Origin of the sequence: Pseudomonas sp. BJa3 (assembly GCF_026343815.1) — a bacterium.
Classification (GTDB): Bacteria; Pseudomonadota; Gammaproteobacteria; order Pseudomonadales; family Pseudomonadaceae; genus Aquipseudomonas; species Aquipseudomonas soli.
The window spans coordinates 1-57,154 of sequence record NZ_JAOXMC010000027.1; the positions used below are offsets into that span (position 1 = coordinate 1).

The 57,154-nt window shown below is 65.9% G+C and carries 47 protein-coding genes and 3 pseudogenes; 23 read left to right on the top strand and 27 right to left on the bottom strand.

Features of this window, described 5'->3' with window-relative positions:
- Positions 1–512 precede the first annotated feature (512 nt).
- From OH705_RS24645 to OH705_RS24665, 5 genes are all read left to right on the top strand, one after another.
- Positions 513–1,322 (top strand): gamma-glutamyl-gamma-aminobutyrate hydrolase family protein, encoded by an 810-nt coding sequence (locus OH705_RS24645; protein ID WP_046855389.1) that lies wholly within the window; start codon positions 513–515, stop codon positions 1,320–1,322.
- A 399-nt stretch (positions 1,323–1,721) separates the two neighbouring features.
- Positions 1,722–2,633: a 5-dehydro-4-deoxyglucarate dehydratase gene (kdgD, locus tag OH705_RS24650; protein WP_267303171.1), complete on the top strand. Its 912-nt coding sequence runs from the start codon at positions 1,722–1,724 to the stop codon at positions 2,631–2,633.
- A 102-nt stretch (positions 2,634–2,735) separates the two neighbouring features.
- A complete protein-coding gene (locus OH705_RS24655; protein WP_038706240.1) occupies positions 2,736–4,085 on the top strand; it encodes an MFS transporter in 1,350 nt (449 codons plus the stop codon).
- A gap of 74 nt (positions 4,086–4,159) precedes the next feature.
- Entirely contained in the window at positions 4,160–5,713 is a 1,554-nt protein-coding gene (gene garD, locus OH705_RS24660) for a galactarate dehydratase (protein WP_160291219.1), read from the top strand.
- Positions 5,714–5,812: 99 nt separating this feature from the next.
- Complete coding sequence (locus OH705_RS24665) at positions 5,813–7,393, top strand: aldehyde dehydrogenase (NADP(+)) (protein WP_160291218.1); 1,581 nt, start codon at positions 5,813–5,815, stop codon at positions 7,391–7,393.
- A gap of 77 nt (positions 7,394–7,470) precedes the next feature.
- On the opposite strand, the gene OH705_RS24670 is transcribed toward OH705_RS24665, so the two are convergent.
- On the bottom strand, positions 7,471–8,220 hold the full coding sequence (locus tag OH705_RS24670; protein ID WP_023632887.1) for a FadR/GntR family transcriptional regulator: 750 nt from the start codon (positions 8,218–8,220) through the stop codon (positions 7,471–7,473).
- Positions 8,221–8,299: 79 nt separating this feature from the next.
- Complete coding sequence (locus tag OH705_RS24675; RefSeq protein ID WP_267303172.1) at positions 8,300–9,067, bottom strand: AraC family transcriptional regulator; 768 nt, start codon at positions 9,065–9,067, stop codon at positions 8,300–8,302.
- Between the two features lie 109 nt (positions 9,068–9,176).
- On the opposite strand from OH705_RS24675, the gene OH705_RS24680 reads away from it, so the two are divergent.
- The 3 genes from OH705_RS24680 to OH705_RS24690 all read left to right on the top strand — a co-directional run bounded on the left by OH705_RS24680 (position 9,177) and on the right by OH705_RS24690 (position 11,111).
- Positions 9,177–9,992: a sulfite exporter TauE/SafE family protein gene (locus OH705_RS24680; protein ID WP_094012519.1), complete on the top strand. Its 816-nt coding sequence runs from the start codon at positions 9,177–9,179 to the stop codon at positions 9,990–9,992.
- Between the two features lie 64 nt (positions 9,993–10,056).
- Positions 10,057–10,707 (top strand): DUF998 domain-containing protein, encoded by a 651-nt coding sequence (locus OH705_RS24685; RefSeq protein ID WP_038706245.1) that lies wholly within the window; start codon positions 10,057–10,059, stop codon positions 10,705–10,707.
- Positions 10,708–10,781: 74 nt separating this feature from the next.
- Positions 10,782–11,111 carry a hypothetical protein gene (locus OH705_RS24690; protein WP_023631866.1) on the top strand — a complete coding sequence of 110 codons (330 nt, stop codon included), beginning with the start codon at positions 10,782–10,784 and terminating at the stop codon, positions 11,109–11,111.
- Positions 11,112–11,298: 187 nt separating this feature from the next.
- Here OH705_RS24690 and OH705_RS24695 read toward each other — a convergent pair whose 3' ends face one another.
- The 8 genes from OH705_RS24695 to OH705_RS24730 form a co-directional block, all read right to left on the bottom strand.
- Complete coding sequence (locus tag OH705_RS24695) at positions 11,299–12,618, bottom strand: c-type cytochrome (protein ID WP_416383589.1); 1,320 nt, start codon at positions 12,616–12,618, stop codon at positions 11,299–11,301.
- An 11-nt stretch (positions 12,619–12,629) separates the two neighbouring features.
- Complete coding sequence (locus OH705_RS24700; protein ID WP_094012522.1) at positions 12,630–14,405, bottom strand: GMC family oxidoreductase; 1,776 nt, start codon at positions 14,403–14,405, stop codon at positions 12,630–12,632.
- A gap of 12 nt (positions 14,406–14,417) precedes the next feature.
- Positions 14,418–15,164, bottom strand: a complete 747-nt coding sequence (locus OH705_RS24705) for a gluconate 2-dehydrogenase subunit 3 family protein (protein WP_094012523.1) — start codon at positions 15,162–15,164, stop codon at positions 14,418–14,420.
- 137 nt (positions 15,165–15,301) lie between these two features.
- Positions 15,302–16,288, bottom strand: a complete 987-nt coding sequence (locus OH705_RS24710; protein ID WP_038706247.1) for a 2-hydroxyacid dehydrogenase — start codon at positions 16,286–16,288, stop codon at positions 15,302–15,304.
- Between the two features lie 10 nt (positions 16,289–16,298).
- Entirely contained in the window at positions 16,299–17,576 is a 1,278-nt protein-coding gene (locus OH705_RS24715) for an MFS transporter (protein WP_038706248.1), read from the bottom strand.
- 57 nt (positions 17,577–17,633) lie between these two features.
- Complete coding sequence (locus OH705_RS24720) at positions 17,634–18,593, bottom strand: sugar kinase (RefSeq protein WP_094012524.1); 960 nt, start codon at positions 18,591–18,593, stop codon at positions 17,634–17,636.
- A complete protein-coding gene (locus OH705_RS24725; RefSeq protein WP_038706250.1) occupies positions 18,586–19,356 on the bottom strand; it encodes a sugar phosphate isomerase/epimerase family protein in 771 nt (256 codons plus the stop codon). The genes OH705_RS24720 and OH705_RS24725 overlap by 8 nt, the downstream gene beginning before the upstream one ends.
- Before the next feature lie 72 nt (positions 19,357–19,428).
- Positions 19,429–20,451 carry a LacI family DNA-binding transcriptional regulator gene (locus OH705_RS24730; RefSeq protein ID WP_267303173.1) on the bottom strand — a complete coding sequence of 341 codons (1,023 nt, stop codon included), beginning with the start codon at positions 20,449–20,451 and terminating at the stop codon, positions 19,429–19,431.
- 203 nt (positions 20,452–20,654) lie between these two features.
- Here OH705_RS24730 and OH705_RS24735 point away from each other — a divergent pair, with 203 nt between their 5' ends.
- From OH705_RS24735 to OH705_RS29420, 4 genes and pseudogenes are all read left to right on the top strand, one after another.
- Positions 20,655–20,825, top strand: coding sequence for a hypothetical protein (locus OH705_RS24735; protein WP_177410824.1), 171 nt, complete (start codon positions 20,655–20,657; stop codon positions 20,823–20,825).
- A gap of 155 nt (positions 20,826–20,980) precedes the next feature.
- Positions 20,981–22,867 (top strand): penicillin-binding protein 2, encoded by a 1,887-nt coding sequence (gene mrdA, locus OH705_RS24740; protein ID WP_267303174.1) that lies wholly within the window; start codon positions 20,981–20,983, stop codon positions 22,865–22,867.
- 475 nt (positions 22,868–23,342) lie between these two features.
- Positions 23,343–23,624 (top strand): annotated as a pseudogene (locus tag OH705_RS29415) (RHS repeat-associated core domain-containing protein); the annotation flags it as partial.
- Positions 23,625–23,645: 21 nt separating this feature from the next.
- Positions 23,646–24,131, top strand: coding sequence for a hypothetical protein (locus OH705_RS29420; protein ID WP_416383591.1), 486 nt, complete (start codon positions 23,646–23,648; stop codon positions 24,129–24,131).
- A 101-nt stretch (positions 24,132–24,232) separates the two neighbouring features.
- On the opposite strand, the gene OH705_RS24750 is transcribed toward OH705_RS29420, so the two are convergent.
- Positions 24,233–24,859 (bottom strand): glutathione S-transferase family protein, encoded by a 627-nt coding sequence (locus OH705_RS24750; protein ID WP_267303176.1) that lies wholly within the window; start codon positions 24,857–24,859, stop codon positions 24,233–24,235.
- Positions 24,860–25,032: 173 nt separating this feature from the next.
- On the opposite strand from OH705_RS24750, the gene OH705_RS29425 reads away from it, so the two are divergent.
- Together OH705_RS29425 and OH705_RS24760 are read left to right on the top strand one after the other, a co-directional pair.
- On the top strand, positions 25,033–25,764 hold the full coding sequence (locus tag OH705_RS29425; protein WP_416383590.1) for an RHS repeat-associated core domain-containing protein: 732 nt from the start codon (positions 25,033–25,035) through the stop codon (positions 25,762–25,764).
- A gap of 107 nt (positions 25,765–25,871) precedes the next feature.
- Positions 25,872–26,189: a DUF2388 domain-containing protein gene (locus OH705_RS24760; RefSeq protein ID WP_038706253.1), complete on the top strand. Its 318-nt coding sequence runs from the start codon at positions 25,872–25,874 to the stop codon at positions 26,187–26,189.
- A 41-nt stretch (positions 26,190–26,230) separates the two neighbouring features.
- On the opposite strand, the gene OH705_RS24765 is transcribed toward OH705_RS24760, so the two are convergent.
- The 7 genes and pseudogenes from OH705_RS24765 to OH705_RS24795 all read right to left on the bottom strand — a co-directional run bounded on the left by OH705_RS24765 (position 26,231) and on the right by OH705_RS24795 (position 32,708).
- A complete protein-coding gene (locus OH705_RS24765; protein WP_267303177.1) occupies positions 26,231–27,166 on the bottom strand; it encodes a 5'-nucleotidase in 936 nt (311 codons plus the stop codon).
- Between the two features lie 41 nt (positions 27,167–27,207).
- Positions 27,208–27,906 (bottom strand): MOSC domain-containing protein, encoded by a 699-nt coding sequence (locus OH705_RS24770; RefSeq protein WP_267303178.1) that lies wholly within the window; start codon positions 27,904–27,906, stop codon positions 27,208–27,210.
- Positions 27,907–28,041: 135 nt separating this feature from the next.
- Complete coding sequence (locus OH705_RS24775) at positions 28,042–28,311, bottom strand: hypothetical protein (protein ID WP_267303179.1); 270 nt, start codon at positions 28,309–28,311, stop codon at positions 28,042–28,044.
- Positions 28,312–28,412: 101 nt separating this feature from the next.
- A pseudogene (locus OH705_RS24780) lies at positions 28,413–28,712 on the bottom strand (LysR substrate-binding domain-containing protein); the annotation flags it as partial.
- A gap of 175 nt (positions 28,713–28,887) precedes the next feature.
- Positions 28,888–30,279 (bottom strand): aspartate aminotransferase family protein, encoded by a 1,392-nt coding sequence (locus OH705_RS24785; protein WP_267303180.1) that lies wholly within the window; start codon positions 30,277–30,279, stop codon positions 28,888–28,890.
- Between the two features lie 22 nt (positions 30,280–30,301).
- On the bottom strand, positions 30,302–31,792 hold the full coding sequence (locus OH705_RS24790) for an aldehyde dehydrogenase (RefSeq protein ID WP_267303181.1): 1,491 nt from the start codon (positions 31,790–31,792) through the stop codon (positions 30,302–30,304).
- Positions 31,793–31,859: 67 nt separating this feature from the next.
- Positions 31,860–32,708, bottom strand: coding sequence for a helix-turn-helix transcriptional regulator (locus OH705_RS24795; RefSeq protein WP_267303182.1), 849 nt, complete (start codon positions 32,706–32,708; stop codon positions 31,860–31,862).
- A 318-nt stretch (positions 32,709–33,026) separates the two neighbouring features.
- Here OH705_RS24795 and OH705_RS24800 point away from each other — a divergent pair, with 318 nt between their 5' ends.
- From OH705_RS24800 to OH705_RS24810, 3 genes are all read left to right on the top strand, one after another.
- Positions 33,027–34,097 (top strand): enoyl-CoA hydratase/isomerase family protein, encoded by a 1,071-nt coding sequence (locus tag OH705_RS24800; RefSeq protein ID WP_267303183.1) that lies wholly within the window; start codon positions 33,027–33,029, stop codon positions 34,095–34,097.
- Positions 34,098–34,113: 16 nt separating this feature from the next.
- The gene (locus OH705_RS24805; RefSeq protein WP_038706259.1) at positions 34,114–35,265 is read left to right on the top strand and encodes an acyl-CoA dehydrogenase family protein; all 1,152 of its coding nucleotides are present in this window, start codon (positions 34,114–34,116) and stop codon (positions 35,263–35,265) included.
- Positions 35,266–35,421: 156 nt separating this feature from the next.
- Positions 35,422–35,979 (top strand): TetR/AcrR family transcriptional regulator, encoded by a 558-nt coding sequence (locus OH705_RS24810; RefSeq protein WP_267303184.1) that lies wholly within the window; start codon positions 35,422–35,424, stop codon positions 35,977–35,979.
- Between the two features lie 12 nt (positions 35,980–35,991).
- Here the strand turns inward: OH705_RS24810 and OH705_RS24815 are convergent, their stop codons facing one another.
- The 5 genes from OH705_RS24815 to peaA form a co-directional block, all read right to left on the bottom strand.
- The gene (locus OH705_RS24815) at positions 35,992–37,674 is read right to left on the bottom strand and encodes an AMP-binding protein (protein ID WP_267303185.1); all 1,683 of its coding nucleotides are present in this window, start codon (positions 37,672–37,674) and stop codon (positions 35,992–35,994) included.
- A gap of 108 nt (positions 37,675–37,782) precedes the next feature.
- A complete protein-coding gene (gene peaD / locus OH705_RS24820; RefSeq protein ID WP_267303186.1) occupies positions 37,783–38,904 on the bottom strand; it encodes a quinohemoprotein amine dehydrogenase subunit beta in 1,122 nt (373 codons plus the stop codon).
- 19 nt (positions 38,905–38,923) lie between these two features.
- Complete coding sequence (qhpC, locus tag OH705_RS24825) at positions 38,924–39,247, bottom strand: quinohemoprotein amine dehydrogenase subunit gamma (RefSeq protein WP_094012540.1); 324 nt, start codon at positions 39,245–39,247, stop codon at positions 38,924–38,926.
- Between the two features lies 1 nt (position 39,248).
- The gene (gene peaB / locus OH705_RS24830) at positions 39,249–40,679 is read right to left on the bottom strand and encodes a quinohemoprotein amine dehydrogenase maturation protein (protein WP_267303187.1); all 1,431 of its coding nucleotides are present in this window, start codon (positions 40,677–40,679) and stop codon (positions 39,249–39,251) included.
- Positions 40,680–40,715: 36 nt separating this feature from the next.
- Positions 40,716–42,281 (bottom strand): quinohemoprotein amine dehydrogenase subunit alpha, encoded by a 1,566-nt coding sequence (gene peaA / locus OH705_RS24835; protein WP_267303188.1) that lies wholly within the window; start codon positions 42,279–42,281, stop codon positions 40,716–40,718.
- Positions 42,282–42,763: 482 nt separating this feature from the next.
- On the opposite strand from peaA, the gene OH705_RS24840 reads away from it, so the two are divergent.
- Together OH705_RS24840 and OH705_RS24845 are read left to right on the top strand one after the other, a co-directional pair.
- Positions 42,764–44,257 (top strand): aldehyde dehydrogenase family protein, encoded by a 1,494-nt coding sequence (locus OH705_RS24840; RefSeq protein WP_263157955.1) that lies wholly within the window; start codon positions 42,764–42,766, stop codon positions 44,255–44,257.
- Positions 44,258–44,347: 90 nt separating this feature from the next.
- Positions 44,348–45,661, top strand: coding sequence for a hypothetical protein (locus tag OH705_RS24845; RefSeq protein WP_267303189.1), 1,314 nt, complete (start codon positions 44,348–44,350; stop codon positions 45,659–45,661).
- 1 nt (position 45,662) lies between these two features.
- Here OH705_RS24845 and OH705_RS24850 read toward each other — a convergent pair whose 3' ends face one another.
- The 4 genes and pseudogenes from OH705_RS24850 to OH705_RS24865 form a co-directional block, all read right to left on the bottom strand.
- Positions 45,663–46,949: an NAD(P)/FAD-dependent oxidoreductase gene (locus OH705_RS24850; RefSeq protein ID WP_267303190.1), complete on the bottom strand. Its 1,287-nt coding sequence runs from the start codon at positions 46,947–46,949 to the stop codon at positions 45,663–45,665.
- Entirely contained in the window at positions 46,942–47,619 is a 678-nt protein-coding gene (locus tag OH705_RS24855) for a S8 family serine peptidase (protein ID WP_160291202.1), read from the bottom strand. Before OH705_RS24855 ends, OH705_RS24850 begins: the two co-directional genes overlap by 8 nt.
- Complete coding sequence (locus tag OH705_RS24860; RefSeq protein ID WP_104443755.1) at positions 47,609–49,336, bottom strand: ABC transporter ATP-binding protein; 1,728 nt, start codon at positions 49,334–49,336, stop codon at positions 47,609–47,611. Before OH705_RS24860 ends, OH705_RS24855 begins: the two co-directional genes overlap by 11 nt.
- Before the next feature lie 3 nt (positions 49,337–49,339).
- Positions 49,340–51,250: pseudogene (locus OH705_RS24865) on the bottom strand (sigma-54-dependent Fis family transcriptional regulator).
- Positions 51,251–51,541: 291 nt separating this feature from the next.
- On the opposite strand from OH705_RS24865, the gene OH705_RS24870 reads away from it, so the two are divergent.
- Genes OH705_RS24870 through OH705_RS24885 form a run of 4 tightly spaced genes read left to right on the top strand, consistent with a single transcriptional unit; the run spans position 51,542 to position 57,111 of the window.
- Positions 51,542–52,888: a hypothetical protein gene (locus OH705_RS24870; protein WP_267303191.1), complete on the top strand. Its 1,347-nt coding sequence runs from the start codon at positions 51,542–51,544 to the stop codon at positions 52,886–52,888.
- 26 nt (positions 52,889–52,914) lie between these two features.
- Positions 52,915–55,149, top strand: coding sequence for an Ig-like domain-containing protein (locus OH705_RS24875; RefSeq protein ID WP_267303192.1), 2,235 nt, complete (start codon positions 52,915–52,917; stop codon positions 55,147–55,149).
- A gap of 15 nt (positions 55,150–55,164) precedes the next feature.
- Positions 55,165–55,635, top strand: a complete 471-nt coding sequence (locus OH705_RS24880) for a curlin (protein WP_094012550.1) — start codon at positions 55,165–55,167, stop codon at positions 55,633–55,635.
- Between the two features lie 30 nt (positions 55,636–55,665).
- A complete protein-coding gene (locus tag OH705_RS24885; protein ID WP_094012551.1) occupies positions 55,666–57,111 on the top strand; it encodes a curlin in 1,446 nt (481 codons plus the stop codon).
- Positions 57,112–57,154: the final 43 nt, after the last annotated feature.

Genomic DNA, 57,154 nt, shown 5'->3' on the forward strand with positions numbered 1-57,154 from the left:
CGGGAGGACGCGCCGACGGGCCATCCATGGCCTGATCGGCGCTTGACGGGCATCCATGCCCGTCACCTCCCTGCGCAGGCCCTCCGTTCGGCCTCCTGAAGTCGCAATTTGTGTCGCCTGAACTATCGCGCGCTTAGAAGCAACAGCAAGGGCAAAGGCAAAAGCTGGGCTGGGCTGGGCTGGGCTGGGCTGGGCGTAATGATTTTGCGGAGCATGCCTGCATGACATTGCATTGGTGCAAAGAGCCGACTGCGTCGTTAAATATTATTGACCTAGCTTGCGCCAAACCCTTGTCGCCCAAGGCTCCGACCGCCTACAGCCCCCGAAAAATGGCGGCTTGAGGGTTCGTCACTCGTTTGACATATCGAACGGCTCTGGCAAGCTATGAGTCAGGCCCCGACCGACATCGCCTGCAGGGCGAGCCGGCAGTGCTCGGGGCTTCAGGCAGCACTCAAGGCCCCGGCCGTGCGCCTGCACAACAACGACAGGCATGACCTGTCTCAAGGTGACATATGTCCAACAGCAACATTGGCAACAAGCAACCTTCCCTGCGCAAACCCGTCGTCCTCATGACCATGGGCAGCCAAGAGCGCAAAGGCCATGACTATCAGGTCATGACACACAAATACATCTCCCCGCTGGTCGAGTTCTCCGGTTGTGTTCCGGTCCTGGTGCCCACCTGCTGCGGCGTTGAAGACCTCGAGACCTACCTGGACATGGCCGACGGCGTGTACCTGACCGGTGCCGGCAGCAACATCGACCCGGCCCTCTACGGCCAGGACAACCAGACGCCCGGCAAGGGCCAGGACAAGGACCGCGACCTGTTCGACATCCCGCTGGTCAAGGCGGCGATCAAGCGTGGCCTGCCGATCTTCGGCATCTGCCGCGGCATGCAGGAAATCAACGTGGCCCTCGGTGGCGACATCTACCAGAAGGTCTACGCCGAGCCAGGCTTCAACGACCACCGGGAAAACCCCGAAGATCCGGTCGAGGTCCAGTACGCCCAGGTGCACGGCGTGAAGATCAAGCCGGGCAGCTGGCTGCGCGACACCCTCGGCAGCGACGAAATTCGCGTCAACTCGCTGCACGGCCAGGGCCTGCGCAACCTGGGCGCCGGCATCGAGCCGATCGCCCATGCCGAGGATGGCCTGGTCGAGGCGATCCACGCCCCGAGCATCTCGCCCTTCCTGTTCGCGGTGCAGTGGCACCCGGAGTGGCAGGCGGCGAAGAACCCCGACTCGATCAAGATGTTCCAGGCCTTCGGCGACGCCTGCCGCGCCCAGGTCCGCAAGTCCCAGGTCAAGCGCAACCAGGCCGCCTGACCCTCTGAAGCTTCGTTAGCTTTGATCGCGGGGCGGCGCAAGGTCGCCCCCGTTTCCCACGGTCACCCTCTGCTGGTCCCAGAACACCTCCCGTGGAAGCGGGCGGCGGGCTTGTGCCTGTCTCCGCGATCTTTTTTCCTCTCTCCCTCATAGAGATACGATGACTCGTAAGGTCTCGTGTCGTCTTGCCGCCCCTATCGCAGCGCAAGCCCGCTCCCGCAGCCCGGCAGAGCTGTCACGTCATGACTATAGGTGCGGGCTGGCCACGCGCTGAGGCCAGATCTGATCACTACCCCGCAGAAAATCCATGGGCAGGGCTAGTCACGGAACAAGTTGTACGATAACTTACCTCTCACCTTGGTACCCCCTCCTTCCAAGCGCCACAGGATGCCTACAACAATGAATCCACAAGAACTGCAATCCATCCTCTCCCACGGCCTGCTGTCGTTCCCCGTCACCGACTTCGACGCGGCCGGCGACTTCAACCCCACAGGCTATGTCAAACGCCTGGAATGGCTCGCCCCGTATGGCGCAAGCGCGCTGTTCGCCGCCGGTGGCACCGGCGAGTTCTTCTCCCTGGCCGCCAGCGAGTACAGCCAGGTGATCAAGACCGCCGTCGACACCTGCGCCACCTCGGTACCGATCCTCGCCGGCGTCGGTGGCTCGACCCGCCAGGCCATCGAATACGCCAAAGAGGCTGAACGCCTGGGCGCCAAGGGCCTGCTGCTGCTGCCCCACTACCTCACCGAAGCCAGCCAGGACGGCGTCGCCGCCCATGTCGAGGCGGTGTGCAAGGCGGTGAACATTGGCGTGGTGGTCTACAACCGCAACGTCTGCCGGCTGAACGCCGACCTGCTGGAACGCTTGGCCGAGCGCTGCCCGAACCTGATCGGCTACAAGGACGGCCTGGGCGACATCGAGCTGATGGTGTCGATTCGTCGCCGCCTGGGCGATCGTTTCAGCTACCTGGGTGGCCTGCCCACCGCCGAGGTGTATGCTGCGGCGTACAAGGCGCTCGGAGTGCCGGTGTATTCGTCGGCGGTGTTCAACTTCGTGCCCAAGACCGCGATGGACTTCTACCACGCCATCGCCCGCGACGATCACGCCACCGTGGCCAAGCTGATCGACGACTTCTTCCTGCCGTACCTGGACATCCGCAACCGCAAGGCCGGTTACGCCGTGAGCATCGTCAAGGCCGGGGCGAAGCTCGCCGGTCATGACGCGGGCCCCGTGCGCACGCCGCTGACCGACCTCACCGCGCAGGAGTACGAGATGCTCGCGGCGCTGATGGACAAGATGGGCCCGCAATAAGCGAGCACCCCGCGGCCTGCCAAAGCCGCCGCCGGAGCAGGGACGCCCCGCTCCGGCCTACAACCAATCCCCGTATAAAAATAACGAGTGGGAGTAACCAGCATGCAAGCGACGCAAAAGACGCATGTACGCTACCTGATCCTGTTGATGCTGTTCCTGGTGACCACCATCAACTACGCCGACCGCGCCACCATCGCCATCGCCGGCTCCAGCCTGCAGAAAGACCTGGGCATCGACGCGGTCACCCTCGGCTACATCTTCTCCGCCTTCGGCTGGGCCTACGTGGCCGGGCAGATCCCCGGCGGCTGGCTGCTCGACCGCTTCGGCTCGAAGAACGTCTACGCCTTCAGCATCTTCACCTGGTCGCTGTTCACCCTGCTGCAGGGCTTCGTCGGCGGGCTGCCGGTGGCCTGGGCGGTGGTCACGCTGTTCACCCTGCGCTTCCTGGTCGGCTTCGCCGAAGCGCCGTCGTTCCCCGGCAACGCGCGGATCGTCGCGGCCTGGTTCCCCACCCAGGAGCGCGGCACCGCCTCGGCGATCTTCAACTCGGCGCAGTACTTCGCCACCGCGCTGTTCGCCCCGATCATGGGCTGGATCGTCTTCACCTTCGGCTGGGAACATGTGTTCGTGGTCATGGGCGTACTGGGTATCGTGTTCTCGGCGGTGTGGATGAAGACCATCTACAACCCGCGCCAGCACCCACGCATAGGCCAGGCCGAACTCGACCATATCGAACAGAACGGCGGCCTGGTGGACATGGACCAGAAACGCGGCGGCGACGGCCCGAAATGGGGCTACATCAAGCAGCTGCTGACCAGCCGCATGCTGCTGGGCGTCTACCTCGGCCAATACTGCATCAACGCCATCACCTACTTCTTCCTCACCTGGTTCCCGGTGTACCTGGTGCAGGAACGCGGCATGACCATCCTCAAGGCCGGGTTCATCGCTTCACTGCCGGCGGTATGCGGCTTCATCGGCGGGGTGCTCGGCGGGGTGCTGTCGGACTGGCTGCTGCGCCGCGGCAACTCGTTGACCTTCTCGCGCAAGCTGCCGATTGTCTGCGGCCTGCTGCTGTCGACCACCATGGTGTTCTGCAACTACGTCGAGGCCGAATGGATGGTGGTCGGCTTCATGACCCTGGCGTTCTTCGGCAAGGGCATCGGCGCCCTGGGCTGGGCGGTGGTCGCCGACACCTCGCCCAAGCAGATCGCCGGCCTGTCGGGCGGGCTGTTCAACACCTTCGGCAACATCGCCTCGATCACCACGCCGATCGTCATCGGCTACATCATCAGCGCCACCGGTTCGTTCAAATGGGCTCTGGTGTATGTGGGCGCCAACGCCCTGGTGGCGGTGTTCAGCTACCTGGTGATCGTCGGCCCGATCAAGCGCATCGAGCTCAAGGAGCCGCCCAAGCACGAACCTGCGCCCGATGCGGAACTGGCCCGCCAGTAAGCCGGACACGTCGGCGCCCAACGGCGCCGGCGACAGCACCACGCCTGAGAGACAAGACAAGAAGGGCCTGAACCATGCAGCTGATCGAACATTCCGAGTCGCCCCGCTACGTGCGCCTGCACCCCGACGACAACGTCGTGGTGGTGGTCAACGACGGCGGCCTGGGCGAAGGCGCGCGCTTTGCCGATGGCCTGACCCTGGTCGAGGGCGTGCCGCAGAGCCACAAGGTCGCCACCGTGGACATCCGCAAGGGCGAGGCGGTGCGCCGCTATGGCCAGGTCATCGGCCATGCCCTGGCAGACCTGCGCCAGGGCAGTTGGGTCAAGGAAGATCAACTGGCGATGCCGGCCGCGCCCGAGCTTGCCAGCCTGCCACGCTGCGACGCCGTACCCGCCCCCCTGCCGCCACTCGACGGCTTCACCTTCGAGGGCTACCGCAACGCCGACGGCAGCGTCGGCACCCGCAACATCCTCGGCATCACCACCACCGTGCAGTGCGTGACCGGCGTGCTCGACCATGCGGTCAAGCGTATCCGCGCCGAACTGCTGCCTCGCTACCCCAATGTCGACGATGTGGTCGCCCTCACCCACAGCTACGGCTGCGGCGTGGCGATCAACGCCCGCGACGCCTACATTCCGATCCGCACCGTGCGCAACCTGGCGCGCAACCCCAACCTTGGCGGCGAGGCGCTGGTCATCAGCCTGGGCTGCGAAAAGCTCCAGGCCGGCCAGGTGATGCACGACGGCGATCCGTCCGTGGACCTCAGCGAGCCGTGGCTGTACCGCCTGCAGGATGCGACGCTGGGCTTCGGCGAGATGATCGAGCAGATCATGGCCCTGGCCGAGACCCGCCTGAAAAAGCTCGACCAGCGCCGCCGCGAGAGCGTGCCGGCCAGCGAACTGATCCTCGGCATGCAGTGCGGCGGCAGCGACGCCTTCTCCGGCATCACCGCCAACCCGGCGCTGGGCTATGCCGCCGACCTGCTGGTGCGCGCCGGCGCGACGGTGCTGTTCTCGGAAGTTACCGAGGTGCGCGACGCCATCTACATGCTCACCTCCCGCGCCGAAACGCCGGAGGTCGCCGAAGCATTGGTGCGCGAAATGGACTGGTACGACCGCTACCTGCAGCAGGGCGCCGCCGATCGCAGCGCCAACACCACGCCGGGCAACAAGAAAGGTGGCTTGTCAAACATCGTCGAAAAAGCCCTGGGCTCGATCGTCAAGTCCGGCAGCGGCGCGATCCAGGGCGTACTCGGGCCCGGCGAGCGGGTAACGCGCAAGGGCCTGATCTTCTGCGCCACCCCGGCCAGCGACTTCGTCTGCGGCACCTTGCAACTGGCGGCCGGGATGAACCTGCACGTGTTCACCACTGGTCGCGGCACGCCCTATGGCCTGGCCATGGCGCCGGTGGTCAAGGTGTGTACCCGCAGCGAGCTGGCCCAGCGCTGGCCGGACCTCATCGACATCGACGCCGGGCGCATCGCCAGCGGCCGGGCGAGCATCGAGGAGCTGGGCTGGGAGCTGTTCCATTACTACCTGGACGTGGCCAGCGGCCGCAGGCAGACCTGGGCCGAACAGTACCGGCTGCACAACGACATCACCTTGTTCAACCCAGCCCCTATTACCTGAACGACACAGGTGGCGTGGGAGCGGACCTGCCCCGCGATGATGCAATCGCGGGACAAGCCCGCTCCCACGCACTGGCTCATCACTCATCCTGGAGTTTCCATGCCCAATATCCTCGGCCACAACTTCATCGCCGGCCAGCGCAGCGCCCTTGGCCCGCAACGCCTGCACAGCCTCGACGCCACCAGCGGCGAAGCGCTGCCCTACAGCTTCGTCCAGGCCACCGAGGGCGAAGTCGACCGCGCCGCCCGCGCCGCCGCCGAAGCCTTCAGCGCATTCCGCCAACTGCCCCCAGCCCGCCGCGCCGAGTTCCTCGAAGCCATCGCCGCCGAACTGGACGAACTCGACGACCACTTCGTTGCCATCGTCTGCCGTGAAACCGCCCTGCCCGCCGCGCGCATCCAGGGCGAGCGCGGCCGCACCAGCGGCCAGATGCGCCTGTTCGCCCAGGTGCTGCGTCGCGGCGACTACCTCGGCGCGCGCATCGACCTGGCGCTGCCCGAGCGTCAGCCGCTGCCACGGGTGGACATCCGCCAGATGCGCATCGGGGTCGGCCCGGTGGCGGTGTTCGGTGCCAGCAACTTCCCGCTGGCCTTCTCCACCGCAGGTGGCGACACCGCCGCGGCCCTGGCCGCCGGCTGCCCGGTGGTGTTCAAGGCCCACAGCGGCCATATGGCCACCGCCGACCTGGTGGCCTGCGCCATCCTGCGCGCCGCCGACCGCACCGGCATGCCCAAGGGCGTGTTCAACATGGTGTTCGGCGGTGGTGTCGGCGAATGGCTGGTCAAGCACCCGGCCATCCAGGCCGTCGGCTTCACCGGCTCGCTTAAAGGCGGCGACGCGCTGTGCCGCATGGCCGCCGAACGGCCGCAACCAATTCCGGTGTTCGCCGAGATGTCCAGCATCAACCCGGTGATCGTCCTGCCCGGCGCCCTGGCCAAGCGCGGCGAGGCCATCGCCCGCGAACTGGCAGGCTCGGTGTGCCTGGGCGCCGGTCAGTTCTGCACCAATCCCGGGATGGTGATCGGCTTGCAGTCCCCAGGCTTCAGCCAACTGCTGGGCGAGTTGGGCCAGCACCTGGATCAGCAGGCCGGCCAGACGTTGCTCAATGCCGGCGGTCTGCGCAGTTATGTCGGCGGCCTGGAGCATCTGCAGGCCCACGCCGGCATCCAGCATCTGGCGGGGCAGCCGCAGCTAGGCGATCAGGCCCGCGCCCAGCTGTTCAAGGCCGATGCCCGCCTGCTGGCAGAGGCCGACCCGCTGCTGCAGGAGGAGGTGTTCGGCCCGGCCACGGTGGCCGTGGAGGTCGCCGACGAGGCACAGTTGCGCGCCGCCCTGCTCGGCCTGCGCGGCCAGCTCACCGCCACGCTGATCGGCGAGCCGGACGACCTCGAGGCCTTTGCCTGGCTGGTGCCGCTGCTCGAAGAGAAGGTCGGGCGCATCCTGGTCAATGGCTACCCGACCGGGGTCGAGGTGTGCGACGCCATGGTCCATGGCGGGCCTTACCCGGCGACCTCGGATGCCCGTGGCACTTCGGTGGGAACGCTGGCGATCGATCGCTTCCTGCGGCCGGTGTGCTACCAGAACTACCCGCAGGCTTTGCTGCCGGAGGCGTTGCGCGATGGCAACCCGTTGGGGCTGCGGCGGCTGGTGAATGGACAGTGGAGCGAAGGGGCAGTCTGACTACCTGGAAACGCGATTGGAAACGACGTGGGAGCAGGCCTGATACCGGGCTCCCACGCGTTTGACCACCTCGGACGTCAGCCCCGCTGCGCCTCGGCCTCTTCATGGGCCTGGCGCAGGCGTTCGCGGCTGTTGCTCAGGTGCATGCGCATGGCCATCTTGGCGCCTTCGCTGTCGCGCCGGGCGATAGCCTCGTAGATCGCCTCATGCTCGTGCATCAACCGACTCATGTAATGCGCCTGGTCGTCATGGGCCAGGCGCGCCGAGTTGAGCCGGGTACGCGGGATGATGCTGGTGCCCAGGTGATTGATGATGTCGGCGAAGTAGTGATTGCCGCTGGCCTGGGCAATGCGCAGGTGGAACTGGAAGTCCGCCGACACCGCATCCGAGGCATGGGCCGCGCCCTCGTTGAGCTCGTCCAGCGCGGCGCGCATGCCGGCCAGTTGCTCGTCGCTGCGACGCTCGGCCGCAAGGCCCGCCGACTCGATCTCCAGGGCAATGCGCAACTCCAGCACCGCCAGCACCTCGCGCAGGGTGACGATGGTCGCCGGGTCGATACGAAAACCCCCGGTACTTGGGGTGTCCAGCACGAAGGTGCCGATACCGTGGCGGGTCTCGACTTGGCCTGCGGCCTGCAGCCGCGAGATGGCCTCACGCACCACCGTGCGGCTGACCCCTTCCTCGGCCATGATCTGCGATTCGGTGGGCAGCTTGTCGCCGCGTTTGAGCTGGCCGCTGCGAATGCGCTCGGTCAGCACCGTGACCAGTTCCTGGGCCAGACTGCGTGGCTTGCGCCGGGTCCGTGCCTGTACCTGCTGCTCTGTCATGCCCTGTCTGTCTGGTTGTGGAAGACAGGCGCGATGATAGCGCAAGCAGTTGTACGATCACATACGTCCGGGCGGGTTTTCATGCGCCGTGGCGCGCCGCCGAGGGCGTGTGGCCCATGACCTTGCGGTACAGGCTGGAGAATGCGCTGGGGCTCTCGTAGCCCAGGTCCAGGGCGATGGCCGTCACCGCCTCGCCTGCCGCCAGGCGTGTCACCGCCGCCATCAGGCAGGCCTGCTGGCGCCATTGGCCGAACGACAGCCCGGTCTGCTCGCGAAAACGCCGGCTGAAGGTGCGCGGGCTGCAGTTGAGTTGACGCGCCCAGGCCTCGGCCCGGGCATGGATCAACGGCTGCGCCAGGAACGCCTGGCACAGGGCCGCCAAACGCGGCTCCGTCGGCATCGGCGCGAACAGCGGCAGGCGCTCGGCCTGGCCCAGCTCGTGCAGCAACAGCCCCAACAGCAGGCCGTCGCGCCCCGCCTCGTCATGCAGGGCCGGCACTTCGGCGCTGGCCAGCAATAGCTGGTGCAGCAGCGGTTGGACACGCAATGCCTCGCATAGCGGCCCCGGGCGAGGCAGTGCTGTCGGCTCGATGTAGAGGCTGCGGGTACTCACGCCGCGCATGCGCACCTGGTGCGGCTTGCCGGGAGGAATCCACACGCCGCTGCCGGGTGGAATGCCCCAGGCGCCATCGTCGGTCAACACCTCCATCAGCCCGCTCATCCCGTACAGAAATTGCGCCCGGCGATGGAAGTGCCTGGGCAACAGGGTGTCGGGCGGGTAATCGGTGGCGATGGCCAGTACCGCACGGGGGGTGGCATCGACTTGGGACAGGGGAACATTGCGCATGACAACAGGCTCTGGCCGTGATGCGATGATTATTGGCCAATTGGCGCAAGCCGGCCAAGAGGCAGGGGCCTACGCTGGGAGCCCCTGTCCTGGCCCTGAGGCTGTTCCCATGCTCTACCCTCTGCTTGGCTTGTTCGGCTTGTGTGCCGGCGTCACCACCTTGCTGTTCGGCTTCGGCGGCGGGTTCTTCGCCGTGCCGCTGCTCTATGCCCTGCTGCTGACCAGCCACGGCGCAGGCACGGCCGTGGCGGAGCATGCCATGCAGATCGCCGTGGCCACCTCGGCCACGGTGATGATCTTCAGCAGCGCCCTGGCCACCTGGCGCCACCACCGAGCCGGCAGCCTGCGCTGGGACCTGGTGCGGCCCCTGGCGCCGGCCATAGCCATAGGGGCGCTGCTCGGCGCCTGGGCCGCCCTGTACGTGACCAGCGCCTGGCTGCGCGGGTTGTTCATCGCCTATCTCCTGCTCAGCCTGCTCGATGCCTGGCTGCGCCCGGGCTTCGTCCGCACAAGCGGGCAGGCACTGGCTGAAATGAGCCGTACCGGCGCAACCCTCGCCGGCCTGCCCATCGGCGCGCTGGCGGCGCTGCTTGGCGTCGGTGGCAGCGTGATGACCGTGCCGCTGATGCGCCGCCGCGGCGCCAGTATGCGCACCGCCACTGCCATGGCCAATCCGCTGTCGCTGCCCATGGCCCTGGCGGCCACGCTGGTCTATGCCCTGGTGCCGAGCAGTCAGGCTGACCTGGGCTCCGGCGTGCTCGGGCTGATCGACCTGCGCGCCGCCCTGGTTATGACCGTCGGTGCCTGGCTGGGCATGCACCTGGCCGCGCCGTTGCTGGGGCGCATCCCCGACCACGTGCATGCCCGGGCCTACCTGGCGCTGCTGGCCTGCGTACTGCTGGTGATGCTGCTCGTTGGCGATTGAGCCTGGCCATGGGACATGCCCGCGCTGTAGGCTGCGACCTGCTCTCTCCAAGGAAGGAAACCGCATGAAGACGTTCGATCGCCTGCTGCTCGCCACTGGCCTGCTCATTCCGCTCTGGCTGTTGTCGGGCGTTGGCCTGACCGCCCTGGCCTATCCCGGCTACGACCATCTGCAACAGGCCATGAGCCAGCTCGGCGCGGTCGGCGCGCCGACCCATGGCTTCTCGCCCTGGGTCAACAACTTCCCCTTGGCGTTGCTCTTCGGCCTGTTCGCCTGGGGCCTGGCGCGGCGCTGGCAGTACTCGGGTCTGGCTCGGTTGAGCGCGGGGCTGGTGCTGCTGCACGCTGTCGGCAGCCTGGGTACCGGCTGGTTCCCCTGCGACCAGGGCTGCGCGCCGCTGGAGCCGTCATTCTCGCAACAGATGCACAACCTCAGCGGCCTGCTGATGTTCCTCTCGCTGACCCTGGCCAGCGTGTTGTGGATCTGGCTGGGCAAACGCGTGGCAGGTTCCCCCTGGTTGGGAAGGTGGTCGCTACTGTGCTCGGTGCTGGCGATGATCACCGTGGTGCTGATGGCCAAAGCCGCGCAAGGCGGTGAACTGTTCGGCCTGTACCAGCGCCTCAACTACGGCATCAGCGTGTTGTGGGTTGCCGCCCTGGCCCTGCAATCGTTGCGCTGGCGTTCGCGCGATGGCCTGCAAATGGCCATCGCCTGACGGCAAACTGCTGGCCCCCAGGCGTCGAAAGCGCGGGCAAACTTCGTTTTCCTTCAGATGCTTAGGACAGCAACATGCGCGTAATTCTAGCAACCGTGGCTGGCTGCCTGCTGGCCACGACCGCCTTTGGCGCCCAGGCCCGGGCCCTGAGCCAGAACGATCGCCAGGTGTGCGGCTGGGGCGCGCAGATCGCCGCCGAGGCGCAACAGGCCAAGCTTTCCGGGGTGACCCTGTATGCCACGCGCAAGAAGCTGCAGGCACGCAAGTTCGCCAAGCCATGGATGCGCATGACGGCGTTCGGGATCACCGAGCAGACGTATAACAGTCGCTCGCGGCTGAAGCCTGCGGCGATCAAGCAGACGTATTACGAGCAATGCGCCCAGCATGCAGTCGCTAAAAATTAATTAATATAATTCAAATAGTTTTGAGTTATATCAAATGTAATTTATTAGCACATGTTGAAGTGATTTCGAGGTATTCGGCGGCATAATCGGCAACCGGTGGGAGCGGGCTTGCCCCGCGATCTGGCCAAGCGGCCATCGCGGGACAAGCCCCCTCCCACAACACCTCCCTGTCAATCGAGCCTGTCGATCAAGGCTCCGCAATCCCCGTGGTATCACCGATCAGCGTCTGAGCCTTGAGCGGCACCGGTGCTGCCTTGCGTAGCGCCGCCACCTGCCCCGCGGTCACCGCCGCGGCCTGGTTGCCCCAGCTGCTGCGAATGAAGTTGACCACATCGGCCACCTGCTGGTCCGACAGCCGCCAGCCGAAGCCGGGCATGCTGAACGTCGACGGCGCGCTCGCCGTGGCCGGCAGGGTCGCGCCTTCCAGCACGATGTGGATCAGCGAGGTGGCATCCTGCCCCTGCACCACCGGATTGCCTGCCAGCGCCGGGAACACCCGGGCATAGCCCTGGCCGTCGGTACGGTGGCAAGCCCCGCAGTTGTCCACGTACAACGCCGCGCCCGTCTTGCCGTCATTGCCTTGCCACAGCGCCTGGGCCGCGCTGGGGTCCACCTGGAACGGCTGGTCGTCCGGGTTGCTCGGCGGCAAGGTCTTCAGGTAGCGGGCAATGGCCGTCAGGTCGGCATCGCTCATGTACTGCATGCTGTGCTCGACCACGTCGCTCATGCCGCCGAACACCGCGGTGCGCTCGTTGCGGCCGGTCTTGAGGAAGGCGACGATCTGCGCCTCGTTCCAACTGCCCAGGCCGTCCTTGTGGTCGCCGCGCAGGCTCTTGGCGATCCAGCCCTCAAGCGGTGCGCTGCCGGCCAGGAAGGCGTCGCCGTCGTTGGTATCCAATGCCTTTTCCTGCATGGTGATCGCCCGTGGCGTATGACAGGCGCCGCAATGGCCCAGCCCTTCGACCAGGTAGGCACCCCGCGCCACCACCGGATCACGCCCTGCGGCTTCGAACGGCTTGACCTCGGGCGCGAACAACCCACGCCAGAACGCCAGCGGCCAGCGCATGCTCAATGGCCAAGGGATGTCGCTGGCCTTGTTCTGCTGCGCCACCGGCTGCACGCCGTGCATGAAGTAGGCATACAGCGCCTGCATGTCCTGATCGCTGACCCGGGCATAGGACGGGTATGGCATGGCCGGATACAGCGTACTGCCATCCTTGCCGATGCCCTGGCGCACGGCGCGCTCGAAGTCTTCGTAGCGATACTGGCCGATGCCGCTGGCGTGCGGGGTGATATTGGTCGAATAGAGGGTGCCGATCGGCGTCTCCATCGGCAGCCCGCCGGCGAAGGGCTTGCCGCCCTTGGCGGTGTGGCAGGCCACGCAGTCGCCGGCACGGGCCAGGTACTCGCCCTGCTTGACCAAGGCTGGATCGACGCCGTCGGCGGCGTGCAGCAAGGTGCTCGCACCCAGGCCGAGCATGGCGATGAACAGTGTCTTGAGTTTCATGACCGGCCTCCTCATGCCTGCACCAGTGGGCCGGGGTTCTTCAGGTAGCGTTCGCGGATCGCCCGCGCCGACCAGTAGGTCAACGCCGCCACCAGCCCGGTGGGGTTGTAGCCCAGGCCCTGGGGGAAGGCCGAGGCGCCGGGCACGAACACGTTGTGCACGTCCCAGCATTGCAGGTAGCGGTTGAGCGCGCTGGTCTTCGGGTCGGTGCCCATGATTGCGCCGCCATTGAGGTGAGTGGTCTGGTAGGTGGAGGCATCGAAGTGCTGGCCGAAGGCCTTTTTCCCCGCGCTGATCGCCTTGGGCCCCATGGCTTCGGCGATCTTGCCCATGCGCTCGACCATGAAGCGGTTCATCTTCACGTCGTTGTCCTTCCAGTCGAAGGTCATGCGCAGCAACGGCTGGCCGTAGGCGTCCTTGTACACCGGGTCCAGGTCCAGGTAGTTGTCGCGGTAGGACTGGTGCGCGCCGTGGGCGTCCATCGACAGCATGTGCCGGTAGCTGTCGGCCACCGCGGCCTTCCAGCCACTGCCCCATTTCGGCGTGCCCGGCGGCACCTTGGTGCCGGAGATCGGCTTGGCGCCCGCCTGGTTCACCCAGAACGGCGAGCCACCGACGAAACCGTGGGGGCCATGGTCGAAGTTGTCGGCGTTGAAATCGTCCACCGCCACACCGTTGCCGCCGGCACCGATGAAGGGGTTGGTGTGGTGGCTGTCGCGGTCGAAGAACGCGGTCACGGTGGAGATGTTCTGGTAGGCGAAGTTGCGCCCCACCACGCCTTGGTTGCTGACCGGATCGTAAGGCTTGCCGATGCCCGAGAGCAGCATCAGGCGCACGTTGTTGTACTGGAAGGCGCCGAGGATCACCAGGTCGGCCGGTTGCTCGACCTCGCGCCCCTGGCTGTCGACATAGGTCACGCCGGTGGCCAGGCGTTTATCCTCGGTCAGGTTGACCCGCAGCACATGGGCATTGTTGCGCAACTCGAAGTTCGGCACCTGGCGCAGGGCCGGCAGAATGTTCACGTTGGGCGAGGCCTTGGAGTACATGTAGCAGGCATAGCCGCTGCAGTAACCACAGAAGTTGCACGGTCCCATCTGCGCGCCGTACGGGTTGGTGTAAGGCCCGGAGGTGTTGGCCGACGGCAGGTTGTAGGGGTGATAGCCGACTTCACGGGCGGCCTTCTCGAACAGTTGCGCCGACACGGTGTTCTTCTGCGCCACCAGCGGGAAGTCGCTGGAGCGGTCGGCGGCGAACGGGTTGCCGCCCTTGTCGCGGCCCACCACCTGGCCCTTGATCGACCAGGCCGTGCCGGAGGTGCCGAACACCTTCTCGGCGAAATCGAAGTACGGCTCCAGCTCTTCGTAGCTCACGCCGAAGTCCTGGATGGTCATGCCTTCGGGGATGAAGGCCTTGCCGTAGCGCTCCTCGTAGTGGCTGCGCAGGCGCAGCTCCACCGGGTCGACGCGAAAATGCACGCCGGACCAGTGCAGCCCCGCCCCACCCGTGCCGGTGCCGGGCAGGAAGGCGCCGAACTGGCGATACGGCACGGCCACGTCGTTGACGCTGTGGCGCAGGGTCACGGTCTCGCGGGAGATGTCCATGAACAGCTTCTTGCGCGAGTTGTAGGTCAGCTCGTCCATGGTCTGCGGGTAGACGCCATCCGGGTAGGTGTCCCGGGCCGGGCCACGCTCCAAGGCGAGCACCTGCAGGCCGGCCTCTGTCAGCTCCTTGGCCATGATCGCCCCGGCCCAGCCGAACCCGACGATGACTACATCGACTTTTTTCATCTGGCTCATGCTTCAACCCCGCTCGCCGCTGATGGAGACCGGCGGGAACGGATAACGCTCGTCGCGCTCCACCCAGTCCATGAAATCGGCGCGAGCGCCTGGGAAGCCCACCAGCTTCCAGCCGACCAACCCCTGGTTGCCGCCGTGCAGCGGATCACTGAAAAAGCCTTCGCGGGTGTTGAGCCAGAGCATGTTGAAGAAGGTGGCCGCCGGCAACGAGGCAAATGTCACCGTACCGCCGTCCAGGGCCTCCAGTACCTGCTGCTGGCGCGCAAGATCGAGCTGGGCGAACGCCTTGCCGAACTGCGCCTTGCACCAGGCGTCGGTCTCGGCGATGCCCAGCCGGTAGATCTCCTGGGGGTTGAGCTTGAGCTGGTAGCCCAGCTCGCTGGGGGCGTCGGGGTGGAATGGCCCCTGCATGTACCACAGCCCGCCACTGCCGTAGCGGGTGTTGAGCTGGCGGTCGATGAACTCGGGCACGCCGGCATCGGCCGCGCCCGCGCCCAGGGCATCAGTGGGGATGAGCACGGCCACGGCGGCGCTGACGAAGGCCCACTCCTCCTGGGTGAAGAAGGTCGGCTGGTAGGCGCGCGCGGTGACCGGCCGGGCCGGTTCGGCGGCTGCCGGGGTGGCGCTGTCGGCGAGCACTGCACCGCCCAGTCCCGTGCTGGCGAGGGTCGCCACCGGGATCAGGGTCAGGGATTGGCGCAGGAACGCCCGGCGCGCCGGTTGCACGGAGGCGGGTTGGTCCTTGGACATGAGGATGTCTCTCTGTTGATCAGGTCATACGGGAATCGTCGCTCCTTTGGTGGGTGGGGCCAGGGCTGCGCAGCGGCCCCACTCCTCGAAATCACACAAGAGCTGTTGTTATCAGGCAAACGAAACGCTTGCCAGGTTCAACGCATACGCAACTCCCACGCCCTCGGGTTGACCAGGTTCGCCGGCCGCTCGCCGGCCAGCGCGGCCAGCAGGTTGTCCACCGCGCAGCGGGCCATGGCTTCGCGGGTCTCCAGCGTGGCCGAGCCGATATGCGGGGTGACCACCAGGTTGTCCAGTTGCAGCAGCGGCGAATCGGCCGCCAGCGGCTCCTGCACGAACACGTCCAGCCCGGCACCACGAATGCGCCGCTCGGCCAGGGCCTGGAGCAAAGCCGCCTCGTCCAGCACTCGGCCACGGGAGATGTTCACCAGGATCGCAGATGGCTTCATCAGCGCCAGCTGTGGCGCGCCGATCAGGTTCTCGGTCGCGGCGGTCAACGGCAGGCACAGGCAGACGAAATCGGACTCGGCCAGCAATGCCTCCAGGCTGCGATGCGCGGCGGCGAACCGCGCCTCCACTTCGGGCCGCGGCTGACGGGTGTGGTACAGCACGCGCATGCCGAAACCGGCATGCGCGCGTCGGGCCAGGGCCTCGCCGATACGGCCCATGCCGACGATGCCCAGGGTCTTGCCCTGCACGTCGCAGCCGAACTGCGCCGGCCCGATCCCGGCCCGCCAGTGGCCGGCGCGAATCCAGCCATCGAGCTCGACCACGCGCCGGGCACAGGCCAGGATCAGCGCGAAACCGGTGTCGGCGGTGGTTTCGGTGAGCACGTCGGGAGTGTTTGTCAGCAGCACCCCACGCTGATCCAGCGCCTCGATATCGTAGTTGTCCACGCCCACCGACACGCTGGAGATCACCTCCAGCTGCGGCGCCAGGTCGAGCAGCGCGCGGTCCAGGCGCAGGCTGGCGCCCAGCAGGCCATGGGCGCCCGGCAGCGCCGCGCGCAAGCGCACCAGGCCATCGGCGGCCGGCGCCTCGACCAGGGTCACCTCGGCCTGCGCGTGCAGGCGCGCCATCAGTTCATCGGACAGGCGTTTGTAGGCGACGATGCGCTTTTTCATGCTGAGGCTCCTATCGGCTCGGCGCCAGGCTTTGCCGGCGCGCCTGTTGCAAGGGGTTGAGGACGGCGGTGAGGGCCACGGCCAACAGCAGTGCACCGCACATGAACAGGTACGAAGCGCCGGGGCCGCCGGTGACACCATTGAGGTAGCCGACCAGGTACGAGCCCGAGAACGAGCCCAGCGCGCCCATGCTGTTGATCAGCGCCATGGCGCCCCCGGCGACGTTGGCCGGCAACAGTTCGGGAACGATCGCGAAAAACGGCCCGTAGGGCGCGTACATGCAGGCGCCGGCGATCACCAGCAAGGCGTATGACCACCAGAAGTGCTCGGTACCCAGGGCATAGGAGCCGTAGAACGCCAGCGCGGCGATCAGCAACGGCGGCCAGACGAAGCGCTTGCGCTTCTGCAGGCGGTCCGAGGCCCACGACACCCCGAGCATGGCCAGCACCGCCCCCAGGTACGGCACCGCCGACAGCCAGCCGGCGGTGACGATGTCCAGCGCGGCGGCCTGCTTGAGGATCGACGGCAGCCAGAGGACGAAGCCATACACGCCGATGCTCCAGCAGAAGTACTGCAACGACAGGATGATCACCGTGGGCGAGCGGAATGCCTCGGCATAGTTCTTCACCGGTTTGATGCCCTGCTGCTCGGCGTCCAGCGCTTGGCGCAGCGCGGCCTTCTCCCGGGCATCGAGCCACTTGGCCTGCTCCGGTCGGTCATCGACCAGGCGCCACCATATGAACGCCCAGAGAATGGCCGGCGCGCCCTCGATGATGAACATCCAGCGCCAGTCGAACTGCTGCACCAGGTAGCCCGAGACCACCGACATCCACAGGATGGTCACCGGGTTGCCGAGGATCAGGAAGGTGTTGGCCCGCGAGCGCTCGGCGCGGGTGAACCAGTGACACAGGTAGATGAGCATGGCCGGCATCACCGCCGCCTCGACCACGCCCAGGAGAAAGCGGATGGCGATCAGCCAATAGACGTCGTGGACGATCCCGGTCAGCGTGGCCAGCCCGCCCCAGAGGATCAGGCTGGCGAAGATCAGCTTCTTCACGCTGCGCTTCTGCGCGTACAGGGCGCCGGGCACCTGGAAGAAGAAGTAGCCAAGGAAGAACAGCGCGCCGAGCAGCGACGACAGCGCCGGGGTGATCTTCAGGTCGTCGGCCATGCCCGAGGCCGCGGCGAAGCCGTAGTTGGCCCGGTCGAGGTAGGCCAGGCTGTAGGTGATGAAGACGATGGGCATGATGTACCACCAGCGTCTGGGTGCGAGTCGATCGATCTGCATGGGTGTTCTCCTGGTCTTGTTGTTCTTGTCACATCAGGTTGCGTACAGGCCGGCGCTTCAGCGTGCTTCGCGCTCAGGGCTTTCGTGGTGGTCCAGTTCATGACGTTGCGGCAGGCCTTCCATGTCGCCGCGGCTCTGCACCGCGCGGCTGCCGCACCAGTTGCCGCGGGCCACGGCGCGGCGCAGAGGCAAGCCTTCGAGCAAGGCGCTGATCACCCCGACGGCGAAGGCATCGCCCGCGCCCACGGTGTCCACTACCCGCGCGACCGGCTGGCCGGGCACCACGCCATGGGCACCCTGGGCATCGCGCCAGTAGGCGCCTTCGGCCCCCAGCTTGATCGCCACGTACTGCGCGCCCTGCTCTAGGTAGAACTCGGCGATGGCCTGCGGCGCCTGCCGGCCGGTGAGCAGGCGCCCCTCCTCCAGCCCTGGCAGCACCCAGTCGGCCTTGGCCGCCAGGGCGTTGACCTCGCGCACCATGGTCTGGCGGTCGGGCCACAGTGACGGACGCAGGTTGGGGTCGAAGGAAATGCTGCGGCCATTGGCTCGCATGCCGTCCAGCAACTGGTGACACAGTTCGCGGCAACTGCCTGAAAGCGCCGCCGGAATGCCCGTGGCATGCAGGTGCCGGGCCTGCAACAACGCCGGCCGCACCAGCGCGGGCGACAGCCGACTGGCCGCCGAGCCACGGCGGAAATACTCGACTTTCGGATCGCTGCCATCGTCGCAGCGCTCCTTGAGCTGGAACCCCGTGGGGTGCCCGGCATCGACCTCGACACTGGAACAGTCCAGGCCTTCGCGGCGCAGGCTGTCGAGCACGAAGGCACCGAGCGAGTCGTCACCGACCCGGCTCAGCCATTGCACCCGCAGGCCCAGGCGTGACAGGCCGATGGCCACGTTGCTGTCGGCACCGGCGATGCGTTTGCCAAAGCCCTCGACCTGGGCCAGGTCGCCCGGCTGCGCCGCCACGAACATGGCCATGGTTTCACCGAAGCACAGCACGTCATGCTCAGCCATGGCACACCTGCCCTTCCAGCTCGGCCAGTTGCGCGACCTGGCGCGCCGTCAGTGCCAGCAGGTCCTCGCCGGCCAGGGGGTACTCGATGGCACGCGGCAGGCCCGGGGCGAAATGCGTCATCAATTCGCGCCACTGGGCCAGGTCGAGGTCCTCGGGCACCACGGCTACCAGGCGCCCGTCGGCGCGGCGCGCCACCGCCTTGCAGTGCACGTAGCGCACCCAACGCCCCAGCAATTGCGCGGCCAGCAGCGGCGACTCGTCGTGCCAGTACCAGTTGCCGATGTCGAAGGTCATGCCCGGCGCCACGCCTTGCGCCTGGGCCTCGCGGAAAAACTTCACCAAGGTCGGCAGCCGCCCACCGTAGGGCGTCTGGTCGTTTTCCACGTACAGCGCCGTCTTGTGTTGCAACAGTGGCGCCAGCGCCGGCAAATCGCAGCCATCCTGGTAATGACCCAGCGACACCTTGAGCGCCACCGCGCCGATCTCGCTCGCCAGCTGCAGGCGCTGGGCAATCGCGGGCTCCAGGCTGCCGTCCTCGCGCCACAGTTCCAGTGGCGTGGAGTAGAGACTCTGCAGGCCATGCTCGGCGGCCAGGTTGGCCAGGGTAGCGGCATCAGGCGCAGCGTCGAACAGCTCCTCGCGCCATTCCACCCGCCGTGCCCCTGCCGCAGCGAGCAACGGCAGGTAGCTGGCCTGGCCCAACCGCCTCACGGCATCGGCACCGAAACTCGACAAGCTGATGGAGACAGTGTGCGTGCGCATCGTGGTAGTCCTTGTTCTTGTGGATGAAACCGGTTTCATTTTTCTCCGGCAACAACGGCGTCCGCGACGCCGTCAGTGTTGTGATCGGGTAGAGCCTCGCGCAATGAGCTGCGCGCGTAGATCCAGGCGCCGGGCCGGCAGTGGGCTGCCTTGCAGGCGCTCCAGCAGGCACTGAAACGCCGCCGCGCCGATGCACCCGGTGGGTTGCGCCAATGCGCTGATGCCGTCGCCCACCAGCGGGTACCAGTCCAGGTCGTCCAGCGCCAGCAGGCCCAGGTCCTGGAACAGCGGCCCGCCCCTGGCGTGCAGCACCCGCACCAGCTCCAGGGTGGCGACACCATTGCAACTGAACAGCGCCTGCGGGCCGTGCCCTGCCCCGCCGATGAACGCGCCCAGCTGCTCGGCGAGGCCCGGGCCTACCTCCAGGACCTGCCCGCGCAACCCACGACGCCGGGCGATGGAGGCCTGGAAGGCATCCACGCGCTCCTGCCGCGAGCTGGTGCCATCAAGTGGCTCGGTGACGGCGAGGATGTCGCGATAACCGTTGTGTTCAAGGTGATCCAGCGCCTGCTCGACGGCGTCGCTGTTGTCCAGGCCCACCAGATCGACCGACAGGCCCGCCAGTTGCCGGTCGACCAATACCATGGGCAGGTCGCGGACCAGGCTGGCCAGCTCCCCGGCGCGGTGGCCCAGGGTGTTGACGATCAGGCCGTCGACGTTGTACGCCTGCAGGGCCTGCAGCTGGCTGCGCTCCTGGGCGTCGTCACAGTCGGTGTTGCACACCACCAGGCTGTAGCCGTGCTGGCGACAGGCCGTCTCGACAGCGTGCATCACCGCCACGGAATAGGGGTTGCGGATATCCGCCAGGAGCATGCCGATCAGCCCGGTGCGGCCGCGTTTGAGGGCACTGGCCATGCGGTTGGGGCGATAGCCCAGACGCTCGACGACGGCTTCGATCCGCTGCGCGGTGGCCTCGGCGAGCAGTTGCCGATCCTCGCCCATATAGCGCGAGACGGTTGCCTTGGAGACGCCGGCCGCCTTCGCGACCTCGCTGATAGTGACCCGCCCGCGGACAGGAACTGCGTCTTTATCCACCCCTGAGCCCTTCTTGTAGGTGTTTGTGCAGGGTTGATGAAACCGGTTTCAATGAAATCAGGGATGATCCATGCCGTCAAGTGGCGGGCTTTGTGCCAAAGCAGGCGCATACACTGCCAAACCCTCCCTCCTGCCCTGTACCTCGGCCTTCGGAGCGGTATGGTGATACTTCGGACTTCGCTCGCCCTGCCCTGGAGATAGTCATGACCGCTCTGTTTCGTATCAGCCTGGTGCTAATGCTCGCCGGCATGGGGATGGGGGATATCGTGGTGGCCAGTGTCGGGCTGCTGGGCTTGTGCGCAGGCGCCGTGATGCTCAGCATTCGCCAGGATGCGGTTGCTCAGCCGGCAAGAGAATCGGAGTTCATTGCCTAGGCCTGTGCCCACATGAAAGAAGCTTCATGATTGCCGCAGAGCCCCTGCCTGCGGGCCAGAGCAATACCTGGCCAGTTTGGCGCGGGGCGCTGCGCCTTGAGCCTCACCGCCTGCCCGCGTAGCATCGCCGCCCCACCCGCCGCTCCCCTGTGCTCATGCCGCAACCCATTCCCCTCAAGGACCACGAAAAGGAAAAGCACCTGGTCAACCGCCGGCTACTGGCCTGCGCCCTGCTGGTGCTCGGCCTGGTGGCGGTACTGGTAGGCCGGCTCTACGTGCTCCAGGTGTTGCAGCACGACCAGCAGTCGGCGGTATCGGAAAACAACCGCGTGCACGTGCTGCCGATCCCGCCCGAACGCGGCCTGATCTACGATCGCAACGGTGTGGTACTGGCCGACAACAAGCCCAGCTTCAACCTGACCATGACCCGCGAGCGGGCCGGCGATTCGAAGAAGGTGCTCGACAACCTGGCGCAGGTCCTGGGGCTGTCCGAGGACGACCGCCAGCAGTTCGACAAGGACCTGCGCCGCGGCCGCAAGCCGTTCGAGCCGGTGACCCTGCTGGTCGGTCTGAGCGAGGAGCAGATCGCCCTGATCGCGGTCAACCAGTTCCGCCTGCCGGGGCTGGAGGTGGAGCCGCAATTCATTCGCGAGTACCCCTTGGCCGAACACTTCGCCCATTCGGTCGGCTACGTCGGACGCATCAACGAGAAGGAAGCCAAGAGCCTCGACAGCACCGCATACCGCGGCACCCAGTCCATCGGCAAGACCGGCATCGAGCGTTTCTACGAGGAGCAGCTGCACGGCCAGGTGGGCTACGAGGAAGTCGAAACCAACGCCCAGGGCCGGGTGATGCGCGTGCTCAATCATCACGACCCGGTGCCCGGCAAGGACATCGTGCTGAGCCTCGACGCCCACCTGCAGCAAGCCGCCGAGAAGGCCCTGGGTGATCGGCGCGGCGCGGTGGTGGTGCTCGACCCGGCCAACGGCGACGTACTGGCGATGGTAAGCAACCCGGCGTTCGACCCCAACCTGTTCGTCAAGGGCATCAGCTTCAAGCAGTACGCCGCCCTGCGCGACTCCATCGACCGGCCGCTGTTCAACCGCGTGCTGCGTGGATTGTACGCCCCAGGCTCGACGGTCAAGCCCGAGGTGGCCATCGCCGGCCTCGACAGCGGCGTGATCACCCCCGGCAGCCGGGTATTCGACCCCGGCTACTACGAGTTGCCCAACTACGAGCACAAGTACCGCAACTGGAACCGCACGGGCGATGGCTGGGTGGACCTGTACAGCGCGATCATGCGCTCCAACGACACCTACTTCTACGACCTGGCGCACAAGCTGGGCATCGACCGCCTGCACGACTACATGGCCGAGTTCGGCCTCGGCCAGAAGGTCTCGCTGGACATGTTCGAGGAAGCCCCGGGGCTGATGCCGTCCCAGGCGTGGAAACGCGCCACCCGGCGCCAGGCCTGGTTCCCCGGCGAAACGCTGATTCTAGGCATTGGCCAGGGCTACATGCAGGTGACCCCGCTGCAGCTGGCCCAGGCCACCAGCCTGCTGGCCAGCAAGGGCGTGTGGCACCGCCCGCACCTGGCCCTGACCATCGGCGGCCAGGCGCCGGTCGACCCGCACCCGATGGCGGATATCGTGCTGCATGACAAGCATGCCTGGGACCAGGTCAGCCAGGGCATGCAGATGGTCATGCACGACCCGCGCGGCATCGCCCGCGCATCCGCCGCCGGCGCCCAGTACCGCATCGCCGGCAAGAGCGGCACCGCGCAAGTGGTGGCGATCAAGCAGGGTGAGCGCTACAACCGCGACAAGACCCTCGAGCGCCACCGCGACAATGCCCTGTTCGTCGGTTTTGCCCCGGCCGATCACCCGGCGCTGGTGGTGGCGGTGATGATCGAGAACGGTGAAGCCGGTGGCCGGGTCGCGGGGCCGGTGGTGCGGGAGGTGATGGATGCCTACCTGCTGGATGAGCAGGGGCATTTGAAGGCGCAATATGCGGGGTTGGCCAAGGCCGTGCCGCATACTTAGGACTCTACCAAGATCAGCGGAGAAACCCATTTATGATGCGGTGTGTGAGCGGCGCTGACCGGGGGGCTTTACATGATAATTTACAGGACATTTCAGCTGACGGACTTCGACAGGCCGACTGAAGAGAGGTGCAAGCTACTCAGGTCTTGCCGACGGTAAAGCCAATACAGCCCCTGCTGACTTCGCTCTTTTACACCATCAGTGACAATCCACACCTAGGTTCTTTACGAAAAGTCTTGAGATGCAGGTCAGGCAAGGCGAAAACAGCCGAGGAACGGCCGAGGTCGCGCCCGACTGTACTGGAGTACATGAGCATTCCGAGGTTGTTTTCAACGCAGCATGAACAAGTATCAAAGCTTTTCGTACAGAGCCTAATCAATGTAGCACACCCAACGGACCTGTCAATTTTGTCAGTTGCGGGAGCACCGTAGAACCCACAGACTCTGCCAACGGCCAACCGGGCGTAGGAGCCAATATGCCAAGTCCAGCCAGCAGACCTGTCACAAGTCTACTGATAACAGAACACAAAGGGTCAGTACTATCCTGCCCGTTCGCTCAGGAAAAATCCGAGTTCCAGTACAACACCTTCGGCTACCGTTCACCGACCAATGGACAGCCCCCGTTGCTGGGGTTCAATGGCGAGATCCAGGAAAAGCCAACTGGAACTTACCTGCTGGGGAACGGTTATCGGACCTACAGTCCAGTGCTAATGAGATTTACTGCCCCAGACAACTTGAGCCCATTCGACAGAGGTGGTTTGAATACCTACGCGTATTGTATGAATGACCCTGTCAACCGCGTAGACCCTACGGGTCATGTGTTTGTAAAAGCGCTTCTAGACCTTTCATATCGCCCCAGGGACAGAAGGCAATCCTATGCAGGCACTTCTTCTGAACTGAAAAAAGGCACTGCTTCGTCTATGTTAAAACGAACATCTTCTCTGCCTGACCTCACGTCACCGGTGACCCATAGCACAACAGTATCACCCTCCCGATCGCCAGAGGCCAGCAGTGCCGAGTATATACAGCCACTTGTAGGCTCCCAGTCGGCTCCAGAGTCCCACCCGATTCAGCAGGTAAACCCTATTACAGTCAGTGGCTTCATGAATATTACCAAAATCAACCTTGATCGCGCTTTTCGAGTATTTAATAATCCCGATGCCACTCCAACCGAGATTATTCGCGCTGCGAGCGATCTGGAAGAGGCCGCAAAAAAAATCTATACGCGCGTTCATTATTCGCAACAACACAATATTTACCAATAAAAACTATCAGAAACTTAGGTAATGCGGCCAGACGCGAGGAGCCTTTTATCTCGGCGGATTCTATCGAAGAACGAGCCCGCCTTAGCAACTTGGGCTTTGGCTTAACTCGCGGCTCTGGGCATTAGATCATAGGGGTGTTTCCAACATGGAACTTCCTGGATTCGCTGTTTCCAGGCCTCGATATGACGGAACTCGCCAACCGCCAGGCCAGTGTCCTCAGGCATAAACACATAGCCCGCCAGCGAAAGGTCGGCAATGGTCAGCCGCCCGCCCACCATGAACGGTGTGTTCGCCAGGTGCGCGTCGACGATCTGGTAGGCCGCCCTGGCCCGCTCGCGCAGGAAGCGGGTGACATCCGACTCGCCCATCTGCTTCAGGCAGTAGATGAAGCGCAACGTCGCGTAATGGCTGCTGAACTTGTGGTTGTCGAACAACATCCAGCGCCAGATCTCGCGCTTCTCGTGATCGTCCTGCGGGCCGAACTGGCCGCTGCGCTCGGCCAGGTAGTCGAGGATCAGAGCCGATTGGGTAAGCTTCTCGCCGGCATGTTCCAGCACCGGCACCTCCCCTTGCTCGTTGACCGCGTCACGCCAGTCCTGCCCACGGGTCTGGCCATGGAAGAAGTCGACGAACACCGGCGCCCAGTCCTGGCCGGTGAGTTCCAGCATCAGCGCGACCTTGTAGGCGTTTCCCGACTCGGCAAAGCAGTGCAGCGTATATTCGGGCATGGCATCCGGTTCCTTTGATTGGCGGACAGCAGGACAGCGAGCAGATCATGAGCAAGGGTTATGGGTCAATGTCACCATGGCTGGCAATTGCTGGCGCGTACCTGACAAATCTGTCAGTTGTCGAGCGCCACTGACAACGCCAAAGTAAAAGGGTCCCCTAGCCAGGAAATACCATGGCCCAGCACAAAACAGGTAAGCAGTGGATCGCGATACTGGCCACTGACGCCCAAGGCTCGACCCTGTGGTATCCGTGCAGCCAGCACCCCGAGACCATCAGCTACAGCGTATTCGGCCACGACCCGGCCTCGGATCGCAGGTCATCGCTACTGCGCTTCACGGCACAGGTGCGAGAGCTTACCGGGTGTTACCTGCTCGGCAACGGATACCGTGCCTACAGCCCTGTGCTGATGCGGTTTCTCTCGACCGATGACTTGAGTCCGTTTGGTGAGGGTGACGCCAATGCCTATGCCTACTGCCAGAATGATCCAGTCAACAGTGTCGATCCTTCCGGGCACACCAGGAGTCGATCATCTTCAACGAGTTCCAGAGACTCGACACCGCCGAGCTCCCCTCCGCCAATCCGGCGGGAAACGGTACAGCCTTATCATGTGAACGCCAGCTTAGAAGCGAGTAAAAGCGATTTCGCCAGCAAAAAAAATGAACCGCAGCCGTTTTACAGTTCACCAGTACCCGGCAACCCCACTCAAAAATCAAGCACCCCGCTGGTTCAACAAAGCTACGTTGAACAAGTCGCAAGCACACCGAACAACCTTAACTACAGTCCCCGCAACAACATGAATCCACGGGCTGACTTGACCTCATTCGGTTTTCAGCAGCAACCAAGGCCTCCAACGATGCCTCAGCCTTCAACCTCGACGAAGACTGTCAGAACCAAGCATGACTAGCCCCTGATGCATTACGTTCGCAAACATCGCGGAACTCCCTGATACCTCAAGTGCTCTTAACTGCATGCAGTAACACCCTTGGGCATCACCTTTCCGGAGGACTCGCCATGCGCCACTTACTGCTCGTTCCCTCGCTGCTGCTCCTGCTCCCTGCCGGTGCCGCCCTGGCCCGCGTCGATGCCGGGGACGTCGCGACCTCGGCGGGGGTTTCCGCCTCGCTGTACTCGACCTTCAAGGACGACAAACGGATCATCCCGGCCCGCGACGAGCTGTCGGCCTTTGTCGCCAGCGGCGGTGCCATTCGCGGGGCCTATCTGGAAGCGGCGCTGGCCGAGGTGCGCCGGGCCAATCCGGGGCTGCAGGCCAGTGACGAAGAGCTGGCCCAAGCGTTGCTGTCGCAGGATGACAGGTTGGCGGATCACTGACGGACCAGGGCGACCTGGCGCCGCTTGCGCGGCGCCAATGGTCAGCCCGCCCGGTTGGTCACGCCGAACGGGATATGCACCGACGGCACCACCGTGCTGGTACTCTTAAGGTGCCCGGACTGGTCATCGAAGAAGATGTGCGGCTTGAGCACCTGCAATACCCTGCGCTTCTCGATGCCGCCCAGGAAAAACGCGTCGTTGGCCATCACCCCCCAGCTTTTCAGGGTATTGAGCGCACGCTCGTGTGAAGGCGCGTTGCGCGCGGTGACGATCGACACCCGCAGGCGGTTCTCGTAAGTGGGATTGGCCAGCTTGTGCTGTTCCTCGGCCGCCTGAATTCGGGCAATGCGCACGAAGAACTCCTTGAGCGGGCCGGGATTGTGCGGCTGGGTGACATTGATCACTTCATGGGCGTGGAAACTGCCCAGGCCGCCCGACTGCATCACTGCCTCGGACTCATCGCCGGCCAGCACACCGTCGAAGTCGAAGGCTATGCGCAGATTGTCGTCGCTTTCATCGTCGTCGAACTTCGAATCCAGCACCTGCCCCGCGGGGTAGCCGGCCTTGATCGCGGCGTCCACGTGCTGCTTGTCGGCGGACAGGAACAACGCGATGTTCAACGCCGGGATGTACTCATACGGCGAACGGCCTTGGGTGAAGATTGCCCGGGTCATGTTCAGGCCGTAGTGACCGATGGTCTTCATCACCCGCATTCCGGTGTCCGGGTCGTTCTGCGACAGCAACACCACCTCCACCAGCGGGTCCTCTGGATCACCGCGCAGGTCATTAAGTGCCAGCAGGCGCTTGATGAAGGGATAGGCGATGCCCTTGCCCAGCGGCACGTCCAGGTGCTGCTCCTGGTACTTGCGGTATTGCGCCTCGCCGTCGCGACGGAACACGGCGTCCGACTCGCTCAGGTCGAACACGGCGCTGGAAGCGACACCGATGACCAGGCGATCATCCAGTTCGAAGGCCATGGGGCATTCCTTGTGTGGGTAAATGTTGTGCGCGATGCCGTTCAGCTTTCGCTGCGACCGTGCAGGCGCGAAGTCCAGTCCTCGACCTGGCGTTGCTCCAGGCGTTTTTCCAGGGTGCGACGCCAGTTCGGCACCAGCGGCAGTTCCAGGCATTCACGCAACAGGCCGGGCTCCAGCTGCTTGTCGAACAGCACCGCCGAAAGCCGCGCCACCGACCACTGGCCATAGGGCCGCTCGACCAGTTGCAGGGCATCGCCCGCCTGTACCTCGCCCTCCTCCAGCACCCGGTAGTACCAGCCGGTACGCCCGCTCTGCTGCACCCGCAGCGCCATCTGCGCCACGTCGAAACGGTCGTTGAGCTTCCAGCACGGCATGCGCCCCTGGGAGACTTCCAGCAACGCCGTGCCAACGCGGATACGGTCGCCCAGACACACATCGGTCTCGCGCCAGCCGCTGCTGCTGAAGTTCTCGCCGAAGGCGCCGGGCCGGGTCAGCAAGGGGTGTTCGCCGAGTTCAGCGACCCAGTCAGTGTAGTGATCGCGGGGATAATGGTGGATGGCCTTCTCAACGCCGCCGTGCACGCGCAGATCGCCCTGTTCGTCGCCGACGATACCGAGCAAGGTCACCTGCAAGGGGCCCTGGCGGGGTTGCTTGTCGATGGCGCTGAGGGAACCTGGGCGGGTGAATGGCCGGGCGCTGCCGGTGAGCAGGCTGTCCAGGCGCGGACTGGGCGAGGTCATGCGGCGGGTCTCGTGAGAAGGACCGGGAGAGCTTACACCAGAGCCCATGAGAGGCCCAACCGGCCGATTGCCGGGGCTGGCCTCCAAGCCCGCTCCTGCTGGAGCGGACTTGTCCCCGAGAGGTCTCGACAGCGCCTACTTGCCCCGCGCCTTGTTGTAGATCGTCTTGGCACGGTCGGCCGAGGCCTGGCATGTGGTCATGTCGCCTTTGGCCTGGGCGGCCTTGGCCTGCTCGAGCAGCTTGTGGTAATCGGCGGCCATGCCGCCATGCAAGGCCTGGCCATCGCTCTTGCTGATGTATTCCAGGTCCTTGATCTTGGCCTCGCAGTTGGTCGCCGGGCCATCCTCGGCGTGGGCGGCGAAGCTCAGTACGCAAGTGATCACTAGCAGTGTCATGGATTTCATGGAGTGTTCTCCTGGGAAACAACCTGACTGCCGGAACATCCGCCGGCCAGTTGGCCGACGCAGCACAGAGCATAGTCCGCCAAGGTCGCCGCCACAGGGCTTCAGCCCAACGGTAGACCCACCTCGGCCACCAGGAAGTCGATGAACACGCGGACGTTAAGCGGCATGTGCCGGGCCTGGGGATACACCAGCATGAACGGCCGCGACGTACCGCCATATCCGGCCAGCACCTCCACCAGCTCGCCGCTGTCCAGGGCGTCCTGCACGGTGAACCGGTAGGCCTGCATCAGGCCGCCGCCGTGACGCACCAGGGTGGTGGTGGCGAGAAAGTCGCCCAGGCAGGTAAAGGCGCCCTGGGCTTCCAGCTCGCCCGTCGCTGGCGCGACGGTGACGGTGCTGCGCCAGCGCGAACGTCGCTGAAACCATCACGGGCGAAAGGGTAATGTCTGTCAGTTCGCGTCACTGGGGCTGCTACGCAACCCATCGCCGGCAAGCCGGCTCCCACAGGTACAGCGCAGAGCTCACGAATTGCGCGATCCCTGTGGGAGCCGGCTTGCCGGCGATGGGCCCCGGGTTTCAGCCGCGGCCCACCGATCGCGCCACACGGTCCACCGCGATACGCGTCTTTTCCACCAGTTCGTCCAGCTCGCCACGGCTGGCCACCAGGGCCGGCGCCAGGATCATCCGCCCCAGGGTCGAGCGGATGATCACGCCTTCCTCGAAACCAAAGGTGCGGCACTGCCAGGCCAGGTCGTTCTCGTTGGCGAAGCGCTTGCGCGTGGCCTTGTCCTCGGCGAACTGTAAGGCTGCCACCAGGCCGGTGCCCTGTACTTCACCAATCAACGGGTGATCGGCGAACACCTCGCGCAGGATGCGCTGCAGGTACGGGCCGGTGTCGTCCTTGACCCGGCGCACGATACCCTCGTCGCGCAGGGCCTTGAGGTTGGCGATGGCCACCGCCGCCGCCACCGGGTGGCCGGAATAGGTCAGGCCGTGGGCGAACACCCCGCCCCGCTCCACCAAAGCCTCGGCGATACGCTTGCTCAGCACCAAACCGCCCATGGGCACGTAGCCGCTGGTCAGGCCCTTGGCGATGGACAGGGTATCCGGCTCGAAGCCGAAGTGCTGGTGGGCGAACCATTCGCCGGTGCGGCCGAACCCACCGATAACCTCGTCGGCGCACAGCAGCACGTCGTACTGGCGGCAGATGCGCTGGATCTCCGGCCAGTAGCTCTCGGGCGGGAAAATCATGCCGCCGGCGCCCTGGAACGGCTCGGCGATGAAACCTGCGACATTCTCGGCGCCCAGTTCGAGGATCTTCTCTTCCAGTTGCAAGGCGCAACGGCGGCCGAATTCCGCCGGGGTCAGCTCGCCACCGGCGGCGAACCAGTACGGTTCGTCGATATGCGCCACATCCGGGATCAACCCGCCCATCTCGTGCATGAACTTCATGCCGCCCAGCGCCGTGGCCGCCAGGGTCGAGCCGTGGTAACCGTTCCAGCGGCCGATCATGATCTTCTTGCGCGGCTGGCCGACCACCTGCCAGTAACGGCGCACGGTGCGGATCAGCACCTCGTTGGCCTCGGAGCCGGAGTTGGTATAGATGGCGTGGCTGTAATGGCCGGGCAGCAGGCTGAACAGCAGCTCGGACAACTCGATCACCGCCGGGTGGGTGGTGTGGAAGAACATGTTGTAGTACGGCAGCTGGTCCATCTGTGCGGCGGCGGCGGCGGTCAGGTCCTTACGGCCATAGCCGAGCTGGGTGCACCACAGGCCGGACATGCCGTCCAGGTAGCGGCGGCCGTCGTTGTCCCACAGGTACAGACCCTCGCCGCGAGTGATGACCCTTGGTCCCTCGGCGTTGAGCGCCTTCTGGTCGAGGAAGGCGTGGATGTGGTGGGCGGCGTCGCCAGCCTGGTAGTCGCGGGTATCGCGTTTGCCGGTCGTCGGGGTGATGGGTGCGTTCATTGTTGTTCTCCTCGGGTGAATGTCAGCGCAGCTGGATCCAGGTGGTCTTGAGCTGGGTGTACTTGTCGAACGAATGCAGCGAGAGGTCGCGGCCGAAACCGGACTGGCGCCCGCCGCCGAAGGGCACGGTCACGTCCAGGGCGTCGACGGTGTTGACCGACACCGTGCCGGCCCTGAGCCGCTTGGCCACGCGGTGGGTGCGGTTGAGATCGTCGCTCCACACCGACGCGGCCAGGCCATAGACGCTGTCGTTGGCCAGGGCGATGGCCTGCTCCTCGTCGTCGAAGGCGCTGACCGCCAGCACCGGGCCGAAGATTTCGTCGCGGGCCAGGGCCATGTCCTGGCGTACGTCGGTGAAGATCGTCGGCGTGATGAAGTTGCGCGAGCCGTTCACGCTCAGGCGCTCGCCGCCGCAGCGCAGACGCGCGCCCTGCTCCCGGGCCTGGCCGATGGCGGCCTCGACTCGCGCGGTCTGCGTGGCATCGACGATGGCGCCGGCACGGCTGGCCGGGTCCAGCGGGTCGCCCGGTAGCCATTCGCGGGCCTGGCGCAGCAGACGCTCGACGAATTCGTCGTGGATCGAGCGCTGCACATACAGCCGCGAATTGGCCGAGCACACCTCGCCCTGGTTGAAGAAGATGCCGAACGCGGCCTTCTGCGCCGCCAGGTCGAGGTCGCGGCAGTCGTCGAACACCAGGTTCGGGCTCTTTCCGCCGCATTCGAGCCACACCTGCTTGAGGTTCGACTGCGCCGAATACTGCATGAAGTACTTGCCCACCTGGGTGGAGCCGGTGAACACCAGGCAGTCCACGTCCGGGTGCAGGCCCAAAGCCCGGCCAGCGGTTTCGCCCAGGCCCGGTACCACGTTGAACACCCCCTCCGGCAACCCGGCCTCCAGGGCCAGCTCGGCCAGGCGCAGGGCCGAGAACGGCGACTGCTCGGCAGGCTTGAGCACCACGCTGTTGCCTGCGGCGAGCGCCGGGGCGACCTTCCAGGCGGCCATGTCCAGCGGGAAGTTCCACGGCACCACCGCACCGACCACGCCCAACGCCTCGCGGCTGATCATCGCCACCGCGCTGGCGGCGGTCGGCGCGACCTGGTCATAGAGCTTGTCCAGCGCCTCGCCATACCAGGCGAACACCTGGGCCGCGCCGGGCACATCGATGCTGTAGGCATCCATCACCGGCTTGCCCATGTTCAGCGAGTCGAGCAGCGCCAGTTCCTCGCGGTGGGCCAGCATCAACTCGGCCAGGCGCAGCAGCACGCGCTTGCGCTCGGCCGGCGCCATGCGCGCCCAGGGTCCATGCTCGAAGGCACGGCGGGCGGCGCGCACCGCCTGGTCGATCTCGCTGTCGGCGCAGGCGGCGACCTGGGCCAGGCACTGCTCGGTCGCCGGGTTGATGGCGGCGAAGGTGGCGCCGTCGCGGGCCACCACCGGGCGTCCGTCGATCAACGCGGTGGTGATGAAGCTTTGCCGCGCGGCGCGCTGCAGCCAATCGCTTTTCGTATGCACGCAGGTCTCCCCTCCGGCCACACGCGGGCCGGTGATTGTCGTTGTCTGGATGAGGTGAAGCGGTGGGTCAGCGCCGTCGCAGGTAGCTTTCCAGCGGGTCCTTGCTCAAGCCTTCCTGGGCCTGGGCCAGCGAGGCGATGAACAGCGAGAACAGTTCGGCCTGGGTGGCGATATCGAGCTTGGCGTAGAGGTTCTTGCGGTGGGTCTTGACCGTGTCTTCGCTGATGCCCAGGCGCTCGGCCAGCGAACGCGTGGAATGGCCGCGCAGCAGGTACTGGGCAATATGGCACTCACGCTCGGTGAGCAAGGACGAGCCGAAGTTGTTCAGCGCGGCGTTGATCTGCCGCCCCAGCGCGCTTTCGAAGCGCCCGCCCAGGGCCTCGGCATCCAGCTGCCCCCAGTGGCGGCGCACCACCGCCACCACCCAGGCGGCGACGCACTTGAGCTCGGCCACCTGGCGACTGCCCAGGCGTCGGGTACTGCCCAGGGCCACTGCGATGGTCAGTTGGGCGTCCAGCGGCACCAGGTAGTTGAGTTCGTCCTCCAGGTGCGCGTGCTGGTAGAACGAGGTGTAGTACTCGCTGCGCTTGAAGTGGTCGGGGGCGACATCGCTCAGGCGATAGCAACCGGCGGGCACTCCGTCCATGCAGGCGCGGTAGAACGGGCACAACAGGTAGTAGCCTTCGAGGTACTTCTGCACGTTGCCCTCGGGCAGCCAGGGCCCCTCGTCGTCCTTGGCGAACAGCGCCGACGGCAGGCCCTTGCGCGGATACAGGAACACGGTGATGACCTGGCACGCTGCCAGCTGGTTGAGCGCGGCGAACAGTGCCTCGACGAAGCCTGGGGTGCCGATGGCGTCGACCACACGGGCCATCTGCGCATACCAGTCGGGCGAATTCAGCTGGGCATTGCTCATTATTGTCTTCCCCGCCAGGGTGAGTGCTGGCCGGGATTGTTTCATGGGGGGACGGGGGCGGCTATCACCCTTCGGGGTGAGAGGCGACCGTCGTTCAACCTGTAGCGACGCCATCGCGTGGCAAGCTCCGCTCCTACAGGTAACCGGTAGTTGCTACAGTGGCTGCCTCGACCAAGAGCGCGCGTGACGACAAAAATGCACGGCAGCCCTGCAGATTTGCCAATTGTGCAAGGTAAATTTGCATGACAGGATCGACCGATCCGCTCGCGCACTCCAGGACTTCACTTGGAAAATCAATAACAAAGCAGGGAGACCGCGATGACCGCGCACGCTCAATCCTCGGCAACGGATCAGGTACTGGCCGAGGTCCGCAACCACATTGGCCACCTCACCCTCAACCGTCCCGCCGGCCTCAATGCCCTGACCCTGGACATGGTGCGCAGCCTGCAGCATCACCTCGACCAATGGGCGCAGGATCCGCAGGTGCAGGCCGTGATGCTGCGTGGCGAGGGCCCCAAGGGTTTCTGCGCCGGCGGCGACATCCGCTCGCTGCACGACAGCTTCAAGGCCGGCGAAAAGCTGCACGAGGATTTCTTCGTCGAGGAGTATGCCCTGGACCTGTGCCTGCACCGCTACCGCAAGCCGGTGCTGGTATTGATGGACGGCTTCACCCTCGGCGGCGGCATGGGCCTGGCCCAGGGCTGCGACCTGCGCATCGTCACCGAGCGCAGCCGCCTGGGAATGCCGGAGGTGGGTATCGGCTACTTCCCGGACGTCGGCGGCAGCTACTTCCTGTCCCGCGTGCCCGGCGAGCTGGGCATCTACCTGGGTGTCAGCGGCACGCAAATCAAGGCCGCCGACGCCCTGTACTGCGGCCTCGCCGACTGGTACCTGGACAGCGCCAGGCTGGCCGCGCTGGATGACGGCCTGGACCGCCTGGTGTTCGGCGAGCACCCGCTCAAGGACCTGCAGGGCCTGCTGGCCAAGCTCGGCACCCAGGTGCTCGAAGACGCCCCGCTGGCGCGCCTGCGCCCGGTGATCGACCACTTCTTCGCCCTGCCCGACCTGCCCAGCATCATCGAACAGCTGCGCGCCGTGACCATCGGCGACAGTCACCCATGGGCGCTGGAGACTGCCGCCCTGCTGGAAACCCGCTCGCCGCTGGCCATGGCCGTGACCCTGGAGCTGCTGCGCCGTGGTCGCCACCTGAATCTGGAAGACTGTTTCGCCATGGAACTGCACATCGACCGCCAGTGGTTCGAGTACGGCGACATCATCGAGGGCGTGCGCGCCCTGATCATCGACAAGGACAAGCAGCCGCGCTGGAACCCGCCGACCCTGGGCGAACTCACCGCGCAGCGCGTCGACCAATTCTTCGAAGGCCTGTGAGCCCGGGAGTACACAGATGCAAGACCTGGAACTGAGCGAAGAACAGATCATGATCCGCGACATGGCGCGCGACTTCGCCCGCGGCGAGATCGCCCCCCATGCCCAGGCCTGGGAGAAAGCCGCCTGGATCGATGACGACGTGGTACGCAAGATGGGCGAGCTGGGCCTGCTCGGCATGGTGGTGCCGGAGGACTTCGGCGGCAGCTACACCGACTACGTCGCCTATGCCCTGGCGGTCGAGGAGATCGCCGCCGGCGACGGCGCCATCGGGGCGCTGATGAGCATTCACAACTCGGTGGGCTGTGGCCCGTTGCTGGCCTACGGCACGCCTGAACAACAGCAGGCCTGGCTGCCGCCACTGGCCAGCGGCGAGGTGATCGGCTGCTTCTGCCTGACCGAGCCCCAGGCCGGCTCCGAGGCCCACAACCTGCGCACCCGCGCCGAACTGGTCGATGGCCAGTGGGTGATCAATGGCGCCAAGCAGTTCGTCAGCAATGCCCGCCGCGCCAAGCTGGCCATCGTCTTCGCCGTGACCGACCCGGAGCTGGGCAAGAAAGGCCTCTCGGCGTTCCTGGTGCCCACCGACAACCCTGGGTTCAAGGTCGACCGCAGCGAACACAAGATGGGCATCCGCGCCTCCGACACCTGCGCGGTGACCCTGGACAACTGCCGCATCCCGGCCGCCAACCTGCTCGGCGAACGCGGCAAGGGCCTGGCCATCGCCCTGTCCAACCTCGAAGGCGGGCGCATCGGCATCGCCGCCCAGGCCCTGGGTATCGCCCGCGCAGCCTTCGAGGCGGCACTGACCTACTCCCGCGAGCGCATCCAGTTCGGCAAGCCGATCAACGAGCACCAGAGCATCGCCAACCTGCTGGCCGACATGCAGGTGCAGATCAACGCCAGCCGCCTGCTGATCCTGCACGCCGCGCGTCTGCGCAGCGCGGGCAAGCCTTGCCTGTCGGAGGCCTCCCAGGCCAAGCTGTTCGCCTCCGAGATGGCCGAGCGGGTCTGCTCGATGGCGATCCAGGTGCATGGCGGCTACGGCTACCTCGAAGACTACCCGGTGGAGAAGTACTATCGGGATGCGCGGATCACCCAGATATATGAGGGATCCAGCGAGATCCAGCGTATGCTGATCGCCCGTGAACTGAAGCATTATCCGATCTGACGTACCCATCGTCGGTCAAGCCCGCTCCCACGGTGGAGCAGGCTTGACCGACGATGAATGATTCAATCCATGAGATTTATTCGTCTCATATGATACAGTGATGGATCTTTCGTCTCTTTTCGCCTGCCCGACAGCCGAACCCCGACTGAGGTCCCTATGCGCAGATCCCTCCAAGAAGAACGCCTGCTCAAGGCGCTGGCCCATGCCATTGTCGTCCATCCCCGCGCCACCTTGAAAGAGCTGGCGGAAACCGCCGGGGTCAGCAAGGCCACCCTGCACCGCTTCTGCGGCACCCGCGAAAATCTGGTGAACCTGCTCGAGGACCACGGCGAGCACGTACTCAACCAGGTCATCCAGGAAGCGGACCTGGAGCGCACCGAACCCTTGGTCGGCATTCGCCACCTGATCGCCGAACACCTCAAGCACCGCGAAATGCTGGTGTTCCTGATGTTCCAGTACCGCCCCGACACCCTGCTCAACAACGCCGAAGACCTACGCTGGCAGGCTTACACCCAGGCCATGGACGCGTTCTTCCTGCGTGCCCAGCAACTGGGCGTGCTGCGCATCGACATCAGCGCGGCGGTGTTCACCGAAATGTTCATGACCATGATCTACGGCATGGTCGATGCCGAGCGCCGTGGCCGCGCCGCCAGCGCCAACACCGCGCAGACCGTCGAGCAGTTGTTCCTCAACGGCGCGCGGGCCCAAACCTGAAGTCAGGGGCGGCTACCGCCCCTGGCCGCCCGCCAGCGCCTCGATGCTGATCTCGCGCATCCTGAACTTCTGCACCTTGCCGGTCACCGTCATGGGGAATTCATCGACGAAGCGGAAATGGCGTGGCACCTTGAAATGCGCGATGCGCGCCCGCGCCCATTCACGCAGTTCTTCCTCGCCCAGGGCCTGCCCCGGGTGCAGGCGAATCCAGGCGACGATCTCCTCGCCATAGCGGCTGCAGGGGATGCCGATCACCTGCACGTCGGCCACCGCCGGGTGGGTGAAGAAGAACTCCTCCAGCTCCCGCGGATAGATGTTTTCGCCACCGCGGATGATCATGTCCTTGCTGCGCCCGACGATGCACACGTAGCCCTGTTCGTCCATCACCGCCAGGTCGCCGGTGTGCATCCAGCCCTCGGCGTCGATGCTCTCGGCGGTGGCCTTGGGGTTGTCCCAGTAGCCGAGCATCACGCTGTAGCCGCGGGTGCACAGCTCGCCGATCTCGCCGCGTGCCAGGGTAGTGCCTGCGCTGTCGATCACCTTGCTCTGCAGCCACGGCTGGGTGCGGCCGACGCTGGTCACCCGACGTTCCAGGTCGTCGGCGGCGCCGGTCTGCAACGACACCGGGCTGGTCTCGGTCATGCCGTAGGCGATCTGCACCTCGCCCATGTGCATTTCGTCGATCACCCGGCGCATCACCTCGATCGGGCAGGTGGCGCCAGCCATGATCCCGGTGCGCAGGCTGGACAGGTCGAATTCATGGCGACGCGGGTGGTCGAGTTCGGCGATGAACATGGTCGGCACGCCGTACAGGGCAGTGGCGCGTTCTTCGGCCACGGCCTGCAGGGTGAGCAGCGGATCGAAGGCGTCATTGGGGTAGATCAGGGTGCTGCCGTGGGTCATGCAGCCGAGGTTGGCCATGACCATGCCAAAGCAGTGGTACAGCGGCACCGGTACCACCAGCCGGTCATGCTCGGTCAATCCGAGGCTTTCACCGACCATGTAGCCGTTATTGAGGATGTTGTGGTGGCTGAGGGTCGCGCCCTTGGGAAACCCGGTAGTGCCGGAGGTGTACTGGATGTTGATCGGCGCGTGCTGGTGCAGGCTGGCCTGGCGCGTGGCCAGTTGCCCGGGGGCGGTTTCACCGGCACGGGCCTGCAACGCCGACCAGGCCAGCAAGCCACCAGGTGGCGTGGCCGCCAGGCTGATGACCCCGCGCAACGCGGGCAGGCGCGCGCTTTGCAGCTCGCCCGCTCGGCAGGCGCGAAGTTCGGGCACCAGATCCAGCAGCATGGCGTGGTAGTCAGAGGTCTTGAAGGCGTCGGCGCAGATCACCCACTGGCAGGCCGACTGGCCCAGGGCGTATTCCAGTTCGCTGCTGCGGTAGGCCGGGTTGATGTTGACCAGGATCGCGCCGATCTTGGCGCTGGCGAACTGGGTGATGCACCATTCAGCGCAGTTGGGCGCCCAGATCCCTAAGCGGTCGCCAACCTGCACGCCCAGGGCCATCAGCGCGCGGGCGTGCTGGTTGACCGCATCGGCCAGCTGCCGCCAGGTGTAGCGCAACTGCTGATGGCGGACGATCAGCGCCTCGCGGTCGGGGAAGCGGGCGACGGTGGTGTCGAAGGCGTCGCCGATGCACAAGTTGAGCAAGGGAATCGCGTTGCTGCCTACGGTGTGGCTGGGCTGTGGCATGGGCTGTCTCGTGTCTTTGTTTTGCCTGACGTGGCCCTATCGCGGGCCAAGCCCGCTCCCACCGGTCCAGTGTGGTCGGCGTGGGAGCGGGCTTGCCCCGCGATGGCGTTAGCGAACGAACACCTGCGGCGTGGTGGTCGACATGTCGCCACCGGGCAGTTTGATGTTTCCCACCTTCTCCAGTGTATTGGGGTCGAACACCGCCAGGTCGTTGAACGTTCCGCCCAGGTAGAGCTTGTCGCCGGCCTTGTCGAAGGTGACGCAGTAGTAGGTATGGTCCAGGTTGGCGGCCTTGACCAGCTTCTTCTGCGCGATGTCGTAGCGGGCCAGGCGATTGAGCACGCCGTACATCTGATTCGGGTCCTTCGGCGAGCGCAGGCGGGTGAAGTACAGCTCGGTCAGCTCGGCGAACTCCTGGGTATGGGCCTTACCGGTCTTCAGGTCGATACTCAGGTAGCCGTACAGCGGCTCGGCGGTGGCCGGGTCCTGCTTGGCATCCTTGAACCTGGCGATGGTGTAGAGCATCGAGAACTCGTGCAACGAGCTCTGGTGCGGCCAGAAGTACAGCACGTCCGGCGCGCTGTAGCCCGGGCGGTTCCAGCTGCGCAGCGGCAGTGCGACGGTGTATTTGCCGGTGTTGACGTCCAGCTTGTAGATGTCCGGCCCGGCCACATAGAGACTGCCGTCGTCGGCGGCGCGCATCAGGTACACCTGGCGCGGCATCGGGAAGCTGCGCACGGGCTTGGCATCCAGGCCGTCGCCGGTGCGGAACACCTCCAGGCGCGGCGGCTTGACCACATAGTGGTCGTTCAGGCGCTGGCTGGGGTTGACCGTGGCGTACACCTCCTTGCCGTCGGGGCTGATGGCGAAGGAGTACATGGCCTTGCCGACCTCGCCCGGCACGCTGGACAGGTTGGCGTGGAAGGTGGTCTTGCAGCTGTCCAGGTCGATGCCATAGATATCGGCGAAGTGGTTGTTGAGCACGTAGGCGGTGCGGTTGTCCGGCGCCATCATCGCCGTGCCGGGGCCGAACGAATCGGGCATGCGGCAGGTCTTGTACAGCGTGTCGCTGGCCACCTCGACCACGTGCAGGTTATTCGGGTAGTTGGTGGCGATCAGGTATTCATGGCCGGCCTTCAGGGCCTTGCCTGCGTCGTCGGCCTGGGCCGCCCAGGCGCAGGCCGTGGCGGCGACGGTGAGCGCGAGTTGCGCGCAGAATCCAGGTTTCATGCGGTTTCCCCTTGTCGTTCTATTTGTCTTTCGGGAATACGGTGCCGAGGTTGCGCCAGTCTTCGGCGGAGTTGGTCGCCTGGGCGTTCCAGTCCTGGTAGGTGCTCATCATGTCCGGCACCTGGGCTGGCCACCAGCAAGGGTCGGAGCAACCGTACAGATCGGCCTCCATCGGCTGGCACAGCGAGCTGACGCCACCGAAGGCGTCCACTTCCCAGCCCGGGTCGGTGGTGGCGGTGCAGCCGGCCACGGCGCTCATCGCCAGCACGTCCTCGACGCGATCTTCGGCGGCCGCCTGCTCGAGGATGCGCGCCTTGTTGTTCAGCGGTTTGAGGTGCTTCATGTCAGTGCGCCTTCCGGGGAGTGATGTAGCGATCGATGAAGGCCGGGTTGGCGGCCATGATGCGGCTGTAGACCTCGATGCCGAAGTCGACCCAGTCGCGCATCAGCTCGCAATAGTGGTAGGTCGGATGCTGCGGGTCGCCGTAGCGGGCGTAGCTTTCGTGGTAGCAACCGCCGGAACACAGGTTGCGGATGCGGCAGCTGTCGCAGCCGGTGCCGCTGCGGTCCAGACGCTGCGAGAGAAAATCGTTGAGCTGCGCCTGCTTCACGCCCTGGTGCACATTGCCGAAGGTCGGCAGGCTGGAGCCGGTGAAGCGGTGGCACAGGTTCAACTCGCCCTCGTGGTCCACTGCCAGCATCTTCAGCCCGGCACCGCATGGCAGGGCCTTCTTGTGGCCTTCGTGAATGTCGGTGATCAGCTGGTGCAGGTTGGAGAAACCGATGTTGCGGTGCGCCAGCGCCGCCTCCAGATAACGCCGGCCGAGGGCCTTCATGTTGGCGAACACCTGTACCAGCTCGTCGCCGCTGAGGTTGAAGTCGGCCATGTCACCGGAGGTCACCGGGGCGAACCCCACCTCGGCGAAACCCATCTCGTTGAACAGGTGGTTCCAGATGGTCTCGACATCGGTGATGCCACGGGTCAGCGTCACCCGCGCCCCCACCGGCCGGCTGCGGTAGCGCGACAGCAGCATGTCGGCCTTGCGCCGCACCACGTCGTAGGTGCCCTGCCCGCCCACGGTGATGCGGTTGCGGTCGTGCACGGTCTTGGGCCCGTCGATGCTGATCGACAGACCGAAGCGGTGGGCATCGAGCCAGTCGACGATCTCTTCGGTGAGCAGCGTGGCATTGGTGGTCATGATGAACTCGACCTGCTTGCCCGCCTCGGCGAAGCGTCGCTCGCAGTACGCCACCATGTGCTCGATCAACGCCCGGTTGGACAGCGGCTCCCCGCCGAAGAACACCACGCTGTAGCGCTCCTCGTTCGGCGACTCCTTGAGCAGCATCTCCACCGAGGCTTCGGCGGTGGCGCTGTTCATTTTCTTGCCGGCGGAGGGCTTGTCGAGGTCCTCCTTGTAGCAGTACGTGCAGCTGAGGTTGCAGCCGGTGTTGACGTTGAGCACCACGGTGTTCAGCGCGGTGCGCTCGACCTGTTTCAGGGCGATTTCCGGGGTCAGCGGCGAGCCGTCGCTGACCACTTCCAGGGCGATCAGCTCGCGCAGGGTTTCCTCGATATCCTGCCCGTCGAACTGCTGGCCGAGCTGCTGCAGCAGCTCCTCGGCGGAGCAGCCCTGGCGGCGCAGGGTGTCGATGATGCCGCCGGTCACCGCGTCGGTGGCGAACAGCGAACTGCTGGGGATATGGAACAGCATGCGGTCGGCATCGACCTGCACTTCGTGCAGGTTGCGTTCGACCAGGTTCAGTAGTGCGCCCATGGCGACCTCCCGATAAGCAATTGGTCAGGTTGATGCCTATGGCAGCGGCGGATTGTTCCAGCGCTGCACGGTGACGATCATGTGGCCCTCGCCCTGCTGGCCACCGTCGGCGAGGGTGGCGATCACCTTCAGGTTGCCGGCGTTGTTGGTCATCATCTTGCGCTCGGGGTTGGGCCCTGCCCCGCCCGGCACGAACACGCCGTCGGCCTGCATCTGCCCGGCGAACCTGACGTCCTCGTCCTCGACCGCCCGTTCGTTGAACGGCTCGACTTTCCAGGTGGCCGGCAGGTAACCGATGCGCAGCGGCTGGCCACTGGCGTCCTTGCCCCAGGCTTCAGCCTCGAAGCGACCTTGCACCTTCGGCACCGAGGCGCCGTTCTCGCCGATGCGGGCAATGGAGAACGCCGGCACCACCTTGACCTCATCGACCTTGTCGTACACCGCCAGTTGCACGCCCTTGAGCGCGCCCACCGCCACCTCGCGGGGGCCGGCGGCGGCATCCTTGGCGGCGCGGGCCTTGACCCGGATCAGCGTCGGCGTCGACTCCAGCACTTCGGTCACCTGCACACCCGCGCCCAGGTCGGGCTTGCCGGAAAGGTCGCTGCCCACCAGGGTGATTTCGCTGTCGCTGCCGGTCTTGATGAACGCCGGCTGCACCGCCAGCAGGCGCCCCTGCCCGGCCTTCGCCGCACTGAAGTCCAGGCCGCGCTCGTCGTGCTCGGCCTCGAACATGCGGCCCTTCATCTGCCCGTCGATGGCGGCGAACACCTGGCGCAGGTTGGCCTCGCCCACCTTGACGTTACCGCGCCATTCATAGCCGTTGTAGAGGATCGCCGAACCGCTGCCGTTGAACGGAGTGCCGTCGGCGTAGACGCCCTTGACCTCGACCTTGAAGGTATCGCCCTGCTCGGCGCTGACCGTCATCACCCCACGCACGTCACCCTTGGCCAGCATATGGCCGCTGAACGCCCATTGCCCGGCCAGGACCTTGGACTCGGGCCGGGCCTTGAGCCACTCGGCCCAGGCCGGGTTGTCGAGGGGGAAGCGCTTGGCCAGGTCGGGCACCATCTGCTTGAGGGCGATGTCCAGCCAATCGCGGTCGCGGGCCTGGGCCTGGTATTCGAGGGACGGCCATTGGCCGAGGTGGAAGTTGACCAGGTGCTCCCACTCCTTGGCCGGGCGCCGTTGCAGGGCGACCCGGGCGCCGGAGTGGCAACGCCCGCACATCTGGCTGAGCGGGTCGTCGAAGTGTTCGACGGTATTGAGCCGGCGCTCCATGGCGTAGCGCACACCGTCGGTCTCGCTGGGCGCCAGGCCCTGCTTGTCGGCCAGGTACTTGACCAGGGTGCGACGGTCGTCGTCGCTGATCTGCAAGCCGTGCATCACCTGCATGCGGGCGATGCTCATCAGCCAGCCCTCGGGGGTCTTGCGCTGGTGGCTGATGCGGCTGTAGCTGTCGTTGCCTTCGGGGATATGGCACCCCATGCACTTGTTCTGCAACAGGCTCGGGCCCTGCTCGGCCGCCATGGCCTGGGCGGACAGCAGTGCGGTGGCGACCAGCGCCAGTGTGCCCGCCTGCCGCCGGAGTCGAGTCGTCTTCAAGGTCAGACCTCCACGGTATCGTTCTTATCGTTATTCGCACGCTGCGGTGTGCATCTGACAGTAGCGATACAGGAAGTGTGCCAATTGCGGCAAATATGTTGTGCATCAACGATTTGAACGCTGAGCAGGGGCAAACCCCAGCAGCGCAGGCTGTGGCCGAACGTGCCATTTCGCGACGAGGTGTTTCACCTTGAGACACGGGGCGTGCTGCGCATGCCGTCGCTGGCAAGCAAGCTCCCACAGGGATCTAGCCAGCTTCGAGAGCAACGCCGCCTGTGGGAGCCGGCTTGCCGGCGATTGGCCCGCACAGCGGTCCGTTTCATCTGCGTCTCACGCAGTCTCAATGTGCAACAGGTCAAGCCTCCCTGACTGCATGCCATGTAACGCGAAAACCACATGTATCAAGGGCTATGAACGCGTTGAACGGCTTGGCACGCCCATTGCCCTGCCCTGGTCACAACCATGACAAGAGGCACCGTCCCATGCACTCCGAACTGCCGATCCTGCCCGCCACCCGTGCCTTCCTCGCACGCCAGCTGAAGATGCGCATTGGCGCCGACTGGCAGGACGCCGCCAGCGGCCGCACCATGACCTTACGCAACCCGGCCAGTGGCGAGGTCCTCGCCGAGGTCCCCGCGGCCGAGGCACAGGATGTGGACCGCGCCGTGCAGGCCGCCCGCCAGGCGTTCGAACACTCGGCCTGGAGCCGGATGCGTCCGCGCGAGCGACAGAACCTGCTGTGGCGCCTGGCCGACCTGATGCAGCGCGATGCCCAGGAGCTGGCCGAGCTGGAATGCCTGAACAACGGCAAGAGTGCCGCCGTGGCCCAAGTGATGGACGTGCAACTGGCCATCGACTTCCTGCGCTACATGGCCGGGTGGGCGACCAAGCTCGAAGGCAGCACGGTCGAGCCGTCGCTGCCGCTGATGCCCAATGACGACTTCCACGCGTTCGTGCGCCGCGAGGCGGTGGGCGTGGTCGGTGCCATCGTCGCCTGGAATTTCCCGCTGCTGCTGGCCTGCTGGAAGCTCGGCCCGGCCCTGGCCACCGGCTGCACGGTGGTGCTCAAGCCTGCCGACGAAACCCCGCTGACCGCCCTCAAGCTCGCCGAACTGGTAAGCGAGGCCGGCTATCCGGACGGCGTGTTCAACGTGATCACCGGCACCGGGCTGAACGCCGGTGCCGCGCTGAGCCGCCACCCGGGCGTGGACAAGCTGACCTTCACCGGCTCCACCGAAGTCGGCAAGCTGATCGGCAAGGCCGCCATGGACAACATGACCCGCGTCACCCTCGAACTGGGCGGCAAGTCGCCGACCATCGTCCTGCCCGACGCCAACCTGCAGGAGGCCGCCGCCGGAGCCGCCACGGCGATCTTCTTCAACCAGGGCCAGGTGTGCTGCGCCGGCTCCCGGCTGTATGTGCAGCGCAAGCACTTCGACAACGTGGTGGCCGATATCGCCGGCATCGCCAATGCGATGAAACTGGGCAGCGGCCTGGACCCTAGCGTGCAGATGGGCCCGCTGATCTCGGCCCGGCAGCAGGAGCGGGTGACCGGCTACATTGACCTGGGTCGCGAGTTGGGCGCGACCATCGCCTGCGGCGGCGAAGGCTTCGGCCCGGGCTACTTCGTCAAGCCGACGGTGATCGTCGATGTCGACCAGCGCCACCGCCTGGTGCAGGAGGAAATCTTCGGCCCGGTGCTAGTGGCCATGCCATTCGACGACCTCGACGAGGTGGTGGGCCTGGCCAACGACAACCCCTACGGTCTGGGCGCGAGCATCTGGTCCAACGACCTGGCCGCGGTGCACCGGATGATTCCGCGGATCAAGTCCGGGTCGGTGTGGGTGAACTGTCACAGCGCGCTGGACCCGGCGCTGCCGTTCGGTGGCTACAAGCTCTCCGGCGTCGGCCGCGAGATGGGCGCGGCGGCGATCGAGCACTACACCGAGCTGAAGTCGGTGCTGATCAAGCTCTGATTCACCTGTGCCGGCCTCATCGCCTGACCGGCGATGTGACCCGGCCAGGCAATGAAAAAACCAGAAAACAACAAAAACATGGAGCACACCATGACGCACAAGCTCGCCTGCACGTTGGCCCTGCTGCTGGCCTCTCCCCTCACCCAGGCCCAAGAACTCTACAACCACGCCGGCACCACCCTGGACGCCAACCTCGAAGCGCTGTTCGGCGTGTTCCACAGCGACGAAAGCTTCGACCAGTTCGGCAACCGCCAGGCCGGTAGCAGCAACTGGCGCGAGGGCTACGTCAAATACGGCCTGAGCGCCAGCCAGGCGCTGACCGGCAACGGCACGCTTTACGGCGCCTTCAGCCTGCTCAGTTCGGCCACCTGGGGCGATGGCGACGCCGCGGGTTTCACGCTCGGTGACGAACGTCGCACCGGCATCGAGGACGCTTACCTTGGATGGCGCTCGGGCACCCTGTTTCCGGCGCTTGGCGAAGACGGCATCGATCTCTCCGGCGGGCGCCAGGTCATCACCCTCGGCGACGGTTTCCTGATCCAGGGCGACCCGGTTAATGCCGGCAACGTCGACCTGGGCGCCGATTTCGACCGTGGCGGCGCCTACTACCTGGCGGCGCGCAAGGCGTTCGACCGCACCGCCGTGTTGCGTCTGGGCGGCAAGCAGGGTTGGCGCGGCGACCTGATGTGGCTCAAGTCCGACAACCCGTTCCAGGCCGACACCTCCATGGCGGTGGCCAACCTCGAGCATGTCGCCGACGCGGGCACCCTGGGCCTGAGCTGGATCCGCGGCCTGGATGTCGACCGCCGCTATGCCGAGATCCTTGGCCTGGAACACCGCGACGGCATGGACACGGTGAGCCTGCGCGGGCGTGGCAACCTGGGAGTGAAAGACCTCGAACTGGCCGCCGAGTATGTCAGCCAGGACCGCACCGATGGGCGCGAGAATGCCTGGTACCTGGAGGGCAACTGGACCTTCTCCGGACTGCCCTGGTCGCCCACCGCCACCTACCGCTACAGCCGCTTCTCGGAGCACTTCGACCCGCTGTTCTATGGCCTGAGCCGGGGCTATGGCACCTGGTTCCAGGGCGAGGTGGCGGCCAACTACGCCGGGCCATTCAACAGCAATACCCAGGTGCACCATGTGGCGCTCAAGGCCACGCCACGGGAGGGGTTGACCGTGGGCGCGCTGTACTTCGACTTCGACCCGCTCAGCACCGACCAGGGCAACCTGGGTGGGCGCGAGGTGGACCTGTATGTGGAGTGGATGGTCGACGAGCATTGGCTGATCAGCCCGCTGGTGGGGTTCTACACCCCGCAGCGCAGCGCGCAGGATGGCGGCGTGCAGTTGGGTGGCCGGGATAGCGGGGCCTACCTGCAACTGGTGGTGGGGACATTCTTCTAAATCAAAAGCCCTGTTCGCCTAACCAGCGCTCGACCATCGGCTGGTGCGCCTGTGTCACCAGGCGCTCCAGGCCGATGCCAGCCTGCAACCCGCGAACCACCGGCGCCAGCTCGACACCCTGCAGGTGCCACACCCCCAGCGGCTGATCAGCCGTCACCACCACTTCGGCCTCCTCCACCCAACCATCGCGCAGCACCGGGCGGCGCTCCACCCGCACCGCCTGCCAGTTTGCCGCCGCGTGCAGCGGTTGCGCATCCGGCCAGCCTCGGCGGCGAGCCCAGAACGGCTGCGTGCCACGCTGCGCTTCCTGGGCGTAGAAGTCGCGCCCGATCCGGGCGAAACGCAGGAACAGCTGTTCGATCCGCGTTTGATGGAAACGCTGCGCCAAGGCCGCCTGCCCGGGCCGCTGCAGCAGGGTATTGATCACCACGGGCGCCTGCAGCGCCGAGGACAAGGACTGGAAGATGCCATTGCCCGACAACGGATCGACCGCCATCGCCGCATCGCCAACCCGCAGCCAATCAGGACCTGCGCAGTTGCCGACAAGAATCGCGGTGCTGCTGCGTGCATGCACCTGGGCAGGGGCAAAGGCCTGCTCGCCAAACAGTTGCGCCACCAGTGCCGAGCCACGGCGGCGCCCGGCACAATATTCGGGTAACGCCGTCTTGCCCGGCAGCCGCGCCGCCATCACGTCCAGCGTCACCTGCCAGTAGCAGCGGCCATCGGCCAGCCGCGCCATCCAGGCCCAGCCGTCGTCCAGGCTCTCCACTGCCGAGGCCGGCGTGCCGGGCTCGGCTTGCCAGAGGTTGAGCAGGCTGACGGTTTCCGGCCCGCGCAGGCGACCTTCGCTCAACGGGGCCTGACGACCACGGGCCTCGACCAGGAAATCGCCGTGCAAGGCGCGCCCGTCGTCCAACTGGACCCGGTACCCCTGCCCCTGTTCCACCTCGCGCACACGCCCTTCGACGAGCTCGACACCGGCACGATTCAAGTCATCACGCAGTGCCTGGTCGAAGCGCTGGCGATCCAGCAGCCACTCCTGGTTCGGTTGCAGCCGCTCGCCGTTCCAGTGCACTTGCCGCGTGGCCGGCGTGGTCGCTTCGGCCAGGGCAGCGCCCAGGCCCGCATGGCGCAAGCCCTCCAGCACACGTTGCGAAACACCTTCCACCGCGGCGAAACGGCGCCAGTCGGACACCACGGTGACGGCGTAGCCCATCCGCCGCAGCCCCAGGGCAGTAGTGGCCCCCGCAGGTCCGGCACCGAGTACCAGGATGCTCGGCTCAGACATCGGTCGACTCCTTGCGCTCAGGGCCGACGAACGCCGCATGCTGCTCCAGCCAGTGCAACAGTGCCTGCCGCGTCATGCCGGGCTCCTCGCGCAGGAGGGCCGCCACCCGTCCAGTGAACGCGGCACAGGCCAGACTGGCGCCGGCCACCCCGGCGGCGCCAACCGCCGCGCCGAAGTCGGCCTGAGGAGTGTCCAGCCACGACCATTGCCCAGCGGCGCAGCGGGCATCGCCAGTGACGCGAATAACCTCGGGATAACTGGCTGGATACACCGGCTCGCCCCGCGCCGGACTGGAGGCGCACAGCAGCACGCCAGCGGCCACGGCCTCGGCGCAGGCCAGGCGCAGCACCGGGCGATCCTGGCGCAGGCCCAGGCTCAGGTTGACCACGGTCGCGCCCGCTTCCACCAGCCACAACAGGCCAGCGGCCACCTGCAAGGCGCTGGTGCTGCCCTGCCCGGCGAACACCTGGGCCAGCAGCACCGGCTGGTCGCCGGACTCGGCCCGCAGCCGCGCCAGCACCGCGCTGCCGTGGCCCAGGGCATCCGGCAGCGGCTCGCCCTCGCACAACACGCCGTCCTCAAGCCAGAAGCGCCGCGCGCCGAGCAGGCTATCGGCCTGCTGCGCCGAGCAGCCACTGTCGATCACGCCAATACACGGGTCAGCGGCCATGGTCGGCGGGCTCCTTGCTGCGCAATTGCCCGTCACGCAGTTCCAGGTGCAAGTCGGCATCGGCGAGGGTCGAGGCACGATGGCTGATCAGGATCCGCGTACGCCCGGCGAACAGCTGGTCGATGGCGGCTATCACTTCACGCTCGGTGGCTTCGTCCACCGCCGAGGTGGCCTCGTCCAGCACCAGGATCGCCGGTTGCTGCAGCAGCGCCCGGGCGATGGCGATACGTTGCTTCTGGCCACCGGACAACTGCTGGCCGCGTTCGCCCAGCAGACCATCGAGCCCCAGCGGCAGGCTCTGCACCAGGCTGTCCAGGCGGGTCAGGCGCACCACCTGCTCGATCTCCTCACGGCTGGCCTGGGGCGTGCTGTAGGCCAGGTTCTGCGCCAGGGTGCCGCGAAACAGCACGATGTCCTGGCTGACCACCGCGATGCGCCGCCGCAGGGCCTGCAGGTCAAGCTCGCGCAGGTCGACGCCGTCGAGCAGGATGCGCCCGCCATCCGGGTCGTAGAAGCGTTGCAGCAGGTCGATCAGGGTCGACTTGCCGACGCCGGAAGCGCCACTGATGGCGATCTTGGCGCCGCCGGGCAGACAGGCCTGCACCTGCTCCAGCACCATACCCTGGCGCCCATCGTGGGCGAAAGATACGCCGTCCAGTCGCAACTCCCCGGCCCCTTGTGGCATGGGCCGGGGATCGTCCACCTCACGCACCGCGAGCGCTTCTCGCTTGAGCTCCATCACCCGTCCCAGGCTCACGGCCATCCGTTGCACCGCGACGTACAGGCCCAGCAGGCTCTGCACCGGACCGACGGCCATACCCATGTAGGTGGAAAAGGCGATCAGCGCGCCCAGTTGCCAGGTGCCCTGGATCACCCACCAGCCGCCGACCAGGAATGCGCAGGCCCGGCACCAGGAAGTCAGTGTGCCGGGCACCGCCTGGGTAAAGAACTCGGTGACCTGCACCCTGAGCAGTTGCCCCATGTAGCCCTGCCCCAACTGATCGAGGCGCTCGGCCTCACGCCGCTGCTGGCCGGCGGCCTGGATGAACTTCATCGCCGGCAGCGTCTCGACCAGGAACGACGACACGTCCGCCGAGCGTTCGCGCAGGCTGCGCACCTCGCGCTCGACCTTGCGTCGCATCCAGCGCAGCCACAGCACTTCGAGCGGAATCAGCAACGCCAGCAGCAGCGACAGCTGCCAGGACAGCATCAGCATCAAGGCCACCGCGCCGACCAGGCCGATCAGAGCCGACACCGCCGAGAACAGCGAGTCCACGGCAAAGCGCTGGATCTCGGCGACATCGCCATCGAGCCGCGACAGGATGTCACCGGTGCGCCGGCGCCCGTAGAAGGTCGGCGAAAGTTGTTGCAGATGACGGTACAAGTCGTCGCGCAGGGCGAACAGGATGCGCCCGGACAGGCGCGTGTGCAGGTAGCGGTTGATCCCTGCCAGCAAGGTGCCGAGCAGGCCGGCGACGATCATGATCACCGCCATGTGCCAGAGGGTCTGGTAATCCTTGGCCAGCAGGCCCTCGTCGATCAGCGTCTTGACCAGCCAGGGTTGCGCCAGGGCCAGCAGCGAGGCGCCCAGGGACAGCCCCAGGAGCACGCCGATGGCGCCACGCTGCGGGCGCACGAAGCCGTAGAGCCACGCCAGGGCCTGGCGCATCAACTGCGGGTCGCTGGATTCGATCAATCGGGAAAACAGTCCGCCCATGGCTCAACCACGCAACTGCTTGAGCTTGCGGTACAGCGTCGCCCGGCTGATGCCCAGGGCCTCGGCCGCGGCCGAGACATTGCCCTGATGCCGGGCCAGCGCAGCGCGAATCAGTTCCAGTTCGTTGTCGCGCAGGCTACCGGACGGCGCGGCGCCGCTGGCCAGTTCATCGAGCAGGCAGTCGGTGAGGTGATCGAGGGTCAGCACCTGCTCGCCCTCCTCGCGCATCGCCAGGGCGGTGCGCACCACCATTTCCAGCTGGCGGATGTTGCCCGGCCAGTCGAAGTTCTCCAGCAGCGCAACCAGTGTCGGGTCAAGGCTGACAGCGCGGGCCCCGGCTTTGTCCAGCAGGCCCTGGATGATCGTTGCCAGGTCGTCGCGCTCGCGCAGTGCCGGCAGGCGCAGGGACACGCCGTTGACCCGGTAGTAGAGGTCTTCGCGGAAGTGCTGGTCGGCGACTCGACGTTTGAGGTCGCGATGGGTGGCGCAGATCAGCGCCACGTCGATGTCCTGCTCGTCGCCGGCGCCAAGGGGCGCCACGCGGCGCTCCTGCAGCACACGCAGCAGGCGCGCCTGCAGGGCCAGCGGCATGTCGCCGATCTCGTCGAGGAACAGCGTGCCGCCATGGGCCTGCATCAGCCGCCCGACCATGCCGCCCCGGCGCGAGCCGGTGAAGGCGCCGTCGCGGTAGCCGAACAGCTCGGACTCGATCAGCCCCTCGGGAATCGCCGCGCAGTTGACCGCCACGAATGGCTTGTCGGCACGCGGACCGGCCTGGTGCAGGGCACGGGCAACCACCTCCTTGCCGGTGCCGGTTTCGCCCAGCAGCAGCACTGGCAGCCCGTTCGCCAGGCCTTGGCGGGCCATGCGCAAGGCACGCGCCAGGCGCGCATCGCCCCCGGCCAGCGCTTCCAGTGCCTGGGCCTTCGGCGCTGCTGGTTTGACGACCGGGGACGGGCCACTGATGCGAGCATGCCGTGGCAGTTGCAACGCCCGGAAAAAGAACTCGCCCGCAGCCGTCTGCACGCTGCTGACACCGCCCTGCCACAGGCGCGCGATGAACGCCGGCGAGCGCTCGCCCAACAGGTCGCTGCTGCGCCGCCCGAGCAGCGCCTGGCGTGGCATCTGCAACAGTTGGCAGGCATTGTCGTTGGCTGCCAGCACCTCGCCCTCCAGGCTCAGCGCCAGCAAACCCTGCCAGGCGCTGGCCAGGTATTGCGGGCGGCTGTGGAAGGCCAGCACCAGATGCTCGGGATGGTAGAGCCCGAACAACCGGCCTTCGATATTGCCGGCGGCGAGCAGCAACGTGGACAGGCTGTCCTGGGGCTGGGCCATGACCCCTTCACGGGTCACGTCGAGCACGCCGATCACTTCGCCACGCGGATCACGCAGCGGCACCGAGGTGCAGGAGAACGGGCTGAGCCGGTCCAGGTAATGCTCGCCGCAGTTGATCAGGGTCGCCTAGCCCTCGACCACTGCCGTGCCGATGGCATTGGTGCCGCGCAGGGCCTCGCTCCAGCAACTGCCGGGGTGCAGATCGCGCAGGCCCTCGCGCTGTAGGACGTGTTTCTGCCCGTCGATCGTCAGCACGTTGGCCTGGGCGTCACCGAGGATGACGATGCCGTTCTTCCCTTGGCGCTTGATCAGGTAGTCTAGCTCGGGAGTGGCCGCGTCGATCAGCAGGCGGTTGTGTTCCAGCAGCGTGTTCAGGTCCAGGCCGTGGCGAATACCCAGCCCGACCTGCTCGCCCTGCAGGCAGTCCAGGCCATGGCCAAGGCTGCGCCGCCAGGAGGCGTCGATCTCGTCGCGCAGCATGCCGCAGGGCAGTTCGCCTTCGCTGGCAAGCTTGAGGCGGACCAGGCGAGATTGCTGCAAGGGGTCATTGGCGGTTGTTGTTGGAAGTTGTCGCGCCATTGCGTGCTCCTGGTGTGCCTCGCTCAGGCGGGGCAACGGGCATCGGATTTTTCGGCAGTGTGCTTCAGAATTGACTGGCAGTCATCAGCCACGACAGACACCGAGCCTCGCCCCATTCCCCAATGCTGGGGCCACCCGCCCACCATGGCTACCTCGCCAGATCGTTGCCGGTAGGTTGAAACCCTCGTCGCAAAGGCCCTGGACGCCCCTCCGCAAAAACTTGGCACAACAGTTGCCGATTCCTCCCCAGACGCCCCAACCCATGGGCCCGTTTGCAGGAGGAAGCAACTCATGCACCGACCGACACCCCACCCGCTGGCCGTGGCGATCTTCGCCGGCCTGCTCCAGCTCCCGGCCCAGGCTGCGCTGTATGCGGTCGACACCGGCCCCTATACCCTGCCCACCGGCAAGTTCCCTGCCTGGTACCAGGACAGCCACGGCCGGGTGCTCGACCTGTGCCTGTCCAAGGCGGTGAGTTCACGGGTTGCCGGTACTCCTGGCGCGCCCTCGTACATGTGCACGCTGCTGCCCACGCCCGGCGTGTTCGACGACACCCAGCCAGTGGTCTTCCCCAGCAACTTCCCCGACGAAGCGTTCTGGTTCACTGCCGACGCCGCCATCGTCGATGCCGCCCGCGGCGTCGACCTGAGCTACGGTTCGGCCATCGAAGCCGCGTTCAGTGCCGAGGAACCGGTGGATGGCGACCAGGTCAGCTTTGCCCGGGTGCGCATCCGCGTCGATGTGCCGGTGGCCGGTACGTACACCATCACCCACCCTTACGGTGTCGATGTGTTCGAGGTGGCTGCCGGCGGACGCCGGGCGATCAACATGACGCGCGACATCGGCATCGGCTCGCCAGGCGACTACAGCGGCGCACTCAGGGGCGACGTCGGGCCGTTCCTGCGCAGCGTCAACGGACCCTATACCGAAACCAACCCAGGCACTGGCGCCAGCGAACGCTTCATCGGCGACCCGAATCTGGAAGAGCCGGTCACCGGCAGCCCGTTCAACACCAACTTCGTGCGCATCGAAGGGCCCAATGGCATCGACCTGCGTACCGAGCTGTTCGCCATCTCCGGCAAGCTGTCCACGGTCAACCGCCCGACGCCGCTGATCCCGCTGCGCAGCACCTATTCGCGACATACCGTGAATGGCGACCTGCGCGCCCAGCAGGATGTGTTCGTGATGGCGCCGCCGGCGCCCGCCACGGTCACCCTGACCAGCCAGACCCCCACCCTGGCCCTCGGCGAGGCCAACGGCACCGGTGCCTGGTACGCCCAGTCGCCACTTAACCCCACCTTGCCGCTGACCTTGCAGGTAACCGCCGACAACAGCCTGGCCATCGCCACCAGCACCCCGACCAGCGCACCGATGCCGCTGACCGACCTGGTGACCATCAGCCGCGCCGAATACAGCCTGGGCAGCGGCCAACTGACCCTGGTGGCCAGCAGCAGCGACGAGACCAGCCTGCCGTCTCTCACAGCCCACACCGGCAACGGTGCGTTGATCGGCAGCCTGAGCGGCAACGGCGCGGTCAAGACCCTGACCACTGGGCTGTCACCGATCCCCCCAGCGACGGTGCAAGTCACCAGCGCCCATGGCGGCAGCGACAGCGAAGACGTGGTGCTGGTGCCATGAACAGGACACGCCTTCAAGGAGGCAGCATGAATACTTGGTCGCGTCGCGCGCTCTGCGCCGCAGGTTTCACTCTCACCCTCAGCAGCGCGGCCTGGGCCGCGCTGTCGGAGGTCGACCCCGGCCCCTACACCTTCGCCACCGGGGGCTACCCCATGTGGTACAAGGACACCAACAACCTCGCACTTGAGTTGTGCCAGTCACGCGCCACCAGCACCCGGTCACCGGGCGCTCCAGGCGCTCCGGCCTACATGTGCACCTTGCTGCCCGAGCCAGGGGTGTATGACGATGCCCTGCCGCTGGTATTCCCGGACAACTGGCCACCGGAGATGTTCTGGTTCCTGGCCGAGACCTCGATTCCGCAGGTAGGCAATAGCGGCTACGAGCTGGAAGTCTACGTCGCCGGCCTGGAAGCGGCCTTCGCCGCCGAAAACCCGGTCAACGGCGACCAGCAGAGCTTCGCTCGCATCCGCATCCGCGCCTCGGTGCCGAGCGCCGGCACCTACACCATCACCCACCCCTATGGCGTGGAGACGGTCAACGTAACCACGGCAGGCCGGCGGGCGATCAATATCACTCGCGACATCGGCATCGGTGCGCCCGGCAACTTCAGCGGCGCGCTGAACGGTAACCTCGGACCGTTCCTGCGCGGTGTCGGCGGCCCCTACACCGAAGTCAACCCGGACACCGGCGCCAGCGAGACCTTCGTCGGCGACCCTAACATCACCGAAGCGGTGACGGGCAGCCCGAACAACACCAACTTCGTGCGCATCCAGGGCCCGGCGGGCACCATCCAGACCAACGTCTTCAGCGTCTCTGGCAAGGTGCTCGACCCACGCCAGCAAACTCCAGCAACACTGGAGCGCGCCACCTATCAGCGCAACGCCACCGGCACCCGCGTCGAAGTCTTTGCCAAGGCGCCGAACAGCGCCAGCCTATGCCTGCGCAACGGCCTGGCGCTGGTTGGCTCGCCGCCTTCACCCTGCCAGTTCAGCATGCTCGCCGACAACAACGGGTTGTTCTTCAGCCAGCAACTGAGCCAGGCAGTGCCCCCCTCGGTGGTGGTGGTCACCGCCAGCAGCCCAGCCGGCACTACCCGACCGACTTCGCTGTCAAGCAAGCTCAGCGATGTGGTCAAGGTGGGCACGGCGCGCTATGACTGGAACGCCAAGCAGTTGCTGATCGAGGCCCGTTCCAGCGACGAAGTCGCAGTGCCGGACTTGCTGGTCCAGGGCTTCGGGCGGATGTCCAAGTCCGGAGTCCAGCAAAGTCTCACGGTCAACGACCTGTCCCAGCCACCTGCCAGCATCACGGTCAAGTCGGCTCACGGCGGTTTCGACGTGGAGCCGGTGGTGGTGGTCGGCAATGCTCCGGTACAGGCCGAAAACCAAGCCCCCGTAGCCCAGGCCGACAGCGCCAGTACCAGTGTCGGCATACCGATCACCCTCAATCTGTTGGCCAACGACAGCGACCCGGACGGCAACTTGCCGCTGAGCATCACCGACCTCACCCAACCGGGCACCGGCCTGGGCGGCGTGGTGATGAACGGCACCACGGCGGTGACCTATACCCCACCGGCCGGGGCCACCTCCCCGCTGGTGGCGACCTTCAGCTACCGCGCCCAGGATGCCAAGGGCTTGAAATCGCCGGTCACCAGCGTAACCGTCAACGTCGCGCCGAACCGTCCACCGACCGCGGTGGCCGACAGCGTCGCCACCCTCGGTGTGCCCCTGACCATCAACGCCCTGGCCAACGACACCGACCCGGAAGGCAACCTGCCACTGACCATCGCCAGCGTCACCCAGCCGACCCCGGCCGGGCGCGGTACGGTGAGCACCGACGGCAACGTGATCACCTACACGCCACCGGCGACGGTCACCGCGGCGTTTACCACCACCTTCACCTACGTCGCCCGTGACGCGATCGGCGCCACCTCGACGCCTGGTACGGTCACGGTGCAGGTATCGCCACGACCGGCCCAGGAGACCTTCGCGGTGACCGCGGCGACGGTCACGGCGCGCTCCAACAACCGCTTCAACTGGGACATCAGCGGCACGTCCTCGGTGACCACCGGTAACACCATCACAGTGCGGGTGACCACCACCAGCGGCGTGCAGACCCTGGGTACCACCACCGTGCCGGTCACCGGCCGCTGGCGCCTGACGGTGAGCAACAGCACCACGCTGATACCGACCGCCGCGCCAACCGCGACCGTGACCAGCAGCCAGGGCACCACTCGCACCACCAACGTGGTCGTGCAGTAGCGCCGGGAGGATGCCATGAACGCCCTGTTTCCACTGCTGCTTTGCCTGGCCCTCGGGGGCCAGGCCTGGGCCGACGACCTGATGGACAACGCCGACCTCGCCGCCGGCAGCGACCTGGGCGAGCCACTGGTGCTGCGCCTGCTGCCAAACGGCGCCGGCCAGGTCGCGGTGATCGAGCAACTGGGCAGCGGCAACCGCGCCGCCCTCGACCAGAACGGCCAGGCCCTGCTGGGCCGCATCGTCCAGGCCGGGGGCGCGCAGGAGGCTTACATCCTGCAGGAAGGCAGCGACCTGACGGCCGCGATCAGCCAGCAGGGCCAGGGCAACGACGCGACGATCCGCCAGAGCGGCAGCGGCAACAGCGCCGCCATCGAGCAGATCGGCAACTACAACAGCGCGACCATCGACCAGCGCGGCACGGGGCTCAACAGCGCCGTGACCCAGGCCGGCAACGGCCAGCAGGTTCACATCACCCAGTACCGCTAGGCCCTCATCGTCAGATTTGGAGGCAATACCATGCACAAGCTAGCCCCCCTGAGCGCTGCCATCGTCCTGGCCCTGGCCGGCCAGGCCATGGCCGACGACAGCACTTCGACCCAGTCCCAACAGGGCAACCAGAACATCGCCGAGGTCAAGCAGACCCAGGCGCCGTTCGCCTCAGCCACACAGACCCAGGCTGGCCACGACCACAACCACATGGCGCTGCAGGACAACAGCACCAGCCATATCCAGCAGAGCGCCACCGGTTCGTTCAACGCCGGCTACGCCGAGCAGTTGTTCGAGAACGGCAGCCACATCAACCAACAGGCCGGCGGCAGCCTCAACGACGCCTTCGCCAGCCAGTCGGTGGGCGAGAACAACGAAGCCCTGCAGGTCCAGCAAGGCAGCGGCAACCGTTCGGTCATCTGGCAAGACACCCAATACGGCAGCCAGGCCACCACCTTGCAGTCCGGCCATGGCAACGACGCCACGATCGAGCAACTGTTCGGTGGCAGCAACAACAAGAGCGTGATCATGCAGGGAGGCAGCGACAACCAGGCGGCCGCCGAGCACATGACCCACCAGAACGGTGATATCGCCATCTACCAGGAAGGCCGGCAGAACTGGGCCTACGGTGACCAGCGCGACGGTTTGGGCGGCACCATCGGCATCAACCAGTACGGCACCGGCAACTCGGTGGAGGTGTGGCAAGACAACCAGGCCGCCAGCCAGGCCAGTGTCTACCAGAACGGCCAGAGCAACGAAGGCTATATCGACCAGAGTTTCGGCCAGGCCAACAGCGCGGGCCTGAGCCAGACCGGTCGCGGCAATGCCAGCTGGTCGGACCAGTTCGAGACCAACCAGGCGGTGACCAGCATTTCCCAGGTGGGCAACACCAACCTGCACTTCACCTACCAGACCGGTGACAACCACAGCCTGACCATCAGCACGGTGGGCAACGCCAACAAGATCATGGCCAGCAACTGGAAGGGCGAGAAGTCTGGCGGGCAGTTCGGTGTTGGTCAGCAGGCGCAGATCAACCAGGCGGGCAATGGCAACGGGGTCAATCTCACCCAGGAAGGCAACAGCCAGATCGCCCGGCTGAACCAGGATGGCAACCGCAACCAGATGGAGACCCGCCAGGCCGACAGCAACAACGAGCTGTACTTCGAGCAGAACGGCAGCGACAACCTGCTCATCGCCGACCAGCGCGGCACCGCCAACTACGCCGAGGGCCTGGCGGCGGGCAACGGTGGCAGCATTACCCTCGATCAATCGGGCAGCGGTAACCAGAGCTACACCTATCAACTGTATGGCAGTGGCAACGAGGCGACCATCAAGCAGACCGATGGGGTCAATCTCGCCTACGTTACCCAGGGGGGGAATGGGAACCAGGCATTTGTCGACCAGAGTGGGGCTAGTCAGACGGCCACCATTACGCAGTTCGGGAATGCCAATATGGCGACTGTTACCCAGCAGTGACGGGGTTTCCCCTTGGACCGTGGCGTTGGTTCTCCCCTGGCGC

Excerpts from the sequence above, each read along its gene's own strand:
- OH705_RS29420 (WP_416383591.1), top strand. The coding sequence starts at position 23,646 with ATGAATGACCCTGTCAACCGCGTAGACCCTACGGGTCATGTGTTTGTA.
- OH705_RS24680 (WP_094012519.1), top strand. The coding sequence starts at position 9,177 with ATGCTCTACCCTCTGCTTGGCTTGTTCGGCTTGTGTGCCGGCGTCACC.
- OH705_RS24870 (WP_267303191.1), top strand. The coding sequence starts at position 51,542 with ATGCACCGACCGACACCCCACCCGCTGGCCGTGGCGATCTTCGCCGGC.
- kdgD (WP_267303171.1), top strand. The coding sequence starts at position 1,722 with ATGAATCCACAAGAACTGCAATCCATCCTCTCCCACGGCCTGCTGTCG.
- garD (WP_160291219.1), top strand. The coding sequence starts at position 4,160 with ATGCAGCTGATCGAACATTCCGAGTCGCCCCGCTACGTGCGCCTGCAC.
- OH705_RS24880 (WP_094012550.1), top strand. The coding sequence starts at position 55,165 with ATGAACGCCCTGTTTCCACTGCTGCTTTGCCTGGCCCTCGGGGGCCAG.
- OH705_RS24735 (WP_177410824.1), top strand. The coding sequence starts at position 20,655 with ATGACCGCTCTGTTTCGTATCAGCCTGGTGCTAATGCTCGCCGGCATG.
- OH705_RS24855 (WP_160291202.1), bottom strand. The coding sequence starts at position 47,619 with ATGGCCGCTGACCCGTGTATTGGCGTGATCGACAGTGGCTGCTCGGCG.
- OH705_RS24720 (WP_094012524.1), bottom strand. The coding sequence starts at position 18,593 with ATGGCTGAGCATGACGTGCTGTGCTTCGGTGAAACCATGGCCATGTTC.
- OH705_RS24785 (WP_267303180.1), bottom strand. The coding sequence starts at position 30,279 with ATGAACGCACCCATCACCCCGACGACCGGCAAACGCGATACCCGCGAC.
- OH705_RS24810 (WP_267303184.1), top strand. The coding sequence starts at position 35,422 with ATGCGCAGATCCCTCCAAGAAGAACGCCTGCTCAAGGCGCTGGCCCAT.
- OH705_RS24700 (WP_094012522.1), bottom strand. The coding sequence starts at position 14,405 with ATGAAAAAAGTCGATGTAGTCATCGTCGGGTTCGGCTGGGCCGGGGCG.
- OH705_RS24815 (WP_267303185.1), bottom strand. The coding sequence starts at position 37,674 with ATGCCACAGCCCAGCCACACCGTAGGCAGCAACGCGATTCCCTTGCTC.
- OH705_RS24805 (WP_038706259.1), top strand. The coding sequence starts at position 34,114 with ATGCAAGACCTGGAACTGAGCGAAGAACAGATCATGATCCGCGACATG.
- OH705_RS29425 (WP_416383590.1), top strand. The coding sequence starts at position 25,033 with ATGGCCCAGCACAAAACAGGTAAGCAGTGGATCGCGATACTGGCCACT.
- OH705_RS24715 (WP_038706248.1), bottom strand. The coding sequence starts at position 17,576 with ATGCAGATCGATCGACTCGCACCCAGACGCTGGTGGTACATCATGCCC.
- OH705_RS24845 (WP_267303189.1), top strand. The coding sequence starts at position 44,348 with ATGACGCACAAGCTCGCCTGCACGTTGGCCCTGCTGCTGGCCTCTCCC.
- OH705_RS24695 (WP_416383589.1), bottom strand. The coding sequence starts at position 12,618 with ATGAAACTCAAGACACTGTTCATCGCCATGCTCGGCCTGGGTGCGAGC.
- OH705_RS24705 (WP_094012523.1), bottom strand. The coding sequence starts at position 15,164 with ATGTCCAAGGACCAACCCGCCTCCGTGCAACCGGCGCGCCGGGCGTTC.
- OH705_RS24770 (WP_267303178.1), bottom strand. The coding sequence starts at position 27,906 with ATGACCTCGCCCAGTCCGCGCCTGGACAGCCTGCTCACCGGCAGCGCC.
- OH705_RS24750 (WP_267303176.1), bottom strand. The coding sequence starts at position 24,859 with ATGCCCGAATATACGCTGCACTGCTTTGCCGAGTCGGGAAACGCCTAC.
- OH705_RS24710 (WP_038706247.1), bottom strand. The coding sequence starts at position 16,288 with ATGAAAAAGCGCATCGTCGCCTACAAACGCCTGTCCGATGAACTGATG.
- OH705_RS24645 (WP_046855389.1), top strand. The coding sequence starts at position 513 with ATGTCCAACAGCAACATTGGCAACAAGCAACCTTCCCTGCGCAAACCC.
- OH705_RS24655 (WP_038706240.1), top strand. The coding sequence starts at position 2,736 with ATGCAAGCGACGCAAAAGACGCATGTACGCTACCTGATCCTGTTGATG.
- qhpC (WP_094012540.1), bottom strand. The coding sequence starts at position 39,247 with ATGAAGCACCTCAAACCGCTGAACAACAAGGCGCGCATCCTCGAGCAG.
- OH705_RS24665 (WP_160291218.1), top strand. The coding sequence starts at position 5,813 with ATGCCCAATATCCTCGGCCACAACTTCATCGCCGGCCAGCGCAGCGCC.
- OH705_RS24775 (WP_267303179.1), bottom strand. The coding sequence starts at position 28,311 with ATGAAATCCATGACACTGCTAGTGATCACTTGCGTACTGAGCTTCGCC.
- mrdA (WP_267303174.1), top strand. The coding sequence starts at position 20,981 with ATGCCGCAACCCATTCCCCTCAAGGACCACGAAAAGGAAAAGCACCTG.
- OH705_RS24875 (WP_267303192.1), top strand. The coding sequence starts at position 52,915 with ATGAATACTTGGTCGCGTCGCGCGCTCTGCGCCGCAGGTTTCACTCTC.
- OH705_RS24795 (WP_267303182.1), bottom strand. The coding sequence starts at position 32,708 with ATGAGCAATGCCCAGCTGAATTCGCCCGACTGGTATGCGCAGATGGCC.
- OH705_RS24760 (WP_038706253.1), top strand. The coding sequence starts at position 25,872 with ATGCGCCACTTACTGCTCGTTCCCTCGCTGCTGCTCCTGCTCCCTGCC.
- OH705_RS24685 (WP_038706245.1), top strand. The coding sequence starts at position 10,057 with ATGAAGACGTTCGATCGCCTGCTGCTCGCCACTGGCCTGCTCATTCCG.
- OH705_RS24670 (WP_023632887.1), bottom strand. The coding sequence starts at position 8,220 with ATGACAGAGCAGCAGGTACAGGCACGGACCCGGCGCAAGCCACGCAGT.
- OH705_RS24850 (WP_267303190.1), bottom strand. The coding sequence starts at position 46,949 with ATGTCTGAGCCGAGCATCCTGGTACTCGGTGCCGGACCTGCGGGGGCC.
- OH705_RS24765 (WP_267303177.1), bottom strand. The coding sequence starts at position 27,166 with ATGGCCTTCGAACTGGATGATCGCCTGGTCATCGGTGTCGCTTCCAGC.
- OH705_RS24725 (WP_038706250.1), bottom strand. The coding sequence starts at position 19,356 with ATGCGCACGCACACTGTCTCCATCAGCTTGTCGAGTTTCGGTGCCGAT.
- OH705_RS24840 (WP_263157955.1), top strand. The coding sequence starts at position 42,764 with ATGCACTCCGAACTGCCGATCCTGCCCGCCACCCGTGCCTTCCTCGCA.
- peaB (WP_267303187.1), bottom strand. The coding sequence starts at position 40,679 with ATGGGCGCACTACTGAACCTGGTCGAACGCAACCTGCACGAAGTGCAG.
- OH705_RS24885 (WP_094012551.1), top strand. The coding sequence starts at position 55,666 with ATGCACAAGCTAGCCCCCCTGAGCGCTGCCATCGTCCTGGCCCTGGCC.
- peaD (WP_267303186.1), bottom strand. The coding sequence starts at position 38,904 with ATGAAACCTGGATTCTGCGCGCAACTCGCGCTCACCGTCGCCGCCACG.
- OH705_RS24690 (WP_023631866.1), top strand. The coding sequence starts at position 10,782 with ATGCGCGTAATTCTAGCAACCGTGGCTGGCTGCCTGCTGGCCACGACC.
- OH705_RS24800 (WP_267303183.1), top strand. The coding sequence starts at position 33,027 with ATGACCGCGCACGCTCAATCCTCGGCAACGGATCAGGTACTGGCCGAG.
- OH705_RS24675 (WP_267303172.1), bottom strand. The coding sequence starts at position 9,067 with ATGCGCAATGTTCCCCTGTCCCAAGTCGATGCCACCCCCCGTGCGGTA.
- OH705_RS24860 (WP_104443755.1), bottom strand. The coding sequence starts at position 49,336 with ATGGGCGGACTGTTTTCCCGATTGATCGAATCCAGCGACCCGCAGTTG.